The organism is Flavobacterium sp. NRK1 (genome assembly GCF_024054175.1).
In the GTDB taxonomy this organism is placed as follows: Bacteria; Bacteroidota; Bacteroidia; order Flavobacteriales; family Flavobacteriaceae; genus Flavobacterium.
Genome location: NZ_JAMXLA010000001.1, coordinates 173015 through 226291 on the forward strand (window position 1 = coordinate 173015; position 53277 = coordinate 226291).

The following is a 53277-nucleotide window of genomic DNA, read 5'->3' on the forward strand; positions in this document are numbered from 1 at the left end:
CCATAGGCACCACAAAAACATTAGCCTTTTTTGGAGAGGCTATTGCCCAACCGGAAAGCAATAAAACCGTGATCATAGAATTTCGTGTTGAAAATGTAGATGAGAATTTCAACACCGTTAAAAATATCACTAAAGATATAGTGCAGCAACCTACAACAATGCCGTGGGGTAATCGCTCTCTAGTATTTCGAGACCCTGATGGCAACCTGATTAACTTCTTTACCCCTGTCACTCCGGAAGCAATAGAAAGACTAAGCTAAACCGCAACCATAACAACACGAATAAAGGCACAGTAATCACTGCTGCCTTTTTTTCATTTATGATATGGTTTCTTTTTTTACCTTTATGGGATAATTATTTCACAATGAAAAAATACATACTGCTATTTGCATTGCTATTTTCTATAACAGCATTTTCACAAACAGAAGATTTTTCTAAACCTGATTACAGACAGATAGAAAAAAATGTAGCCAATAAAAAATCACCTTATTATTTTGAATCTCTTTTTGATCGCTATAACCGTGCGGACAGCACCATGACAATAGAAGAAAAAAGACATTTATATTACGGATACTCTTTTCAGCCTTCTTATTCTCCATACAGCATATCCGATTCCCAGGATGAACTTTATGAAATATTGCGAAGTGAAAAAACAGATACCAAAACGATGGAAAAACTTATAAAAGTATCTGAAAAGGTTTTAAAAGATTTTCCCTTTAACATACGTATAAAAGAGTATCGTATGTATGCTTTTAAACAGCTTGAAAAGTTTAAAGAAGCCAAGGTGGAAGAAACCCAGGCAGGTATAATTATAGATGCAATACTTAGTACAGGAGATGGCATTACTAAAGAAAATAGTTTTTATGTAATAAGTACCGGAAATGAATATGAAATACTGGATATTCTCGGTTTTCGTTTTGGTGGCGAGCAACAGCTTATAGAACAAAAATATGATTACCTTACCCTAGCCGAAAACTCTTATAATATTAATGGGTTTTATTTTGACGTTACCCGCCTTTTTGAAAGTTTTAAACCCTGAAAACTAAACATTGGCAATAAGGGAAAAAAATGTAAATTCGCAAAATGATGAATCCGGACGATATTAGTGGTGTTAGGCAGTTACTTGCCTTAACTAAAAAAATTGTAATTATACCCCACCGTAACCCTGATGGCGATGCTATGGGCTCTACACTGGGGCTATATCACTTCTTAAAATATAAAGGCCATGAGCCTGTAGTAATAACCCCAAACGAATTTCCTGATTTTTTAGCATGGCTTCCATCATCAGAAAAAGTAAGGGTATTTGAAAAAGAAACCGAAGCAGTTACAAAAATACTTAAAGAGGCTGATCTTATATTTACTCTCGATTTTAATGTACTCAGCCGTACAGGCGACCAAATGGAAGCTGTGCTTAAAGAATTAAAGTCGCCATTTATAATGATAGACCACCATCAGAAACCCGGTAATTATGCCGCTTATACATTTTCTGATACTTCATATGGTTCAACCTGCGAAATGGTTTATCATTTTATAAACGCTTTAGGTGAAGACAGCCTTATAGATAAAACTATTGCTACCTGCCTTTATACAGGTATAGTTACCGATTCAGGTTCTTTCCGATACCCTTCTACAACCGGCACTACACATAGGGTGGTTGCTGAATTTATAGATAAAGGAATTGACAACACTGCCATACACAGTTTATTGTTTGACAATCATTCGCACAACAGAATTTTAATTTTGGCAAGGGCTTTGCAGAACATGAAAGTGTTACCGGCCTATAAAACATCTTATACGTCACTTAGCCAGGAAGAGCTTAACAGCTTTGGCCACGCTAAAGGTGATACCGAAGGCATTGTAAATTATGGCCTGGGTATGAAAGACATTATGTTTACGGCATTTTTTACCGAAAACAAAGACGAAGGTATAATAAAAATATCATTCCGCTCTAAAGGTGATTTTGATGTTAACCAGTATGCCCGCGAGCATTTTAGCGGTGGTGGCCACATAAATGCGGCAGGTGGAAAATCTACCGAAAGTTTAGAGGCTACCATACAGAAATTTATTGCTACTTTAGCACACACAAAAATTGACTGATACAATGAAGAAGGTATTTTTATTGCCGTTGTTTCTTTTGGGAATCATGGTTACTTCCTGTTCACAACAACAGGCAAGAAGACCCATTTCCCATTCATCGGGTACTTTTATGAAAGAATCCATAGAAAGAAATATAAAACTGGTAGCCAGCGAAGAATCGCAAATAGACTCTATAATAAAGAGTAATCCGCATATAAAGTATATTGCTTCAGATAAAGGCTATTGGTACCATTATGAAATAGAGAATACACAGGACACTATAAAGCCAAAACGTGGTGATGTAGCGTTTTTTAACTATGAAATTAAAGATATAAAAGGAAACCTTATATACAGCGAGGTTGAGTTGCGCCCCCAGGTTTATTATGTAGATAAGCAAAATATAATGATGGGACTGCGCGACGGCATTAAGCTAATGAATGAAGGTGAGAAAATAACATTCCTGTTTCCTTCACATATGGGCTACGGCTATCATGGAGACAATAACAGGATAGGCACCAATCAGCCGCTTATATGTACCGTAACCCTGACCGATATTAAACCGGAAAATGAGGTAAAAGAGAATTAATCTAATATAAATGAAACCAATGACAAGTTTTTTTCTAAGCCTTGTGGCTTTGTTTTCTTCATGTAACACTACTCCATCTGCATCGCCTGTAAAATTAGGGGATGGCCTTTATGCAGAAATTGAAACTAATAAAGGTAAAATCGTGCTGCAACTGGAGTATCAAAAAACTCCGCTAACGGTAGCTAACTTTGTGTCGCTTGCCGAAGGCAAAAACGAAATGGTAAATGCTGAATATAAAGGCAAGCCTTTTTATGACGGGCTTAAATGGCACCGTGTTATTAAAGACTTCATGATTCAGGGCGGAGACCCTAAAGGTGATGGTTCCGGCGGGCCCGGTTATAAATTCCCTGACGAATTTGATCCTGAACTTAAGCATGACAAACCCGGAATACTTTCTATGGCAAACGCAGGGAAGGGCACTAACGGGAGTCAGTTTTTTATAACCCACGTTCCTACCCCACACCTTGACGGAATGCATACCGTATTTGGCCATGTTATAGAAGGACAGGATGTTGTTAACGCGATAGAGCAAAACGACGAAATAAAAACAATAAAAATTATTCGCGTAGGTAAAGACGCTAAAAAGTTTGATGCTCCTAAAGTATTTAAAGAGTTTTATGAAAAGGCAGCCGCCGAACAGAAAAAACAAGCCGAGGCAATAGCCAAAACAAAAGCCGATAAAGCTGCTTATTTTGAAGACATTAAAAAAAGTGCAACTAAAACTGCTTCAGGTCTTCAATACATGATCGTTGAAAAAGGTACAGGTAAAAAACCTGCTGACGGAACTAAGGTATATGTATCCTATTCAGGATTTTTAGATAACGGAACAGGAATTCTGTTTGATTCTTCTAATGCAGATGTTGCTAAAGCTTGTGGCAATTATATTCCGCAAAAAGATGCTGCCCATGCTTATGTGCCGTTTCCTTTTACAATTGGTACAAAAACAGGACTTATACCGGGCTTTATTGAAAGTTTAGAATTGCTTTCGCTTGGCGACAAGGCTGTTGTATTTATTCCTGCTCACCTTGCTTATGGTGAAAGAGGTATGCCACGTGGCGGAATTGGGCCTAATGCAAACCTTATTTTTGAATTACAGATAACAGAAACACCTCCTGCAACAAATTAATCTGTTTAAAACACTAAAAAACTAAAAGGGATTCCGTCGGAATCCCTTTTTCTTTATAATTGATAAACTTATGGTTTAAACTTCCAGTCAAACTCATCGTCTCTGTTTATAATAGCCCCTAACTCTATCTTAATTACTTCATCATACTCGACATTGAATATAATCCAATTATCTTCATTAAAGTAATTATCCACAGTATCAAATGATTCTTTTTCAAAATCTTTTATACCATTCTGATTACATAGATCTTCTATTTTCTCCCAGGCCTCACCAATTATTTTTGAACCAAATAGTTCAGATGAAGGGTTGGAAATAATAATATATCCTAATCTGAAATCTTCATCCTGATAAAAAGTAAGCCTTAGCTTTTTGTCGTTATATAAATAGATAATATTCTTATCATCATCTTTAAATTGCCTGTCTGGTTCACCATAAACAGCCTTTACATCTTTCTCTTTCATTCCAAAAAGCAATTCTCCTGCACCCGATTTTAAGTTTATTTTCATATAAATAATTATAAAGTTTTGTTAACGTAAAGATATTCTTTTTTACGCTATCCTAAACATAGCAACACTTCGCATAAATTTTACAGTTTCATTAAGTTTTATTTAACCTTTATATTAAAAACCTTTAAGACAATATCGTCGTAGCTTAGATATGTACAATTAACACTAATTATATACTATGAAAAAAACAATTACTTATTTAAAAATGGTTACAGGATTGTGTTTGTTTTTTGCTTTATCGGCAAATGCACAATCAATTACTGTAACAAATGCTAATGATTCAGGAGCAGGTTCTTTCAGGCAGGCAGTACTTGATGTAGCTGCTGACGGAACTATTCTTTTTGATACTTCATTAAACGGAACTACAATCACACTTTCAAGCGAAGTAATGATTGACAAAAACGTTGTTATCAATGGAAACGATGCCGAAAACACTATTATCAGCGGTGGCGGCACAACGCGTATTTTACTTATAACAGGCGGCAACGTTACAATAAATAACTTAACGCTTACTGATGGCTCTGCAACTGATAATGGCGGGGCCATTTCTGCATCCGGAAGTACCCTTTTAATTAACAACACTACAATTTCTGACAATACTGCAAATGGTGCTGCCGCTACAAATGGCGGTGGTGGTATTTATGTAGCCGACGGAAGCGTTACTCTTAATGCCTCTTTAGTTACCAACAATACTGCATCAGGAGCGTCCGGAAGCGGTGGTGGTATATTTGTAGGTACCGATGGTATGCTTACAGTAAATGGCAGTACAATATCTAACAACATGGCCAACAGAGCCGGTGGTGGTATAGAAGTTAATGCTGCTACTGCAATAACAATCATGCTTAATGATGCAACTCTTGATGGAAACACTACAGGTTCTGCACCGGGTAACGGTGGAGGACTGCATATTACAGGAAGCAGCAATGCGACTATCAGTGGTGGTACAGTAAGCAACAATGAAGCAATGTCTGAAGGCGGTGGTTTATGGAATGGCTCTGGTACAATGACAATTACAGGAACGCTAATTACTGAAAATACCGCAAGTGGTGATGCTGCAGACCAAGGTGGCGGAGGTATTTATAACCTTAGCGGAAACCTTATGATAAATGCTGAAACCGTAATAAGCAATAATACTGCTGACGGTGCTTCCGGTAGTGGTGGTGGTATCCTTAACGATGTAAATGGTACGGTAACTATAACAGAAGCAGAAATCAGCGGAAACATATCTAACCGTGCAGGCGGTGGTATTGAAGATAACTCAGGTACTGTAGGTTTTGTATCATTGACAGATGTAATGTTAAATGGAAATACAACAAATAACTCTCCTGGTAATGGTGGCGGATTGCACGTAACAGGAGCTGGTAATATAACTATATCAGGTGGTACAGTTAGCGACAATGAAGCAGGTTCTGAAGGTGGTGGATTATGGAACGGATCGGGATCTATGACGATTACCGGAACTGTAATTGCTAACAACACTGCAAGCGGAGCAGGCTCTGACCAAGGTGGTGGTGGTATTTATAATCTTAGCGGAATGCTGGATATTAATGCAGATACTGTTATATCAGGCAATACTGCCGATGGTGCTGCCGGTAGCGGTGGTGGTATATTAAATGATGTTGGAGGTACTGTAACTATAGATGATGCCGAAATTACTCTTAATACATCAACACGTGCAGGTGGAGGAATTGAAGACAACGGAGGTGCCGATGGCTCTGTAATCCTTACAAACGTAATGCTTACTCTTAATAATGCAGGTAATTCACCTGGTAATGGAGGTGGTATACACATGACAGGTATGGGTAATGTAACTGTTACAGGAGGTGTAATAGGCGAAAATATTGCTGTACAAGGTGGTGGTTTATGGAACGGATCGGGTACAATGACGGTATCACATGCACATATTACAGGTAATATCGCAGCGGGATTAAGTGATAATGATGGTGGCGCTGGTATTTATAATAATGGAGGTACGCTTAATTTAAGCAACTCTACGGTATCACTAAATGCTGCCACAGGACTTTTAGCACATGGCGGAGGACTTTATCTTAAAGGTGGTTCTGCTACAATTATGGTAAGTACACTTTCAGGCAATACATCATTAACAAATGGTGGCGGAATTTACAACACAGGAGCATTAACCCTTAATGCAAATACTATAACATTAAATACTGCTACTATAAGCGGAGGTGGTATTTCTACCGAAGGAATGAACGCTGTAAGTTTAAAAAACAGCATCGTAGCAGGAAATACAGCAGTATTATCAGGTGCCGACCTGTTTGGTGAAGGAGAAAGTACTATAACATCTAACGGATTTAATCTTGTTGGAATTGTAGACGGATCTGTTTTTGCAGGTATAGATAGTGATATAATGGGAAGTATTACATTACCTCTTGAAATTGGACTTTCTGCACTTACTGAAACTGAAGGCGGAACTCCGGTACATACTTTAAGCTGCCCTAGCCCTGCGGCTGATATGGGTGATCCTGAAGATGACAGTGCTGACCAAAACGGAATGGCAGTATTTAACGGAAGACGCGATATTGGTGCTTATGAAGCTCAGGAAAATTGTACTACAGCAGGAACAGATGATTTTGTTACTGCAAACAAAAGTATGGTATATCCTAACCCTTCAAATGGAATTTTCACCATAGATCTGGCTTCTAACTATAATTCATCTGCCAATATTTCTATTTATGAAATAGCAACAGGTAAACTGGTTAAAGAAATAAAAGCAGACAATATGAATGTTGAAATAGACATGAATGGTGTTGCTTCAGGAACATATGTTATGCAGATTGTTTCAGACAATACTACAGAAACACACAAACTTGTTGTGAACAAGTAGTTTTATTAGTTGATTTGGATAAAGCTCCCACAATGTGGGAGCTTTTTTTATATAATTATGTGATTAAGTTATCAAAACAAAACAACTATTTCATTTTCAGCAATCAAATCTAAAAATCTAAAATTAAATATTTGGAATTAAAAGATTCCTCTTATCGTGGGAATGACAAAGCAAACTCAAAAACGTTATGTCAGAGTATGATTTAAACCACCTGACCTTCGACCACCGTCCAAAGAAAGGGAAGAATCATCGGGTAATACCCTTCATACTCTAAACTTTAAGCTATAAAAAAATCCGCCATAGGCGGATTCATATTTTATACAACAAAAAATTAGTAGTTAAAAGTACCGTATTCGCTGGTAATGGTAAGCTCTTTTTTATCAGATGCTTCTACCCTTCCTACTATCTGTGCATCAACATTAAATGATTTAGAGATAGCTATGATATCCTGCGCAATGCTTTCAGGAACATAAAGTTCCATACGGTGGCCACAGTTAAACACCTGGTACATTTCTTTCCAATCTGTACCTGAGTTTTCCTGGATTAGCTTAAACAACGGTGGCACAGGGAAAAGATTATCTTTAATTACATGAACGTTATCTACAAAGTGAAGCACCTTAGTCTGTGCGCCACCACTGCAATGAACCATTCCGTGTATATCTTTAGGAGTATATTTCTCCAGTATTTTTTTTATGATAGGTGCATATGTACGCGTTGGCGAAAGTACCAGTTTACCGGCATCAATCGGGCTGCCTTCAACGGCATCTGTAAGTTTGGTTTTACCGGAATACACAAGATCGGCAGGAACCGAAGCATCAAAGCTTTCTGGGTACGCATTAGCCAAATAGTTATCAAACACATCGTGACGTGCAGATGTAAGTCCGTTACTGCCCATACCCCCATTGTAACCCTTTTCGTAAGACGCCTCGCCAAAAGAAGCAAGGCCTACAATTACGTCGCCCGGCTGAATGTTAGCATTGTCTATCACATCACTGCGTTTCATACGTGCTGTTACGGTAGAATCAACAATAATAGTACGTACAAGATCACCTACATCGGCAGTTTCCCCACCTGTTGAGTGAATAGTAACATCAAACGATTTCAGTTCTTCAATAAGTTCTTCGGTACCATTAATGATTGCCGAAATAACCTCGCCCGGAACCAGGTTCTTATTACGCCCAATAGTTGACGATAACATAATATTATCAGCAGCACCAACACAAAGCAGGTCGTCAATATTCATGATAAGTGCATCCTGAGCAATACCTTTCCATACCGATATATCACCTGTTTCTTTCCAGTACATATAGGCAAGCGACGATTTCGTGCCTGCACCATCGGCATGCATTATAAGGCAATAGTCGTTATCACCTGTAAGGTAATCAGGCACAATTTTACAAAATGCCTTAGGAAATAAGCCTTTATCTATGTTTTTTATGGCATTGTGTACGTCTTCCTTAGAGGCAGAAACACCTCTTTGGCTGTAACGTTTGCTGGTATCAGAACTCATGGATATGGGTTTGTAATTGAACCGCAAAGATAGGTTTAATGGAGCAATTATACAATGTAACAATTATTTAATACAGCAATTTATCTATTGATTCGATTAGGGCTGATCAAGATTTTATTTTAGATGTTTATTGAGAATGGAAAACCGTTTAATCTGAAAAGAGATGCTTCCTTTGTTAACATGACACCAAATTCACAATAGGCTCGCGGAGTCATCGGTATTTAACTACACTTCTGTCATTTTGAGCGTAATGCAATGGATTCGGAAAATCCTGTTATACATTTCGGTTCTATATTCAACTACCCCGCCTACGGCACCCATCCAAAGGAGGGGAATCATAATAATATGAACAACTGATGTTTAGAGCGTGAGTTAAGCTAGTGTGACTCTTGAGATGGTTAAGAGTGCAAATTGTTACATTGTTACATTGTTACATTGTTACATTGTTACATTGTTACATTGTTACACTAAAAAATTGATACATTAATTATTCTCAACAATAAGTACCTCTACCCTACGGTTGGCTTCACGTTCTTCGGCATTTTTTTCAGGTATTGGGTAGAGTGGCTGGCTAACACCGAAACCTTCAAACGAAAGGCGGCTTTTCTCTATGCCGTTCAGGTTAAGAAACTGCATTACAGCCTTTGCCCTTTGTGTTGAAAGATTGGAACGGTCTGCTTTCATACAGCACACATGCCCTTGTAGTTTTATTTTAAGTTTGGGATGTAATCTCATCGTTTCAAGAAGCTCATATAATTTGGGCCTTGAATCGGGCATCACACCAAAGCTGTTCTCATAAAAATTAAGATTATCAATACGAAGCTTATCCCCCGCTTTGGATTGCCCTATTTTTTGCATAAAAGCCACATCTAGTGTAAGGTCTTCCATTTTACCACCGGGTCCCGGTACACGTACTGATGAAGGATAAGTAATTGGTGCTTTTGCAACTTCGGGGTTTTCAATAGTTTCGGGAATTCCTAATATTTCATTTTCACGATGCAGGTCTTTTTCCTGTAGGTAGTAAATAGTAACCTTACGGTTTTCTGCTTTTACAGGCGACTGTTTATGCAGTTTACCAAAACTTCTTGTTTTAAAATCGTCACGGATTTTTACTTTGTTTTGTATTAGTCCGAAAACATGGCTTACCCTGCGTTGGGCGAGTGTATCATTCATTCCTATACTTCCGTCTTCATCAGTATATCCGTTTATGGCTAATATTTTGGAGTTCTTATTTTCTGCAAGCCACTTATTAAGCCTCTGCGCTTCTTCATTTTTAAGATCATACTTATTAGAATCAAAATAAAGTGAAAATTGTTCCTGAGCCTGCATGGCAATGGTAAAAAACAATAAAAATATAAGGAGTGAAAACAGCTTTTTCATGAGCAGGAATTTGTTATAAAACGAAAATAAGCATTTAATTTATATGTAACAATGTACAAATTTTAAATGTAGCAATTAATATACCCAATTTAAATACATTAGTAAAATCGATAATTAATTCTCTACAATCTCAATTTCCACCCTACGGTTTGCCGTTTTTTCTTCTTCAGTCTTTTCCGGTATAGGATATATTGGCCTTGTACTTCCAAAACTGATATAAGACAATCTTCTTTTGCTTATGCCGTTTCTAACCAAATAATTATATACCGCTATAGCACGCTTACGTGATAGTTTAATTTTATTTTCAGGTTCACAGCACACATGTCCCTGAATTTGTATTTTAAGTTTAGGATGTTCCTTCAACATCGCCAGCAGCTCTCTCAGCACAGGTGCTGAAGATGGAAGCATAACATCTTCATTATTATAAAAATTCAGATTTTTAAGCAGTATCTTATCTCCTTTTTTAGCATTAGTTACATCTTTGCTTAATTCGGATTTTACAAGTTCAGGTTTATTTGTAGTAGGTTTAACTTCTAAAGATTCGGCTGGTGTTGGCGCGGGTTGTATTGCAGGCTTTGCATACTGAATAACAACTTTACGGTCTGCCTCATTATATTCTGCTACGGCTTCACTTTCTCCAAAACCTTTTTTCGCTGCATCACTAGTATTGATGTTTGATGCTTTTAATTCCATGTACACATACTGTATGCGCCTTTTAGATAAATCTAAATTATAAACGTTATTCCCGGTCAGATCTGTATATCCGTATATCTTTTGAATTTTTGCATCAGGATTCCGCTTTATCCACTCCGATAACTTTTGCTGTGACGCTTCATTAGCTAAAGCAGCATCAAAATCAAAATGTACCGTAAATTGCTCCTGCCCAACGGCAGAAAATGTAAGCAATAATAAGACAGGTAAAAAGCTTTTCATATTTGTAGGTTTTTTAGCATATCTATTCAAATATACATTTTAATTGCTTATTTGCAAACCAACAGATATAATACTAAGAAAAAGCCCCTATGCAAATGCATAAGAGCTAACTCAAAAAATTGCTATGAAATATATTATCGTGTAAACAATAATTCTCTGTATTTAGTCAATGTCCATATTTCATCATCTACTAAAAGCTCAAGTTTATCACAATGATCTCTGATAGTATCAAAATATGGTTTAACAGTATCACAATATGCATGTGCCATTTTTTCAGCAGTATCTAATGCATTGGCTTTTTTACGGGCTTCAGTCATTTCTTCAACCTGAGAATTAATAGCAGCAATGTGTCCTGAAATTTCTTTAATAAGTATAATTTGCTCTTTAGCTACATTTTCAAAATCGCTTCCGAAAATTTCTTTAAGACCTTTTACATTCTCAATAAGTACGTTTTGGTAACGGATAGCCGTAGGTATAACGTGGTTGCGTGCAATATCTCCAAGAACCCTTCCTTCTATCTGTATTTTTTTAGTGTACTCTTCAAGCTCAATTTCGTAACGTGCTTCTGCCTCAACATGGTTCATTACGCCAAGTTCTTCAAATAACGAAAGTGACTTTTCAGAAACTTTTGCTTTAAGTGCAGTAGGTGTAGTTTTGTAGTTGCTAAGTCCACGTTTTTCAGCTTCTTTTTCCCACTCTTCACTATAACCGTCACCTTCAAAAAGAATAGCTTTAGTTTCTTTAATATACTCTCTAAGTACGTTAAAGATAGCATCATCTTTCTTCATTCCTCCTTCAATAAGAGTATCAACTGCGGCTTTAAAGTCTCTAAGCTGTTTCGCAACGATAGAGTTAACAATTGTCATAGCATTAGCACAGTTAGCGCTTGAACCTACAGCACGGAATTCAAATTTGTTTCCTGTAAAGGCAAACGGAGAAGTTCTGTTTCTGTCAGTGTTATCAAGTAACACATCCGGAATTTTGCCTACTACGTTAAGTTTAAGATCTGTTTTTTCTTCCGGAGATAATTTTCCGTTAGATACCCCTTCAAGCTCAGCAAGAACTTTTGTAAGCTGCTGACCGATGAATACAGATATAATTGCAGGAGGAGCTTCGTTAGCACCAAGCCTGTGATCGTTAGTTGCTGTAGCAATACTTGCTCTCATTAATTCTTCATTAGTATAAACAGCTTTAATAGTGTTTATGAAGAATGTAAGGAACTGCAAGTTGCTCATTGGCGTTTTACCAGGCCCAAGAAGGTTAACTCCTGTATCTGTAGCCATAGACCAGTTATTGTGCTTACCCGAACCGTTTACTCCTTTAAATGGCTTTTCATGGAAAAGCACTTTAAAGTCATGACGCTCTGCAACTTTCTGCATAACATCCATTAGTAAAGAGTTATGATCTACTGCAAGGTTAGTTTCTTCAAATATAGGAGCAAGCTCAAACTGGTTAGGTGCAACCTCGTTGTGACGGGTTTTTACCGGAATACCAAGAAGCATACACTCGTTTTCAAGATCTCTCATGTAGTTAAGTACACGAGTTGGTATAGAACCAAAATAATGATCTTCTAACTGCTGTCCTTTAGCTGAAGTGTGCCCTAATAATGTACGTCCTGTAAGTGTAATATCAGGTCTTGAGTTTGCAAGAGCTGCATCAACAAGAAAATACTCCTGTTCCCATCCCAGGGTAGCAGTTACTTTCTTAACATTTTTATCAAAATAACGGCAAACATCTGTTGCAGCCTGATCTACTGCATGAAGTGCCCTTAATAGTGGTGTTTTATAATCAAGTGCCTCACCTGTATAAGATACAAATACAGTTGGGATGCAAAGTGTAGTACCAAAAATAAATGCAGGAGAGGTTGGGTCCCATGCAGTATATCCACGGGCCTCAAATGTATTTCTTATACCTCCGTTAGGGAAACTTGATGCATCCGGCTCCTGTTGCACTAACTGGCTTCCGCCAAATTTTTCAACCGGGTCGCTGCCGTCATATGATGTTTCAAAGAAAGCATCATGCTTCTCTGCTGTAGTACCTGTTAATGGCTGAAACCAGTGAGTATAGTGAGTAACACCTTTAGAAAGTGCCCACTCTTTCATACCCATAGCAATATAATCTGCCAGTTTACGATCTATTTTAGTTCCGTGCTGTACTGCATTTTTTACAGCCTGGTAAGCTTCAGGCGTTAAAAACTGACGCATTGCTTTGTCATTAAACACATTACTACCGAAAATGATAGACTTTCTGTCTAGTTCTTCTACTTTAACCGGCCTTCTGTTTGCGGTTTGCTGTAGTGCCTGAAAACGAAATGTTGACATGAAACTTTATTTTTAATGTTAATGATGAATTAAATTCTGTGCAAATGTACAAAAAAATGTTTCAAAATTTAAATACCCCCATTTTTTTAGGGGTTAAAAAAATATTATTTTATCAAAACCGCAATAATACCCCCATTTATAATAATAAAATTATTTTTAGTTAATTTTACAGTACCAACAAATCAATCTTTGCATTATTTTCAAAAAAAATCTTACATCAGTAAACATTATTTTAATATTCATAAAGCATTGTTAATTGAGTTAAATATTTATTAAGCAAATTGCTGTTTGCATGAGGATTACATAATTTAGACGAAGATTAATTTTATAACCTAATGTAATTCCATAAAACATGAAAAACAAGAAACTTATTATAGGTATTGCTGCAGGAGCAGCGGTACTGGCAGGAGCAGCAGTAATTATTGCACGCAGAAGAACAAGAAAAAACCACGAAATGGAAGTGCAGGAAGCCAAAGACCATTTTAAAGGCAAACTAAACGAACTACAGCGCAAAGCTAAAAAAGAACTTAAAAGCGGATCTACAGACCTTAAAGATGCTGTTAACACCGCTAAAGAAAGAGCAACCGACTGGGTTAATAAAGCGAATGCATAAACCTTAAGCAGACCAGCCAACTTACAATTAAGGCAAACGCATCGTACAATTTAAAACCGGTTAGTATTTATAGCCGGTTTTTTCAATGCCATTTATGAAATGATTTTAATGAAGACTAAAAAAACTACTAAACACCTTAATGCGTTATGAAAACCAGAAAAAATGCAGGGAGAAAATTTCAGCCCTATAATTTATTAATAGAACAGCTGGCCGAACAGGCTAAAGAAGCTGATAATACAATATTGCCTGAAATTTTGGTAATTACCACATTCCCACCGAGACAATGCGGTATTGCCACCTATTCCCAGGATCTTATAAAAGCGCTTAATGATCATTATGTAGATTCTTTTTCCATTAAAATATGCGCACTTGAAAATGAGCATGAAAGACATACTTATACAGACCCTTCTGTAAAACATGTGCTTAACGTATCTGTTCCTGAATCATACACACAATTAGCACAGGCTATAAATGAAGATGAAAATATTAAAATTGTTCTTATGCAGCATGAGTTTGGCCTTGTGCATGAAAGTGTAAATAATTTTAATAGTTTTATTGACGCTGTACAAAAACCATTATCATTTGTATTTCACACTGTGCTGCCCGGACCAAATGATGAGCTGAGAGCGAATGTACAACATATACTTAATCGCGCTGACTCCATAATAGTAATGACACATAATGCGTCTGATATTCTTGTTCGTGATTATATAATTGACCGTGAAAAAATTACTGTAATTCCTCATGGCACCCACTTGGTAGCCCATACAAACGTTGATGACCTTAAACGCAAATATGGTTTTGAAGGGAGGACAGTACTGTCAACATTCGGATTACTAAGTTCAGGGAAAAGTATAGAAACTACACTTGATGCACTGCCACAGGTAGTTGATAAAACACCTGATGTGCTATTCCTTATAATAGGTAAAACCCATCCTACTGTTGCCTTAAATGAAGGTGAAGCATACAGAGAATCGCTTATTGCTAAAATTGCCGAACTGGGTATTGAAGACAATGTAAAATTCATTAATAAATACGTAGATCTTAACGAATTACTGGAATACCTTCAGCTTACAGACATTTATCTTTTCACATCAAAAGACCCTAATCAGGCAGTAAGTGGTACTTTTTCATATGCGCTTAGCTGCGGATGCCCTATTATCTCTACTCCCATTCCACACGCAAAAGAGGTATTGGCAGGAGAAACAGGCATTACATTCGACTTTGGAAATTCTGAACAGTTAGCTGAGGCCATCAATACGCTATTGTTTGATGAAAATTTAAGAAGGAACATGGTGCTTAACGGGCTCCATAAAATAATACACACTGCATGGGAAAATTCAGCAGTAAATCACGCCAAACTTTTAGCCAGAACTGCCAACGGAATAAAACTTCAATACCGCAATCCTGAAGTTAATCTTAGTCACATTAAAGCAATGACTACCGATTTTGGCATGCTTCAGTTCAGCAAACTTAACAGGCCGGATTTAGAATCCGGATATACTATAGATGATAATGCAAGGGCCATGATAGCTATGGGCCAGCACTATAAACGATATAAAGACCCGTCAGTATTAAAGTATATTAAAATCTATCTTAACTATATAGAATTCTGCCAGTTTGAAGATGGTAGGTTTATTAACTATGTTGATGTTAATAAAAAGATCACTGCACAAAATAACAATGAAAACCTTGAGGACAGTTCAGGCCGTGCAATGTGGGCATTAGGATATATTGTGTCTTTAGGCAACATTTTACCGGAAGAAATTTCTAAAAAAGCACAAGACATTTTCCAAAAATCGCTTTCATTAACAAAGAATATTTATTCTACAAGAGCAATGGCTTTTGTAATAAAAGGCCTGTACTATTACAACCGTAGAGTTAAAGATACTGATACCTTGATTTATATTAAGCTGTTTGCTGATCGTATGGTACAGATGTACCGCCATGAAGCAGATGAAGAATGGAAATGGTTTGAAGGTTACTTAACCTATGCAAATAGCGTTTTGCCAGAAGCACTACTGCTTTGCTATGCGATTACTAACGACGAGGTGTACAAAAGCATAGCAAAAGAATCGTTTGATTTTTTACTTGCAAATACGTTTGATGAGAATGAAATTAAAGTAATTTCAAACCGCAGCTGGATGTTTAAAGGATCTAAAAAAGAACGTTATGGTGAGCAGCCAATAGACGTTGCATATACAATACTGGCGTTACGTAAGTTTCATGATATTTTTAAAGAGGAAGAATACCTTAACAAAATGGAAATAGCATTTAACTGGTTTCTGGGTAACAATCATTTACATCAAATCATTTATAACCCGTGTACAGGTGGCTGCTTTGACGGACTTGAAGAGCACAATGTCAACCTTAACCAGGGCGCGGAAAGCACTGTGAGTTACCTAATGGCAAGATTAACTATAACTAAATACTTTGGTAATGCTGATATGGTTTATTTTAGAAAAAAACAAAGAGCTGCTAAAATTTCAGCCCTGCGTACACTTGATTTTTAAGACCAATATAAATCAGAATATAAAAAAGCAAAGCTCTCCAATTGGAGAGCTTTGCTTTTTTATATAGTAAGATGATTGAAAACTTATTTAATAGTTTTTATTTCTGTTGAGCCATTTGCTTCTTTAATAGCACTCATAACGGTATCAAAATCATTGTTGTCAAGGTTTTCAGCAACATATCCCGGTACAAGTACAATTCTGAAAATCTGATTAAGTGAAAAATCCTGTCTTAAAATGGGGTCAAAGTCAGCATCTAAATATATCACTACATCATCCTGAGAAAAATCAAAGAAATATTTTAAACTTCCTTCAGGTAAATCGTAGCTCGTAGGAATAGGTTCCCATATATCATTACCTAAATCATTAGCACCTGAAAGCCTGTACACTAAAACCACATCTGTCGATAAAATTTTAGGATTTAACGGTACTAAAATCTGATAATCTCCTGACTGGGTAAAATTTACATTATCAACTTCAAAAATTTCCGGATATGTATCATAATCTACATCATCGTCATTACTGCATCCCGTGAGTCCAAATACGCCCACAATACTTAAAAGTAAAAATATCTTTTTCATAATTTTAATGTGTTAGTTGTTGATTTTATATTGTTTAAAGGTAATTAACCAAAAACTGAACCAAAAATTTAATTTAATAAAAAATTGCTAAAAAAAATTTTAAATATATTTGCGTATGGCAGATAAGAATTTAAAATTACACATGGTTTTACTGGGCTGTACACCACCAGGCAGACTTACAGAACAACATGATATTTTTTTTGGCATAGGTGCATCTGTACCAGATCTGGTAAAGGATATGTATGCCTTTTGGCCGGATGGAGGCCGCCTGCATGTTGATTCATGGAGAGAAGTTACACAGGTAGGGGATTATACTATTAGCATAGTTCCAAAAACGAAAATTTCTGCTGTAGAAGAGAAACTATTCTTTTTAAACCTTGGCGGTTATAGGCCGGGCGAATTTGAAGAATATCATTACAAAATACTTGTAGTAGCAAAAACCATGTCCGAGGCTGTAAAAGAAGCGAAAAAAACTACTTTTTACAAACATTTTAGTTTTAAAGGTGCTTCATCTCATATCGATGATAAGTATGCTCTGGATGTTGATGATATTTATAATGTGGAAGACATTCTTGCTCCTTATTTAAAAGAACAGTATAGCATAAGCATCTCCAAAACAGGTAAAGGTTCTGAAGATGCTATACATATAGGTTACATGAAATTAAAAGAAATTTAGTGATCCTGCAGTTTTACGTTTTGCCACTTTATCTACCGGAATAATTATCTTAACAGTAGTTCCCCATCCCGGATCGCAGTCCATTCTCATAATACCACCTGTAGGACTTAAATGGCTGTCAAGTTTTTTCTTTTCAGCATCACTTATATCATTACCACGCCCATTGTCTTTTATAGAAACCATTAAACGTGTCCCTGTATAGGTAATCCCAAAAAATACCTTAGATGCCTGTGGATCCTGTTTAACAAAAACAAGTGTTTCCTTTATTACAGATAATAATCCTAACTGGCTTTCTTTGGTTATAATAGTATTAGATATCCCTTCAGGTTCAGACACCATTACTTCAATTGGGCTGTCGCCAAAATAGTCAAGCACATATTCTTTAATACTGCCTACATAATTGGTAAGTGTAGTAGTTTTAGGCGTTAGAAGCCATACAAGGTCTCGAATATTCTCTTCAATTTTTTTAGTAGTTTCCTGCATTGCCTCACCCTGGCTTTTTAGCGTAGGCATTCCTGTTGCCCTTTCCATGATAGACTCACTAAGAGAGTTTATTTCCAGAAGTTTATTATCAAGATCACTATGTATATTTTGAACCATCCTGAGACGCTCCTGACCTTCAGCCTCATTAAACATAGTGTCTTCAGTACTTCTTTTTAATATTCTTCTTCTCCATAAAAGGCCTAGAATCACGATTATTACAAGACATGCAATAGAAATAACAGCAAACATAAAGTATTGCTGTGAAGAAAACCCTTTCGAAGGGCTGTTATCACTAACTATTTCTTTTACGACAGGAGCTGAAGCTTTCTCTTTTGCAAGTCTTTCCTTTAAAACAGCCATCTCTTCAGCACGCTGTTTGTTGCTGTAAATCTCATTCTTTTGCTCGTAAATTTTATGATAGCGCACAGATTCCGGATATTGCCTAAGATTTTCATAAGCATTTGCCATGCCAAGACTGGCTTCTACAATTACCTTATCATACTGGATAGCCACAGCATCCAGATATGCTTGCTCATATAGCCTTAAGGATTCATTATGGTCTTCCATAAGTACCTGAACGCCCCCAAGACTGCTCAATACATCGGCAACTTTTTTATGATCGTTCGCGCTGTTAAAATATCCAAGTGCTTCCTTGTAGTTAAGAATAGCCTGTGGATAATCACCGTGTTTTTTATAAGCATTTGCCATGCTGCTCAGGGTTTCGCCTGCTAAAATTTCGAGTCCGCGTGCCCTGTAAATAGCCAGCGCCTGGCTATATACTTCCAGTGCCTTTTCAATTTTATGCAGTTCCTCATACATCGCCCCTGCTCCGCTCAAACAGTCAGCTGAAAGAATTTCATTATTTAACTGCTTTGCCAGCGCAGCAGCTTCAGTATAATATTTAAGTGAAAGTTCATGCTTATTCTGCAAAGCATATAACCTGCCAACTTCCTTAGAAACATTGGCAATAGCAACATTGTCGCGACTTTTGGCTAACACAGGGAGTGCCAGCAGATAATTTTTTAATGCTTCGGTAGTATTACCTGTATTTACATAAGCATCGCCTAAAGCGTTAAGCGATTTTCCTAAAGTTCTATTGTCTTTACCTTCACGCGCTAGTGCTGTGCTTTCTTTTAGTAAGCCAATAGCATAAGTATATTTACCAGCAGTAATTTCTTCTGCTGCCTCTTTTAAGAGGGTGTTTGCACTCTTTTCCTGTGCAAAAGAGAAAAAGGCACAAAACAGGGCGAAAAAAAGTAAGTTTTTTTTCATTAATATAGATTTAGGGGCCTAACAAAAATATAAAAAAATAATCACAAAGTAAATAATATGTTAATTAATAAATAAATTTGCTTAAATACTACTAATTAACGCAATATATAGATTTTTTCGCAATATTTATGTAAGAATTATTGCGTAATTATCAAAAAACCAGCGATTTCTGTTTTTTAGATAACCCCGTATTTCTACCTGCTTTTTTCAGGAAATTTTAGCATTTACCTCTTTATCTTTAAAAAGTAACACATAAATACATCCTTTTTTACGGAATTCCTCATTTCAATAAATTAATCAAACCTGTATAGGAAATAAAATTTAAATTTCCCGATAAAAATTTCTGCTTAAAAAAGTCGATGTTTTATTAAATTAAATCGTTAAAGTAAAATGTAAATAATTATTTTTTAATTTTTACAGCATCAATATAATTTTCCAAAAATTCTTTAAGATTAAATTTATGTAAGCTTTGTGTTGTGTTTATGAAAGGTTTCCTATCAAGATGCTCATTAGTAACAAAATAATCAAGTCCGTTTAATGTAGCGATACCCTCCACCTGAGAGAACGACATATTATCCATAATTATTTTTCGCTTATTACCCGAAAAAAAATCATGATCCTTAAAATCATATAAAAGGTAGAAAAAGGGCTGAACCATGCCGCTATAACCACACAGTACTAGCAGTTTTTTATCTTCAAGATATGCGGCTCCTGTTATAAGCCCTTTTACGTCAAAAGTAGCTTTTAGTTTAGCTGTATAATTTCCCGCCGATTTTGGCAGCGCATATAAACTGGTATTCTTGGCCGACCATTGTTTAGTAAACAAATAAATACTATCGCGGGAAACCACCATAGCTTCACAATCAAAGTTTGTTGTATTGCTTTTTAGTTTGGTTAAATCTTCCTGATTGGAATAACTGAAATAAATTTTTTCAATTTGTGGCAAGCTGTCTCTAAGCGAGGCTTTACTAACTTTTAAAATATTCAGGTCTGTCCTGTTTCCGCCAACATTATTACCAAAATCGCCTATATACAAGTAATCCTCATCCTGAGCTATATCTTCCCAGTCCTTATTTACGCTTCCTTTTAACGAAATAGTACGTGATACTCCACCTGTTACAGTGTCAAGGGCATACAGGTTAATATCAGTATTATCATTATGAGTATATAGGGAATCAATCCATAGTATTAACCCTGAGGTTTCTTCGGTTTCATCTGTAAGATCAACAGAGAGTATTGGTGCAACTGAAGCCTGTTTATATTCGCAACTGCCATCATTTATCGTAGCTTCAGGATTATAATTTTTACTTAACGGGTCGGTACAACCTTTTATTTGGGCATTCAGCATATAGCCTACACATAAAAAAACCAAAATAAAAACCTGTTTTTCCATAAAGAACTAAAAAGTATTTAAATATGGCTATATTATTTGTAGAATATTTCTTCAACACGCAAAGGATCTGGAATCCCTGCATAATAACGTTTAACTTTTACAGGATAACCATCATCATCAAATTCATATTTCACCTCATAAGAAAAATTGTTGTCGTTATTATACCATTTTGTTACATAGTTGCTCCCCAATAATGAAACATATAAAGTACTCGTCATAAGTATTGCGTTATTTATACTACCATAAGGATTTTTATACATATGCACATATGGTCCAACTGGCTCATTAATCATATCATATTCATATATATCTGAAGGCAAATGCCTGGTTCCTCCAAACCATATAATATTATCGCCTTCATAGAGAAATTCATCTGTGTAATTTCCTTCAATTTTGCTAATAAATCCTTCATTATTTAACAAATACGTTCCATGTCCTGTGTTATTAGAAGTGTTTGATGTAACTTCATAACTAATCACAGTATTGCTGTAACTATAAATAACCCTGGTTATTAAATCATATGTACTCTGTTTCTCATTGATAATGCGCTTAATTAATTTACCTTCATCATCATAGGAATAGCTTTGAGTTTCTACAGGTTGATCCAAACCATAAAATGCATAGAAATCTTTTACTGTTTTTAAATGGCCCGAAAAATCATATATATATTCCTTTTTATAATCGATTACACCCGAAAGATCATACCTAGTTTCATTAATAATCTGATTATTATCGTTGAATTGGATTATAGTACTGTCTGCTTCAGTAGTTTTTACAACATAATCCAGTTTTTTTTCTACTACCTGATGTGGATCAGCTTCTACAGTAATAGTATCATCTTCTCCTGAGCAGGAAATAAGAAAAGTTGCCATAAAGGCAAGTAGTAATTTGGTTTTCATAATCATTGGTTTGGTTTTGCTAATTAAGTATAAAATTGACGTTCTACCAATTATAAAAACAATTTCTTTAGTAAAAGTTAAATGATTATAAAACCAGGCTAAATGCTTCTACCTTTAATTAAATATTAAAAACAAACATTTATGAACGGATTTTTTAAAACATTATTAGCCGGCTGGGGTGCAAAAAAACTAGGCTTTGGCTGCTTTGGTACCATCATAGCCTTTATAATACTATACTATATATTGGGGCAGCTATTTTAGTTATAATCTGCAAAAGCATTTATTATACACCGGCTGATGCTGCAGCGGCATTTTGCACTGTTCTGTAAAAATGTACAGAAAGCATTATCAACAGTTTCTCAATATCTTCATTACCAAAATTATCCTGACAGTAAATTGTAAAGCCCGGATACATTTTCTTCCAGCTAAAATTTGATGTTATTTCAAAAAGCATTTCATTTTTGTAATTCATCAAAGCATATCCCTTTTTAAAAATACCTTTGCTTTTAAAATAATAAGGCCTGTCCGGATCTATAGTTTTAGTAATAGTGAAACCTGAAAATTTAGATTTTACAGTAAGTAAACTAGTTTCTTCTTTAAACACCTCAAGAGTTGTCTGCCAAAACCCTCGTGGCACTAACCTGTAAGTTGTATTTTCATTTATATATATGTCTGCCCTGTTGTTTGAATACCATTTAGTATAAACAATGCGCCCTAATTGCTCATCATTTTGTAAAGCTGTAAGAACCCTGTAATTCTGCTGAGTGACATTTATTCTTTTCATCTGCTATATATTTATTGTAAAGTAAGCAATACCATTAATAACATCCAAAGATTACAATACAGATGACAACAGGCTTATTACAAAAAAGCCTTCCGTTTCCGGAAGGCTCATCTTTAAATTTTTAAATCATTAAATGATCTACATATTCCTCCTGTACTGCCCGCCTACTTCAAAAAGGGCAGCAGTTATCTGACCAAGTGAGCATACCTTAGATGCTTCCATAAGCTCTTCAAATATATTTTTATTGGCTATTGCAGCTTCCTGAATAACAGCTAAACGTTGTTTTACCTGTTCCGCATTACCCTTATGCAACATTTCTAATGTTTTGATCTGGAACATTTTTTCTTCTTCCGTAGCGCGTATAACCTCAGCAGGAACAACCGTTGGCGAGCCTTTAGAGCTTAAAAAAGTATTTACACCAATAATAGGAAACTCTCCGGTATGTTTAAGGGTTTCGTAGTAAAGACTTTCTTCCTGAATTTTAGAACGCTGGTACATTGTTTCCATAGCACCAAGTACACCGCCACGTTCTGTAATACGGTCAAATTCTGCCAATACAGCTTCTTCAACAAGATCGGTAAGCTCTTCAATAATAAATGATCCCTGTATAGGATTTTCGTTTTTAGCCAGGCCAAGCTCTTTATTGATAATTAACTGAATAGCCATTGCACGACGTACGCTTTCTTCTGTAGGTGTGGTAATAGCCTCATCGTAAGCATTTGTGTGTAGTGAGTTACAGTTATCATAAATAGCATATAGCGCCTGTAATGTAGTACGGATATCGTTAAAGTCGATTTCCTGTGCGTGAAGCGAACGCCCGGATGTTTGAATATGGTATTTCAGCATCTGTGCACGCTCGTTAGCACCGTATTTATTTTTAAGTGCCTTAGCCCATATTTTACGTGCAACACGACCAATAACAGCATATTCAGGATCTATACCGTTAGAGAAGAAGAACGACAGATTAGGACCAAAATCGTTAATATTCATACCACGGCTAAGGTAATATTCTACGTACGTAAATCCGTTTGCAAGGGTAAATGCCAATTGCGTAATAGGATTAGCTCCTGCTTCGGCAATGTGGTAGCCGGAAATAGAAACTGAATAAAAGTTTCTTACATTTTTGGCAATAAAATACTCCTGAACATCACCCATTAATCGTAAAGCAAACTCTGTAGAGAAAATACAGGTATTTTGTGCCTGGTCTTCTTTTAAGATATCTGCCTGAACAGTACCACGCACCTGAGTAAGTGTACGTACTTTTATTTCATTATATACATCGGCAGGCAGCACCTGGTCTCCTGTTACTCCAAGAAGCATAAGCCCAAGCCCGTCATTACCTTTAGGCAGGCCGCCATTGTAGCGCGGACGCTCAACACCTTTTGCCTTAAATATATCGTTAATCTTTTTCTCAACTTCTTTTTCAAGTCCGTTTTCTTTAATGTAGATCTCACACTGCTGATCGATAGCCGCATTCATAAAAAAGCCTAACAGCATTGGCGCAGGCCCGTTTATGGTCATACTTACCGATGTTAACGGATGGGCAAGGTTAAAACCTGAATATAATTTCTTTGCATCGTCAAGACAACAAATAGAAACTCCGGCATTACCAATTTTTCCGTAAATATCCGGACGTAAATCAGGGTCATTACCATAAAGTGTAACACTGTCAAACGCAGTAGAAAGACGTTTTGCAGGCAACCCGTCACTTACATAGTGAAAACGTTTGTTAGTACGCTCAGGTCCGCCCTCTCCGGCAAACATCCTTGAAGGGTCTTCGCCTTCACGTTTGAACGGATATAATCCTGACGTGAATGGAAACTCTCCCGGTACGTTTTCCTGAAGGCACCATCTTAAAATATCGCCCCATGCCTGGTATTTAGGCAACGCCACTTTTGGTATCTGTGAGTGCGAAAGTGATTCGGTATGCGTTTGTATTTTTATTTCTTTATCCCTTACTTTAAAAGAATAAACAGGATTTTTATATTTATTTACCTTATCATCCCACGTAAGGATAATTTCCCAGTTGTATGGGTCAAGGTTCATTTTTACACGGTCAAACTCTTTAATAAGCAACGACATGAACATTTGTTTGTCCTCTTCGATAACTTCTACAGACGTTTCTACTATACCCGATTTATCTATAGCCGGAACTTTACCTGAAACCGTTTCAATGGTTTTAAAGATTCCGTATAACTTTTGGGCTACATCCTGCTGACTAAGGGCAACCTCATCATATTTACGGTTATTCTCGGCAATTTCACTAAGATAGCGTGTACGATGCGGAGGGATAACAAATATCTTCTCGCTCATTTCACGCGTAATCTCAAAAGTGGAATTAAGTCCTGCCCCGGTTTTCTCTTCAATCCTGTCCATTATTTTTTTGTACAGGGTATTCATTCCCGGATCATTAAATTGCGAAGCAATAGTACCAAATACAGGAAGATCGTCAGGGTTAGCATCCCACAGGTTATGGTTACGCTGATATTGTTTCTTAACATCACGAAGTGCATCCAGCGATCCGCGTTTGTCAAATTTATTAATAGCAACCAGGTCGGCAAAATCAAGCATATCAATTTTTTCCAGCTGGGTAGCAGCGCCAAACTCCGGTGTCATTACATACAGAGAAACATCTGAATGCTCAAGAATTTCAGTATCAGATTGACCTATACCCGATGTTTCAAGAATAATAAGATCATACTTAGCAGCCTTAAGCACCTGTATAGCTTCGGCTACATATTTAGAAAGTGCAAGATTAGACTGCCTTGTAGCCAATGAACGCATATATACCCTTGGGTTATTTATAGCATTCATACGAATACGGTCACCTAATAATGCACCGCCTGTTTTACGTTTTGATGGATCTACTGATATAAGTCCTATTGTTTTCTCTGGAAAATCGATAAGGAAGCGGCGTACCAGCTCATCTACCAAAGATGATTTACCTGCACCACCCGTACCGGTTATACCCAATACAGGTATAGTAGATGTTTCATTTTGTTTATGAATAGCATCCAGCGTTTCTTTTGCTACCTCCGGAAAATTTTCAGCAGAAGATATTACCCTTGCAATAGCAGTAGGGCTCTTTTCTTCTAAATGATTAATTTCACCATTAAGCTTGTCGCCAATAGGGTAATCTGCTTTTTCTACAAGATCATTAATCATGCCCTGCAAGCCAAGCTCACGTCCGTCATCAGGAGCGTAAATACGCGTAATACCATATTCATGAAGTTCTTTAATCTCTTCAGGAAGAATTACTCCGCCTCCGCCACCAAATATTTTAATATGCCCTGCCCCTTTTTGGTTAAGCAGGTCGTACATGTATTTAAAATACTCATTGTGCCCTCCCTGATATGAAGTCATTGCTATAGCATTGGCATCTTCCTGAATTGCTGTGTTTACAACTTCTTCAACGCTTCTGTCGTGTCCGAGATGTATAACCTCAACGCCAGTAGACTGAATTATACGACGCATTATATTTATAGCTGCATCATGCCCGTCAAAGAGGGATGCCGCTGTTACAATTCTTACTTTATTTTTAGGAATATAAGGTTGTGCTTGTTCCATTATGAATTATCTTCAATTTTAAGCCCGCAATTTACGTAATTATTAAAAATTTCAAAGCATAAGAGCCCTATAAAAATCGTTATAGTAGCGTTTTAAAGAACTACCTTACAATATGGCCAATTATATCCTGATGCATAAAAATTATGCGGGTACGAAATGATTGTGATTTAATATGTGTAGGATACCAGTCCCTTCCTTTTGAAGCTATAATAAAAAGCCCTTCATCATCTCCGGATACGGTAAAGTTATCCGATCGGGGCTGCCGTGTATAAATAGGAATTCCTTCTGTTTTATAAAGCAGGTCGGCAAGTGCGGGAACATTATTGCTTACAAGTCCTATTTCACTAACTGAAATAAATGATTTACTGCTAAAAGGTTCTGTGCTATAGGTTTTGTTTGGATATCGGGTTATGCATTCCAGTATATTACCATTATTATCAAAGAAGTAAAACGACTCGGCATTCCAGTTGGTAAAATCTGCCGTTTCCTGAGCACCAACAGGTATAATAGCTGTTTTATCTTTAACAAAACGCAATGCCTCCGTAAACCGGTTATTAGGTACATCAATCGCAAAATGATATACCGGATGCATGTTTTCAGATTTTCGGAATATAAGTTTAGTATATCCTATTTGAAAATATAATACCTCTTTGCCCGAAGAGAGGGCGCTTAGGCCCAAAACCTTCTTATAAAACTTTTCTGTGGCAGAAAGGTCATCACTTAGTAATTCGACTTCAATAATATTCATTGTAGTAGGGTGCAAATTGCTAATTTAACCATTAATAAAACGTAAACCTGTGAAAAACAATGTAATTAATTCATAAATATTTAATTCTTTACATATTTGCATAATTACAGTTAATAGTATGCACAAACTGAAGGTTTATGATTAATAACACTAATTTTATTCTACTTTTTCACTACTACTTTAATACTACAATAAATTTATATAAATGAGAGCCACATATAGCTGTATTTCATAATTTTGCGCTTTAAATCACATCAATGAAATTCCCTAAATATTACCTGTCTGCAGCAACCGCTTTCATTATTTGGGGGTTCTTCAGCTTTGGCTTAAAACCACTACACAAATACCCTTCTATAGATATTCTTTTTTACAGGGTTTTTACCTGCACCCTGCTCATGGTTATTATAAATTTTGCATTTCGAAAAAATAAAATAACAGAGACTAAAGCCATGCTAAAGGCTTTACCAAAAAAGGAACGTCAAAACCAATGGGTTCTTATTGCAGGAAGCGCTTTGCTGCTTACAGCCAACTGGGGACTTTTTATTTATGTAATGAACCACATCAGCGTCAAGGCGGCATCATTCGCATATATGGTTTGCCCTATACTTACTACTTTTTTTGCCTTCTTCCTGTTAAAAGAAAAACTATCAAAAATTCAGGTTACAGCAGTTGCCATCAGTTTAACAAGCTGTACTATTTTAGCCTATAACGATTTACGATCTGCTCTTTTTAGCGTTATAGTAGCAGCCACTTATGCGTTATACCTGGTCATACAAAAACGCATCATCATGCCGGACAGATTTTTGCTGCTTACCCTGCAAATAGGCATAACAGCATTATTTTTATTACCCTTTTTCCCCATTTACAGCGGTTCTGTTCCTACCGAAGCTAAATTTTATATTTATATACTTTTAATTGCAGGCATATTTACTATTATTCCTATGTTTCTCAACCTGTACGCAATGAAAGGCATCAATTCATCTACAATAGGTATATTAATTTATCTTAACCCGCTTATCGGGTTTATGCTGGCATTATTCTACTTCCGCGAAAACATTTCATTCCTTCAGGTACTTGCTTATTCACTGGTAGCTATTTCTATAGTAATATTTAATATAGGAAGCTACAGGAAAACGAAAACATTACAGCTAAAAGATCCTGCCGTGCTAAACAAAAGCATCCATAAAGCTTAAATTGTAAAAGGGAATGGTTTTTGTTTACATTTGAAAAAATTATTATGTAAATGAAAAAACTACTCTTATCCCTTTTTATAGCAGCTATTATTCCCTGTGCTGCTCAGGCACAATTAAAAGGCCTTTTAGACAAAGCAAAAAATAAAGTAGAGGGTGTAACCGGTAAAGGAAGCCTTAGCAATGCAGATATAGGAAACGGCCTTAAAGAAGCACTTAAAGAAGGTGTTTCCAAACAGGTTACAAAACTTACTGCCGAAGACGGTTTCTACAAAAATGAAGCTGTAAAAATATTGCTGCCTGAAGAATTGCAAAAAGTAGACAAAAAACTTCGCCAGATGGGAATGTCTAAAATGGCAGATGAAGGTATTAAAGTACTTAATCGTGCTGCAGAAGATGCCGTGAAAGAAGCTACACCTATTTTTGTGGATGCTATTACAGGCATGACAATTGCCGATGCTAAAAATATACTTATGGGTGCTGACAATTCTGCTACTCTCTATCTGGAAAAATCTACCACTAAACCATTATATGCCAAATTCAGTCCTGTAGTAAGTACCTCATTGAGCAATGTAGGCGCAGATGTAATTTGGGAAAATATAATTAATAAATACAATAGCCTCCCATTAGTAAGCAAAGTTAATCCAGATCTTACTGATTATGTTACCAATAAAGCATTAAATGGCGTGTTTAAAATGATATCTGTAGAAGAGAAAAATATTAGGACAAATTTATCGTCACGTACTTCCGATTTACTTAAAAAAGTATTTGCTTTACAAGACAACAAATAATACCTAAAGCAAAACATATCCATGAAAAAACTTTTTATTCCGCTTATTGCATTATGCCTAACCGTTTCGGGCTGTGCCGAATTACAGCAGGTCGCTTCTCAATTGCCGCAATCGGGCGTTATGCTATCTAACGCCGATATAGCTGCCGGACTTCGTGAAGCATTAGACAATGGCATAAATAAACAAGTTACCAAATTAACACAGACAGATGGTTTTTATAAAAACCAGATGGTTAAGATACTCCTGCCCGAAGAATTACAAAAGGTAGATAAAACCCTTCGCGATATCGGACTCTCAAGCCTTGCTGATGAAGGCCTTAAAATGATGAACCGTGCTGCAGAAGATGCTGTTAAAGAAGCTAAGCCTATTTTTGTAAGCGCAGTAAAGAACATTACTTTTAATGACGCTAAAAATATCCTTATGGGTAATGATGAGGCAGCAACATCTTATTTAAGGGTTTCAACCTCAACACAGCTTTACAGTAAATTTAACCCGGTTATAAAATCATCTTTTGATAAAGTGGGTGCCGATAAAGTATGGAAACAGATTATTACAAAATACAATCAGATTCCTTTGGTAAATAAAGTAAATCCTGATTTAACCGATTACGTAACTAATGAAGCTTTAAACGGCGTGTTTAAAATGATTGCGGTTGAAGAAAAAGATATACGTAACAATATTAATGCACGCACATCTGTATTACTTAAAAAAGTATTCGCTATACAAGATAATAAATAGCTAATTTTTTAGTTATCAAATACATACAAATAACATATCCTTAACATTGTTCCGAAAATTATTTAAGTAATTTGCAATGCAAATAAATGGTTTTCTCACATTTGGTTAGGGTTAGTTAAAAAAATGCCGGTATACAACTACCGGCATTTTTAGTTTTACAAGAAAATATTTACACTTAAATATTGAAAAATTATAAAAATATTCTATTTTTAACATAATTTTTAGAGTTTTCCACATTACCAAAACCAAACTAAGAGATTATGAAACCACTACTACCAATACTCATGGCGCTGTTAGGCGCAGCATTGGGTGTTTTTTTTATCTACAAAGGAGTAGACAAACACTTTCTTACTTCCTGCCAATCCTACGGGCCCGACAGTACCCTTCCGCAGGATTATATAAACCTTATGAATGTGCTTTGCAGTTCGGGGTTTACAAAAGTGGTTGGCTTTTTTGAGATACTTGCCGGCACTTTACTTGTAGTACCGAGAACAAGACTGCTTGGCGATATATTATTATTACCGGTAATATTTACCATTTTCGTTTTTCACCTGCTTGTAGATAACAGGCCTGATGAGCTTATAGAAACAGGAGTACCACTTGCAGCAGCTATAGTTACTTTAACCTACCATTATAAAGAATGGAGATTTATGATTCACGGCAGACGATAATAAAGAAATTTACGCCTATTTTAACCAAGCCGCTACATCCCCAATAGCGGCTTTTTTTTAACTTTTAATTTAGACATCCTCCTGTATATTCAACACATTAGTTTTATACTTTTGCGAAAAACAGGAGAAGTGAAAAAGAGCGTAGTTGTTTTATGCCTTATGATGATAAGCACAGTTTGTATAGCCCAGGAATGGACTACCGACCTTACAGTTGCCAAAAGGAAAGCAACCGAAGAAAATAAGAATATATTATTGGTTTTCTCGGGATCTGACTGGTGTATACCATGTATGCAGTTAGATAAAAATCTATGGCCCACTGATACATTTAAAGACGCTGCAGAAAAAAGCTGGGTACTGCTTCTTGCTGACTTTTTACAGAAAAAAGGTAATCCTGAACCTGTTAATGTAAATGATATGAAAATGATCCTTGCTGAAAAATACAATCGTGACGGCTTCTTCCCCTATTTTGTAATGTTAGATAAAAATGGCAGAATACTTTCAAAATCAGGATATGAAGATTTTGAAACTCCCGAAGAGTATGTTGCCCTTTTTAGAAAAATGTCACGATGATTATTCTACACGTTCAATAAGGGTGTGCTGAACGCCGTCAAAAATTTCCTGTTTCCAGATTCTTCTGTCAGCTTTATCAATAAAATAATCTACCTGAGACACCTGCCCCTTTATAGTTTCAAGAGAAGTAACAATCCATACAGTGCGTAATCCCTGTTTGCTTTCATATGTACCGGACTTCACTTCTTTGATCTGTGCCATTATCGGGCCGCTTTTAGCCACACTATAATCATAGGTAGCAATGTTCTGGGTATAGCCATCTTTTAAAGGTAAAAGACGTATCAGGTAAGGGTAAAAATTACTGTCAAAGTATTTGCCCGGTGCTGCAGCATCATTAATAGTAATTTTCAGTTTCTTTAATTTATCCAGATAAGTGCCTGTAACCGAAGTACCAAATTTAAGCCTTACTGTCCTTTCAAGATTATCTGAATAATGGCGTATCGGTAAAAATGAAGGTAATTTCGTTATTGTAGAATCTATCCATGTAGTTTTAGCATTGTTTACATCTACACTTGTAATTATGGAAAGCTGGCTTTTGCCTACCATAATACGGCTATTTATTCTTGCTACTTCATGTGTTTGACCACCATTAAGCACATACCATTTCATCTGGTAGCTTTCATTTTTCATCCATTTGGTTTCGAGAGTTGTATCTCCCGGAACCATAAAGTTTTGTGCTGTGAGCGTAAAAGAAATAAAAGTAAGCAGAAGGGCAAATATATTTTTCATAAAAAGAGTAGCTTTAATATCCAAAAATATAGAAATATTTATCAGAAGCCAAAGATAACCTAACAATCCTAATGGTGATGACCGTGATCATGGTCGTCTTCAAGTATCATTCTTTCCCTTAACTGCTTAAAGTACGGAAATGCTTTAACCAGCCTGCTGCCATACCAGGAAAACATTTCACCATCTACAAAAATTGTTTGTGCATGGTGTGTATGGCGTCCAAGCTCAAAAGCATCCTCATCTTTAAAAGGATAGGGTTCAGAGGAAAGAAAAACAATTTGCGGATCACCCTGAATCCTCATTTTCTGAACAACAACTTCAGGATAGCGTCCTTCATTTTTTTCGTAAATATTCTCTATTTTATTAAGCTTTAGCAGCTCATTTATAAAGTTATCGCCTCCGGCAACCATATATGGATTTTTCCAAATAAAGTAGGCTGCCCTTTTTACGGGCTTATCTTTTATGTATTGCTTAAAATCAGCAAGGCCATAATTTATCTTATCGATCCATTTGCGGGCCTGAGTACGTACCGAAAAGATCTTACCCAGTTCCTCTATCATTTCCAAATTATCTTCAAGCGTAATAATATTACTAACCCATACCGGAGCTATATTTTTAAGCGACTCTACAATTTCCTGTGTATTTTCTTCCTTATTGGCAATAATAATATCGGGCTGCAATAACCTTATTTTTTCAACATGCACCTTTTTTGTACCGCCAATAATTTTTTTGGTAGATTTTAAATGATACGGATGCACGCAAAATTTGGTAATACCAACAAGCCTGTCCTCTAATCCTAAATCAAATAATAATTCAGTCTGCGATGGCACAAGCGATACAATACGTTTTGGCGTATCGTTAAGGGTAATAGTATTACCTATCTGGTCGGTAAAGCTTTTTGTTTTAGGTTCCAAGTCCAAAGTTTAAGGTTAACAAACCGTTCTATTTAAGCAGCAACTCCATTTCCTGCTGCATCTTTAATGCCTCTTCCCTTGCTTTTTCAGCAAAATCTTCTCCGTTAGATGCATATATAATACCTCGTGATGAGTTAATAAGCAAACCAACCTTATCGTTCATTCCGTATTTGCATACTTCTTTAAGGCTGCCACCCTGAGCTCCTACACCGGGAACAAGCAGAAAGCTATCCGGCACTATCTGGCGAATACCTGTAAAGTATTCTGCTTTGGTAGCACCCACCACATACATAAGGTTTTCGCTGTTTTTCCAAGTTTTAGATGTTTTAAGCACCGTTTTATACAGTTCTTCATCTCCGGTATGTTTGGTTTGAAAATCAAACGCACCTTCATTAGAGGTAAGTGCTAAAAGTATAGTGAATTTATCTTTAAAGGCAAGAAACGGCTCAACACTGTCTTTACCCATATAAGGTGCTACAGTAACCGAATCAAAATTTAGATCTTCAAGAAAAGCTTTAGCATACATGCTGGAGGTATTGCCTATATCACCTCGTTTTGCATCGGCAATAGTAAATACTTCCGGATGCTTATGATTAAGATAATTAATAGTTTTTTCAAGGGACAGCCAGCCTTTAAGTCCGTAAGCTTCATAAAAAGCCGTATTAGGCTTATAAGAAACTCCCAGATCATGCGTGGCATCTATTATAGCTTTATTAAATTCAAAAATAGGGTCTTCAGTTGCTAAAAGGTGTTGCGGAATTTTATTTAAGTCCACATCTAAACCTATGCATAAAAACGATTTCTTTTTCTGAATTTGTTCGTAAAGCTGTGCTGTTGTCATGAAAAGTTTTGTTTTTGTTTCGGGTGCAAAAGTACAATTTTGTTTTGGTATTGGCGAATAGTACACGCAGAAGTGTTTTCTCTTGTTTGAGTAGAACATTTGCTTTTATAAACGTAAAGTTGAGAAATCTCAACTGTACTGTTTCCAAAAATAATATGCAAAAATATTAAAGCAAAAAAAATCCCGCCGATTGGCGGGATGCTTTTTAATATACTTCGCTTTCTTTAAGCTTTTCTGTATTGTTTACTAATTGAAGCTCATCGATCATCTTATTAATGTTTCCGTTCATAAAACCGTCAAGGTCAAATAAACTCAAACCAATTCTATGATCGGTAACACGCCCCTGAGAATAGTTATACGTACGGATTTTAGCTGAACGGTCTCCGCTACTTACCTGAGAGGTACGTTTTGCAGCATCAATTTCCTGCTTTTTGGCAAGTTCCATTTCATAAAGACGTGAACGCAAAACCTGAAGGGCTTTATCTTTGTTCTTGTGCTGTGATTTTTCATCCTGACACTGAGCTACAAGTCCTGTAGGGATGTGAGTCATACGAACAGCAGACTTAGTCGTATTTACCGACTGTCCGCCTGGCCCTGATGAACAGAAGAAGTCAATACGAACATCGTTCATATCAATCTGCACATCAAACTCTTCAGCTTCCGGAAGTACCATTACTGTTGCAGCAGAGGTGTGAACACGCCCCTGAGTTTCCGTTTGCGGTACACGCTGAACGCGGTGTACACCGGCTTCAAATTTAAGAGTACCGTAAACATCTTCTCCTGTAACTTCAAAGATAACCTCTTTAAAACCACCTGAAGTACCTTCGTTCATATCTACAACACTGGTTCTCCATCCTTTGTCTTCACAATATTTAGTGTACATCCTGAAAAGGTCGCCTGCAAATATACTGGCTTCATCGCCACCGGTACCGGCACGAATTTCTACCATAACATTTTTAGCATCTTCAGGATCTTTAGGTATAAGCAGGAATTTAATTTCTTCTTCAAGCTGTGGAAGTCTTTCTTTAGCCTCCTCAAGTTCCATCTTAGCCATTTCTACCATTTCGGCATCACTGCCATCAGCAATAATTTCATTGGCTTCTTCAATATTGCCAACCAGTTTTAAGTACTCTTCACGCTTTTCAGCAAGTGCTTTAAGGTCTTTATATTCCTTGTTTAACTGTACATAACGTTTCTGGTCAGATATAATATCCGGCTGGATAATTAAGTCTGATACCTCATCAAAACGCTGCTTTATAATTTGTAACCTGTCTAACATATTTTTAATTCCTTATTTGGAGGTGCAAAATTACGTATTTTTTTTGATTCTCAACGCAGTATCTTAATACAAAAACTATGCCTTACCAGCGCATAAATTACAATATCCCGTTACCCAGCTTGTAATGCTTTTTTGAACATAACCTACAGGTAAACTAACAGTTACCTTTTCTTCCAGGCATTCTACCTTTTGGCAGTTAATACATTTAAAATGAAAATGATCATGGTCATGGTGCTCATCATTACAGCTATGGCAAAGCGCAAAGTAATATTTACCGTCATCGGCAAGTATTTTATGGGTTATACCGTCTTCGCAAAAACTGTTTAATACCCTGTATATTGTTACACGATCCATTTCACCCTTTATTTCAGCCTCTATCATGTCCTGACTAAGTGCAGCATTAGCACCTTTAAGCAAGGTTAAAATAGCCGCTTTTGCAGGTGTGTTTCTTCTTTTCATACCGTTAACGCAATTTAGTTGCAACAATTTAATGCAATTATGTTGCAATAATACGATTTTTAATTAGATTTGTCAAATCATTCATCAACTCAATATACTAACATGAACTACGAAGTAATTATAATCGGTGGAAGCTATTCAGGTCTTTCTGCAGCAATGGCATTAGGGAGAGCATCAAGAAATGTATTAATTATTGACAGCGGAGAACCCTGCAACAAACAGACACCGCACTCACACAATTTTATAACGCAGGATGGTGAAAAACCGGCTGTTATATCGTCAAAAGCGAAGGAACAGGTAATGCGCTACCCTACAGTTTCGTTTGAGAATGATAAAGCGGTCAAAGCAGTTAAAACGGATAAAGGTTTTGAAATAACTACCGAAAGTGGCGCAGCCTATACTGCAAAAAAGCTGTTGCTAGCCACAGGAGTAAAAGACATAATGCCCGCTATACATGGCTTTGCCGAATGCTGGGGTATTTCTATAATACATTGCCCCTACTGTCATGGTTATGAAGTAAAAAATCAAAAAACGGCTTTAATGGCCTCCGGCGATATTGCCCTGCATATGATTCCTATGCTGCTGCAATGGACAAAAGACCTTACCCTTTTTACTAATGGAGAAGCTATATTTACCAATGAGCAGCTAGCAAAATTTAAACAACATAATGTTGCAGTTATAGAAACTGAAATTGAGAGTGTACAGCATACTAATGGCAAACTCAACAGCATAACGCTTAAAAATGGAGATATTCACGATTTCTCAGTTATGTATGCCAAAATAAAAACGGTACAACACACTTTTATTCCTGAAGATCTGGGCTGTATAATTAACGATCAGGGCTTAATAGAAGTGGATGAGTTTAAAAAAACTAATATACCTAGTGTATTTGCTTCGGGTGACTGCACTACGCAGGGACGTGCTGTTGCAATGGCGGTAGAGGCAGGTACAAAAGCGGGAGTTATGATAAATATGGAATTATGTATAGAGGCATATTAAATTTTCAGGAATATGATAAAATAGCATCTAATAATTCGCTAATTATCATAATATTTTTTCATATTTGCGTAGTACACCAATACAACAAATATGAAAAACATTACTCTTAAATTATACAGGCTGTGCGCTTTAGCTTTTTTAGCATTGCTAATAGGCTGTGGCGACGATGATGACAATAGCGTTGATACAGTTGTAGGCAACTGGATATATACAGGAAACTACTACGGAGTTACAAAACAGTTTGACCCTCTGGATGAAGAATGCTATATTCAGACATTGTCGTTTAAAAACACAAAAGATGGAGTTTTTACTATAATTGACGATTGTGACGAAATAGATTACACGAGTGATTTTATCTGGAAAAAAGAAAAAGATGTCGAAATTTATTCTATTAAAATGTATGAAGACAGTCAATTATTAAGAATAATTTTCGAAGCAAAAAACAAAATGTATATTTATGTACCCGGCGATTCTGATGCCGAGGTATATGAAAGAGTTTTAGAGGAATAAACTCATTTTTACCTGCTGAGTTTTTACAATATAATTTAAAATAATAATGAAACACACTGTTACCGCACTTTGTACTGCTGCTATATGCTGCCTTATAGTATCCTGCAAAAAAGAGACTAAAGTACAAGAGCAATCTACTGAAAAAGAAGCCAAAAATTACAGCCTGCTTGAAAAGGCCGACTGGTTTATTGGCAACTGGCAAAATACTACTGCTGAACCAAATTTTGGAGAAGTATGGAAAAAAGCCAACGATTCGGTATTTAAGGGTAAGTCGTTTATCATTAAAGACAAGCAAGTCAATTTTAATGAATTTATGACCTTAATTGAATCTAAAGGTAAATTAACCTTCATCGCTGCTGTACCTGGTCAAAATGAAGAACAAGAAGTATCTTTTGAAGGTACATCTCTTACTTCAGACAGTATAGTGTTTGAAAATCCGGATCATGATTTCCCAAATAAAATAGTATATAATAAAATTGGAGAAGATTCTTTGGTTGCAGTAATTTACGGTATGCAAAAAGGTAAGCCCGCCAGTGTTAAGTTTGCCATGAAAAGAAGCGATAAAATAAACGAACATCATAGAAAAAATAAGAATTCTATTTTAAATAAATAAACCTGTTACATAATAGCAAAATCTATCCCGAATAAATATTAAAACCCTGCACAACAGCAGGGTTTTTTATATTTTAGCCAAAATTAAAATACCCATGAACTTTATACATGATGCCGTTTTTGACAGACAGGATTATACAGTAAACCCTTTACCAAAAAACGAATATGAAAACTGTACGTTTAACGGCTGTAATTTTACATCTGCCGATATTGCAGGCATTGTTTTTACCGAATGTACTTTTAATGATTGTAACTTTAGCATGACAAATGCCAAAGGCACCGCATTTAAAGATGCAGCATTTACAAATTGTAAAATGACAGGGTTTAACTTTAGTATATGCCAGCCTTTTTTACTGGCAATGAGTTTTACCGAATGCCAGCTTAACCTCGCATCATTTTATAATCTTAAACTAAAAAATACCCGCTTTATAAATTGCATACTTCATGAGGCCGATATGGTACAAACAGATTTCAGTAATGCATCATTTAGTAATTGTGACCTTCGTGGAGCCGTTTTTGAAAACACCATTTTAGAGAAAGCAGATTTCAGATCGGCAATAAACTATAACATAGACCCGGAAACCAACAGAATTAAAAAGGCTAAATTTTCTTTGCAGGGATTGCCCGGATTATTAGAAAAATATAGCCTTGATATAAATTAACAAAGCCCTCGCAGTGCGAGGGCTTGTCATTATAAAAGTTAGTTTTAACTTATGCTTTAGCCGGAATATTTTCTAATATTTCAAGAACAAATTTCCAGTATTTCTGAGCGGATTTTATACTTGCTCTTTCATCCGGAGAGTGAGCACCTTTAATAGTAGGCCCGAAAGAAATCATATCCATATCAGGGTAGTTAGTGCCTAATATACCACACTCAAGTCCTGCATGACATGCAACCACATTTGGTGTAACACCATTTTGCTTTTCGTATATCTCTTTTAACACTTCCAATATGGGTGAATTTACATTTGGTGTCCATCCCGGATAAGAACCTCCAAAAGTAACCTCACAGCCAATAAGCTCAAAAGTAGAGCGAAGTGCATTAGCAAGATCAAACTTTGAACTTTCTACAGATGAACGCGTTAAGCAGCCAACATGAATATTACCGTCTTTTACGATAACTCTTGCAATATTGTTAGACGTTTCAACAAGGTCTTCCATATCAGCACTCATACGGTACACACCATTGTGCGCAGCATATAAAGCACGGATTAAACCTTCCTGAACGCCAAGCTCCATAACTTTAGCAGGCAGTTCGCCTTTTTCAATAGTTATTTTAAGGTTAGGCTCGGTCGTTTTATATTCAGCTTTTATATCGTTGATTACCTCCTGCATATCAAATACAAAAGCTTCATCAAAAATTTCAGAAATAATAACATGTGCTACACTCTCCCTCGGGATAGCGTTACGAAGGCTGCCACCGTTAATTTCCGCAATCTGAAGACCAAAGTTCTCAAAGCTGTCAAATAACAAACGGTTCATTATTTTATTGGCATTACCCAAACCTTTATCTATATCCATACCCGAGTGTCCTCCGTTTAGTCCGTTTACGGTAATAGTATAACCTACAGAATTTTCAGGCACCTCTTCTTCATGATATTCACGTGTAGCGGTAACATCTACGCCTCCTGCACAGCCAATATCAATTTCATCATCTTCTTCAGTATCCAGGTTAAGCAGTATTTCTCCGTTAAGCAATCCGCCCTTTAGCCCCATGGCACCTGTCATACCTGTTTCTTCATCTATAGTAAACAAAGCTTCAATAGCAGGATGTGCAATATCTGTACTTTCCAGTATTGCCATAATAGTAGCTACACCCAAACCATTATCTGCACCCAGTGTTGTACCTTTTGCACGCACCCAGTCGCCATCTACATACATTTCTATACCCTGCGTATCAAAATCAAATACCGTAGCGGCATTTTTTTGATGCACCATATCAAGATGCGACTGCATTACTATGGTTTTGCGGTTTTCCATACCTTGTGTGGCAGGCTTTTTAATTATAACGTTTCCTACCTCATCTTCTATGGTTTCCAAGCCCAATTGCTTACCAAAATCTTTCATAAAAGCAATTACTCTTTCTTCTTTTTTGGATGGGCGCGGTACCGCATTCAGGTCGGCAAATTTATTCCAGAGCGCTTTTGGCTCAAGGTTTCTTATTTCCTGGCTCATGTATTTGTGTTTGTTGTTTGCACAAAGGTAAGTGTATGCATTAAAGTGACAAAACCTGTAATGCCAAACTTTATTGAACTGCTTTAGGCAGTCTGCAAATATTGGTATAGAATCTCATTATATCTTCGATAGCTACATCATAAAAACCGAACATCAAATATAATCTTTTATAATGCGGGAAATTTCTTTCTCCTGTACCTCTCCTATCCAGAGATTTTTAGGCTGAATACTAATTACGGGGGCATGCTTGCAGTTATCACTGCAAGTCATACGTACCACATCTACTTCTTTTTTAAGTCCGCAATCTTTCAGTTCTACCTTAAAACCTTTACGGATTTCTTTACTGTAGTTTCCGCATTTTTTTCCATCACAAATAAAAATAACCTTGCCTGCCGCATCTAACTTTTTCATTGGGTCAATTTTAATTTATCTATACAAAAATACTACTTATATTTACAATCAGTATTGCTTTTAACTCCGCTAATGAAGAAAAAATTTATATTGCCGCTGCTTCTGTTCGTGCAAATCATCATCATAAACATTCTCTCTTTTTTCCCTGAATTTGTTGAGCGTTATTACAGTAATGGACTTTTCCCTTATCTGAGTAAAGGCGAAAGAATTTTATTCGGCCTGTTTGGTTTTTCAATTGGAGATATTATTTATGGAGTCGTTATTATTTTAGCAGTACGATGGTTATGGAAAACCCGAAAAACATGGAGAACCGCATACAAAAACAATATCCTTAAAATACTTAGTGCTTTCTCGATATTTTACTTTTTATTCCATCTGTTATGGGCAATGAATTACCACCGTGTTCCGCTTCATGAAAAAATGGGCATAGAAAAAAAATATACTCCCGAAGAACTGGTAGCCTTTACAGAAAGGATAATTGCAAAAACAAACAAGCTACATCGTGAGATAGAAAAAAACGACAGTCTTAAAGTTGTTGTTCATTATACTGTAAACCAGATTTATGACCTTTCTGTAAATGGTTATAAAGAAATGGAAGCCCGGTTCCCTTATTTTGCTTTTCAGCATGAAAGTATAAAATCATCACTTATTAGTGTACCATTATCATATATGGGCTTTGGCGGTTACCTAAACCCGTTTACCAACGAAGCACAGGTAAACAGCAAACTTCCCCTATATGGATTTCCCGCAACAGCATGCCATGAAATGTCGCACCAGATAGGCTATGCCAGCGAAAGTGAGGCTAATTTTATTGGCTACATGGCATCTATACACAACAAAGACCTGTATTTTAAATATGCCGGCTATACAATGGCACTTAAATACTGCCTTAGAAATATTAATAAAATAGACGAAAAGAAAGCCAAAAGCCTTGCCGGTTTAATTTTGCCCGGAATTAAAGCTAACTTTAAAGAAAGTGAAGCCTTCAATAAAAAATACGAATCTTTCGTTGAAACTATTTTCGAATATTTTTACGATAATTACCTTAAGCTCAACAAGCAGGAAGATGGTTTAGAAACCTACAGTAAGTTTGTAGGACTGCTTGTGAATTATTATAAAGATAAAGATTTGTAAATGCGCTGTAACATTTTACATGTTTTATATACTTATGCATTATGAGTTCAAAACTTGAAACGTCTTTTGTGCAGCAACTTCAGGAAAATCAAAACCTGATACACAAGATATGCAGGCTCTACACCAATAGTGAAGATGCCCACAAAGACCTGTTTCAGGAAATTACCATACAGCTATGGAAAGCCTATCCGCAGTTTAGGGGCGATTCTAAATTTACTACATGGGCTTATAGGGTTGGACTTAATACTGCTATTACCCTGTACCGAAAGAAGACAAAATCTATCAACACTATTGAGTTTGATAGTAAACTGCATAAAATAGATCAGGACGAATATAATTATGAAGAAGAAGAGCATATAAAATTGCTTTACCAGGCAGTACAGCAGCTTAACGACATTGAAAAAGCACTGGTATTTATGTACCTGGAAGACAAAGATTACACTGAGATAGCCGAAACCCTGGGTATAAGCGAGGTTAACGCCCGCGTAAAAATGAACAGGATAAAAGGCAAACTAAAAACGATATTAAATCCGTAAAAGGACACATGGAAGAGTTAGATCTATTAAAAAAGGACTGGAAGAAGAACGAAAACAAATTCCCCAGAGTATCTGAGCAGGAAATTTATGCTATGCTCCATAAAAACTCCACATCGGTAGTTAAATGGATATTCCTGATAAGCATTATAGAATTTGCCTTTTTTCTGGCACTCACACTGCTGCTTAACGACAACAGCAATACCACCAAGATGGAGGGATATCTGAGTGATTACGTGATAACCGGCATAACAGTTATTGACTATGGCATTATGGTATATTTCTTTTGCCTATTTTATATTAATTACAAAAAAATCACAACTACAGACAGGGTTAAAAACCTTATGTCCAGCATTATTAAAACCCGAAAAACAGTATCTAATTATATATTTGTAAAAATATCGTTTATAGTTATACTGCTTACTACCATGTTTATTATTTATTTTAATAATGAACCGGAAATGCTTAATACCCGCCACATTGCCGAAGAAAAAGGAAAAGAAGCAATGCTTTACCTCGTGTATTTTGCTGCGGTTGCTATAAGTATTGCCGTATTTGCGTTAGTAGTATGGTTATTTTACAGGCTTATTTACGGTCTGTTGCTTAAACGCCTCAGGAAAAACTACAACGAGCTTAAAAAGATCGATTTTTAGTTATGAAAAAGACACTTATTATACTATTGGGGTTATGCTGTTTTTTTGCCAACGCACAAAAACTGGACAATGCCCTGCTTTGGAAAATTTCGGGCAACGGACTTAAAAAACCTTCTTACTTGTTTGGCACAATACACATTACCTGTGATGCTACGCTTGATAAAAATGTTCTAAATGCACTTGATGCTACAGATCAGTTATATCTTGAACTGGACATGGACGACCCTAATATGCAGGCCGAGATGATGAGTGGAATTATGATGAAAGACGGGGTAACAATGTCATCATTACTCAGCGCTGAAGATTTTAAAATGGTAGATGAATTTGTAACAGCAAATACAGGTATGCCGCTTAGCCTTATGAACAAGTTTAAACCATTTTTGGTAACGGCAATGCTGTATCCTAAAATGCTTAACTGTCCTCCACAGTCGTTAGAAGAATCGCTTATGGCAGAAACCAAAAAACAAAATGAAGAGGTTTACGGCCTGGAAACTTTTCAGGAACAATTTGATGTTTTTGATGCCATACCCTATAAAGACCAGATGCAGGATCTTGTAAATTCTGCCAAAGACAACATGGCATCAGATAAAGAGGAATTTTTAAAGATGCTTGACATGTATAATGCTAAAGATCTGAATAAGCTTTATGAGCTTATAAATGAATCTGAAAGCAAAACAACATCGCATAATGATGTATTACTAGTGAACAGAAACAAAAACTGGATACCAAAAATTGAAAAAACAGCAAAAGAGAAACCTACTTTTTTTGGTGTTGGCGCTGGCCATCTTGCCGGAGAAAATGGTGTAATACTACTGTTACGTAAAAAAGGATATATAGTAGAAGCGGTTAAATAAAAAAGAGGGCAGTTTAAAAACTGCCCTCTTTTTAATAATTCCATTGCCTTTGTTTGTTCAGCTCTTCCTGGTCTTCTATAATTTCCGGTGGTATTACTTTTAAGAATGACGGATGCTGTTCTATAGCATACTCAATTTTTTCAACTATCTGTTCTACCGTTTCATTTTCGTAGTCTATTTCCAACGGTTCTTTTATAATAAAAGACTGCAGTATACCTTTTTTCTTTAGGCGTAGTCCTTTTTTATCAAATGAACGCCTAAAGCCATCAATAACAATAGGCACTACTATAGGCTTATGTTGTTTTATAATATGCGCCGTTCCTTTACGAATAGGCTTAAACGGTTTTGTTGTTCCCTGCGGAAAAGTAATAACCCAGCCATCTTCAAGCGCAATTCTTATATTCTCGGTATCATTCGGATTAACCTCACGCTGCACCTCTTTGCCTTTAGCCCTCCAGGTACGTTCTACAGTAATAGCTCCGGCATAAGCAAGAATTCTTGGCAGCAGGCCTTCCTTCATTGTTTCCTTAGCGGCAACGTAATAAATATTAAGTTTTGGGTGCCATATATAACCTACATTCTTAATACTGTCTTCTCTTCCTTTTAGGCTTGCGTTAAACACATGAAACATGGCAACAACATCGGCAAAATAAGTCTGGTGATTTGATATAAAAAGTACATTCTTATCCGGCAATGCCCTGATAATTTCAGAACCATCTATCTGCAATTCATTAAATCCACGATAGCGCCTGTGCGTAAGTATCCCAAAAACCCTGATAAGCCATTTTTTAAGGAATAGTATATGTCCGAAAGGATTTCTTTTAAATAAACCCATAATTAATTACAAAAGTAAACCGCAAACTTACAAAAACCACGCCATTATAGAATGCTTTTTATAGTTTCTTTAAGCTCGCTCAGTATCATAGCGGTAGCCCCCCATACTATATGATCATCTACTTTAAAGGCCGGAACTATAATTTTTTGAGAATAAGAGGTCTGCATTTCGGTTTCAATTACTATAGAATCATCCAGAAAAACATCAAGAGGTAATTCTATAAGCGCTTCCACTTCATCAGGACTTGGTTTAAACGCAGGCTCCTTTAAAGCAACTCCCAAAAAAGGTGCTACTAAAAAATTACTGGGCGGAATGTAAATTTGGGTAAAAGGCATTACAACGTCAATGTCCTGAGGCTCTACCCCTACTTCTTCATAGGTTTCCCTAAGTGCGGTAGCAGTAAGGTTCACATCATCCAATTCAGCTTTACCTCCGGGAAAAGATATTTGTGAAGAATGCACACCCGGATAACTGTTCCTTTTAATAAGAATGATATTGGTCTGCTCATTTTTAGGATAAAAAAGCATCATTACTGCTGATTGCCTTGGGTTATTGTCTTTATAATAGTCCGGTTCAAGAGAAGGAAGCCTTGAGGCAGGAGCCATTTTTACATGGGCGGAAAGTGCAGGAAGCTGTTGATTTACTATCTTTGGTATGTATTTTAAAAAATCAGAAAAAAGCATTTTTAACAGAGGTCTTATTTAATACCCCTAAAGATACTTTAAAGCACTACAAAAAACAATACTATGTTTAGCAAAGCTGAAGCTCAAATTATAAAAAAAGAATTCTGGACTGCATTTGCAGAAGCTTATCCCCGAAAATGGCTTTTGTATGACACTAAAATTAAAGATGTTTCATTTAAATTTTATGTTGACAACAAAAAAGCACAGGTTATGCTTGACATAGAGCCTAAAGATGAAGAGAAACGCACCATCTATTTTGAAAAAATAGAATCGCTTAAAAATATTCTGCATGAAGATTTTTTAACTGATGCCGTACTCGAAAAAAATTTCTACCTTGAAACAGGAAAAGCCATTAGCCGCATTTGGGTAGAGAAAACCGGAATAAGCCTTTATAATAAAGCATCCTGGAATGAAATCTTTGATTTCTTTAACGAAAAAATGGATGCCTTTGAGCGCTTTTTTTATGAATATGAAGATTATATTCGTGACCTTGAAATTAATACCTAATATATGTATGAAGAACTAAAATACTGGTATTTAAGAGATCATAAGCTTTTCAGGACGTTAAGCTTCAGCCAGATTAAACAGTTATGCATTGTTACCGGTTTTAAACACGCCAGAAAAGGTGAAATACTTTATTTCTCTAATTCAGAGCTTCCACGTATTTTTCTTCTCAAAAAGGGAAATATAAAAATTGTTGAACTTGACGACGATGGTAATGAAACTATTAAGGAAATAATACAAAAGGGAGATCTGTTTGGGGAGCTTACACTTGAAACAGAATCGCCTGTAAACGAATATGCAAAAGCACTGACAGACGAAGTAGCGATTTGCAGTTTTCTTATGTCAGATTTTGAAGATCTTATGTTCAGGCATCCCGGTCTGGCATTATCATACACGAAATTTGTAGGCATGAAAATGAAGCGCATAAGGAATAATTATACAAACCTTATATCTAAAGATGCCAAAACCCGCCTGCACGAGTTTCTTAAAGACTGGGCAGCACGCGAAGGTAACCAACAGCAGGAAGGTATAGTGCTTGAAAATTACCTTACTCAAAATGATATTGCCCAGATAATATGCACTTCCAGGCAAACTACTACACAACTACTTAATGACCTTGAACATAGAGGCCTGTTACAATACAATCGAAAGGAAATTATTATACCTGATATTTCAAAATTGTAATATTTACAACTATTTTATAGTAAATGTAAAGTAGCCGACAAAACCATTTTTGCTGTCATGGTAATTTTACACTATTAAATTAACTGTAAAAACTTATTACCATGAAAACACGTATAATTTTACTGATATTCTCGATGATGATATCAGTAGCCGGCATTGCCCAAAATGAAAGTACAAGAAAAGAGCAGTATAATCTTGAAAAAGGAATTGCGCTTCAGGGATACGATCCCGTAGCCTACTTTAAAAATTCAAAGGCAATAAAAGGCAATAAAAACTTTGCTGCAACTTATGAGGGTGTTACCTACTATTTTTCAAGCAAAGCCAATAAGGATGCTTTTGTAAAAATGCCCGCAGCTTATGAACCTCAGTATGGAGGATGGTGTGCCTATGCTATGGGCAGTGCCGGGGAAAAAGTATCTATTGATCCTGAAACTTTTAAAATTGTAGATGGAAAACTTTATGTTTTTTACAATAAGTTTTTCAATAATACATTAACAAGCTGGAATAAGGATGAGCAGAAGCTGAAAAAACAGGCCGATGCTAACTGGAAAAAAATAATTAAATAATGAAACGCCTATTATTTTGGCTGCTAAGGATAATTCCGGCAGCCATACTTTTCCAGACACTTTTTTTTAAGTTTACGGCAGCACCGGAGTCAGTTTATATTTTCTCAACTCTGGGTTTAGGAGATGCAGGGAGGATTAGTTCAGGAATTGCAGAGCTTATAGCGGTAATACTCTTACTAATACCACGTACAAGCCACTGGGGAGCTTTTATAGCAATGAGCACAATGGCAGGGGCAATACTGTCACATATCTTTGTTTTAGGCATTTCAGTACAGGGAGATGGAGGATTATTATTCGTTCTGGCAGTAGTAACATTTATATGCTGTAATATTATTATATCTCAAAACATAAACAAATTTTATAATTTATTAAAAACCAGATAGCCATGCTTCAGTTTACCATAAATAAAAATCTTGATGAACTTATAAATTTACTGGAACAGCTTGATGCAAAAAGCTATCAGCAACCTATAACTTCTTTAAGCAATGCAACTATAGGCGGCCATACCAGACATATTATAGAAATGTATTTATGCCTCATAGAAGGCTATAAAAATGGTATCGTAAATTATGATAAACGTAAACGCGATAAAACTATAGAACTTAATAAAGAATCAGCTATTAAAAAGCTTAGGGATATAAAAACTAAAATAGCCGAAAATGACAAGAATATACTTCTTCAAAATACTTTTAATGGTCTGCCTGTAATTACAAAAAGCAGTTACCAGAGAGAGCTTCTATATAATCTTGAACATAGTATACATCATCAGGCATTAATTAAAGTTGCGTTGCTGGAAATACAATACGATCTGGTAGATGAAGATTTCGGAGTAGCCCAATCAACAATAGAATACAGAAAAAAATGTGTACAGTAACTTACGTAAAAAACGAAAACATTACCATACTAACGTCTAACAGAGATGAAGCAATAAGTCGTCCTGCTGCATTATATCCGCAGACCTATGTAGTTAATGGTAAAAAAATAATTTTCCCGAAAGATACAAAGGCCAACGGAACGTGGTTTGCAGTTTCGGAAGAAGGAAGTGTTGCAATAGTACTGAATGGTGCCGATAAAAAACATGTTTCTAAAGGTCCCTACAGGCGAAGCAGAGGTTTAATATTATTAGATATTCTGAGTGCCGCTAATCCTGTTGAAGCTAAAGAAACAATAGATTTAGATAATATAGAGCCTTTTACACTGATACTTTATACCGGTTCAGTACTTTATCAGTTTAGATGGGATGGCAATAAAAAAGAAACTGTAGAATTAGATCCTGAAGCCAACCACATATGGGCATCGGCTACACTTTATTCTGAAGAAGTAAGGGCAAAACGTAATGAGCTTTTTAAAGACTACCTTACAATCCACGAGACACCAACTCCGGAAGAAATGCTGTTTTTTCATGAGTTTACTGAAGGTAATGACAAGGAGAATGGCCTGGTTATAAACCGTAATGATTTTTTAAAAACAGTAAGTATAACTCAATGCGTAATTGAAAATAACCGGGTATATATTAACTATAACGACCTGATTTCACATAACATCAATAAAGAAAGCATTCTTATTTTATGAGATCTCTTTTACATAAAATAGTAAACTGGGAATATTGGCCTTTTCAGGTTCTTTATATCCCCATATATTTTCAATGGTTATATTATTCATTCAGATCGAAAAGCCTCTTCTTTTTCAATGCAGTAAACCCAAGCATGAAAAATGGCGGTTTCTTTATGGAGTCCAAAATGGATATTTATGACTTAATACCTCAAAAATATTATCCTAAAACAGTATTAATAGATCATACTGCCGAACTTGAAAAAGTTAAGCTGTTAATGACGGAAAAAGAAATTGGTTTCCCTGCTTTTGTAAAACCCGATATTGGCCTTCGAGGCAATGCAGTAAAAAAAATATACAATTATAATGAGCTTGCCAATTATTTACATAAAGCCGACTTTGATTTTCTAATACAGGAAAGTATAAACCTTCCTAATGAAATAGGTGTTTTTTACATTAGATTTCCTGAGGAACAAAAAGGAACAGTTACAGGTATTGTAGAAAAAGAACTGCTTTCGGTAACCGGAGACGGAACATCTACAATTCTGCAATTGCTGGATAAGAATCCGAGATTCAGAATGCAGATAAAAGCATTAAAAAAAGAATATGGGCAAAAACTCAATAATACATTGCAAAAAGATGAAGTAATGAATCTTGTACCTTATGGCAATCATGCACGTGGGGCAAAATTTATAGATTCGAGCCATCTTATTTCGCCTGAACTTGAAAAAGTGATTGATACTATGTGTATGCAGATTCAGGGCTTTCATTTTGGACGTATAGACCTTATGTATAACTCTATAGCCGAACTGGAAAAAGGAGAAAATTTTATGATCGTTGAAGTTAATGGTGCATCAAGCGAGCCAACCCATATATACGATCCTTCTCACTCCTTACTTTTTGCCTGGAAAGAACTGGCAAGGCATATTAGTTACCTGCATAAAATAAGCAGGGCCAATCATGAAAAAGGCAATCCATACCTGGATTTCGCAACTGGCATGTCGCAATGGAAGCTACAACGTGAACATAATAAGAGAATAACAAGCTTTTAATGAAAAGTATAGCAATAGCATTTTTAACGGGATTAGGTATAAGTTTTATAGGATCTGTACCTGTTGGCTATCTAAATATTATTGCTTTTGATGTTTATAGCATGAGAGGTATAGTTAAACTATGTTATTTTCTTTTGGGTATTATAACTGTAGAGTGCCTTATTATTTATTTTATATTTAAGTTCGCTGAAAAAATAAATTCAAGTATAAGGCTTACAAAAAGTTTAGAAATTGCCTCTTTGCTTTTTCTGATAATTCTGACCGTTTTTAGTTTTTTTACCAAAAATGAAACTACTACTACTGCGGCTATACCTTATCTCACAGAAAATATTTTTTTTAGTGGTATTTTGCTTAACTCTGTTAATTTTCTTCAGTTCCCTTTCTGGAGCGGATGGAGTATATATGCAGTTAACAATAAGATTATAGAAAAGCATAACTATACCAAAGGAATGTTTATCTGGGGTGCAGGCATTGGTACAATGGCAGGTATGCTTGCCTTCGTACTGCTCTTATCCCGTTTTTCGGTTTACTTTACCGGAATAATAAATTACATAATTGCCTGTGTATTTTTATTGCTTACTTTATTTCAGGCTTTTAAATTTTATAGAAAATATGCTATTGTTACAAAATAAAAATCCCTTTTTGTCAAAAGGGATTTTTGGTTAACTAATTCAAATTAACGAAGCATAGAGAAATGTCCTCTTAACTGCCTGCCATCTTCTCTTGTAACTACAAACCAATAATCTGTAGAAGGTAAATTAGTACCATTAAATGTACCATCCCATCCTGCACTATTAGAACCAAAAGAAGTAAGATGTTTGCCGTAACGGTCAAAAATATCAACCTTCATGTGCGGTTCTTTTACAGCATATTCTATACGCCAGTAATCATGCTGGCCATCACCGTTAGGTGTAAAGAAATTAGGATAGGTTAAAAGCACTACTTCTTTAATGTCTTCACCACAACCATAGGCATCTTTAACATAAACCTGATAAACTCCTGTTTCAAGTCCTGTAAAAATATTTTCGGTTTGATAGTTCATTCCGTCAATAGAATATTCATAATCACCGGAACCTTCCACATGTACAGTAATAGAGTTATTATCTCTTGTCCAGTCATTAGTATCAATCTTAACAATTTCAGGAGTAACCGATAATTTAATTTCAACACTATTCTCTCCCTCACAAACTCTGTCTGCACCATATGCCTTTTCAACAGTTACAGTATAAATTCCTGGAGTATCTACATAAATAGTTCTGCCCGTCTGTCCATCAGACCATACATAGTTCTGATAGCCTCCTTCTGCTGTAATTGCAACTTTTCCCTCATTACAAATTGTACCTATAGTGGTAATAGTCGGCACTGGTTTTTCACCAACAAATAATTTAAACGAAGTAGTACCATAACAAAGCCCTATTTCATTGTGCACTAACCGTGCATAAATAGTTTTGCCGTTTGTATCAGCCTGATAATATTCCGGCAAAGGATTAACATTATTATCTGCATCTTCCTGTGAAGCATGATAAGTAATAGTATATGATCCACTGTTTAATGGACCTAATATAGAAGGATTCTGATCTGTTAAATGAAACTCAAAGTTTCCAGCTTCACCCGGTTCGGCACAAAAAATCATATCTCCTGGCTGTGTTGCATCAGCAATAGATGGCAGCTCCTGAACATTAAAGCCTTTTACATCGATATTTCCACAGTTATCTTCTATTTCAAAAAGATATTCTGCCGCTTCCAGATTGGTAAAAATATTACTGGTACCATTATCAACTATAAATGGCTCACCATTTTTTTGCTTAATTCTATACACAACAGGATAGCCAATAATTTCTAATATTACATCAGTAGGTTTACCCGCGCAGGCAAGAGTATAGGCTGCAGATATGGCAAGGCTGTCAGTATAAGTAAATTCTCCAAGTACATTTACACATATCGTTTTTTCCGATGTACCATCACCAAAGCTTTCAAATACCTTAACAACCCTCATTTTACCTTTATACTCAAAATTATTTCGTAATTGATGGTTATTCAATTCTATACCTGTATAGGTATCCGGAGCATTTCCTTCAACATAAGGCTGGCTATAAATAGGATTTATCCAGCAATGCATCTCTTCGCTATAATATTGCAGCCAATAGCGGGCACCATCCATGCCATTACTGTTATCATCAACATTTACCGAAAAAGATCCACAATTAGGTATAAAAGAAAAAGCGTCACCCGGACCGTTATAACCTTCAACTATAACCTCCTGATCTTTTACAACGCCACAAATGTCTGTTGCCCTAAAAGTATATGTGCCCGGTGGCAGTTCATCAATATAACACATTCCATTTGCTGCAATTTTTGAGCTTACATCATAAGGCAGGGACTGATTAAATGCCATTGGTGCTGCTATAATAGAAACGGCAGTTAAAGGGCCGTTTCCGCTATTAACTCTTACTGTACCGTATTGAGCTGTACAGGATGGTAATGCAAGTATCTCAAAAAGTTTTTCTACATAAGGCGGAACAACTATTCTCACTTCATAAGAAAATCCACAGTCATCGGTAAACTCTATTAAATATTCACCCAATGGCATATTATTAAGAGCTATTTTTCCATCAAGTGTAATATTAAGTGCAATATTACTGGGTAATGAAACTGTATATGTCGATGGCGCTTCAATTATACTGGCTGATACAACTTTAGAATCCGGCAAAGCTATCCTTATATACCCGAATTCAGAAAAACAACCATTATTTAAAGCGTACTTAGATGGCTCGGGTTTTATAAATTCAACTTTTAAGGTATCTATTGCCTTTCTGCCACAAAGATCTGTTATTTCTACTACATAATCTCCAAAAGGAACTGTATGCTCTTCATCGCCATAATCAACAGAAGACTGGGTAAAAGGACCGTAAGGAGTGCTATTATAGTCTGATGCAATAAAACCATCGGGACTACTTATAAAATTTACTTTATAAGGAGCTACATATTTAGAAGCATTTAGCCTTATGAATTTTTCTGCACAAGGTGCTTTAACAGGGGTTAAAGACAAATCAATATTAGGATCAACAATATTATTTCTTTTCTCAAAAATCTGCGTGCATTTATCTACAACCTTAATATCATAGGTATAGGATTGCGAGAAGTAACGAGGAACTGTCATAGCCACTTCTAACATTCCGGGATCACCGGTAGAAAACGTCTGATTTATAACAATTGGATCTCCGCTTATACTAAGGGGAGAAAGAGTACTTTGCACACTTAAAGGATAGGCAATAGTACCAGAAGTAGCAGTAATAGTATTCATTACAGTAATTGAATCACATATAATAGATACTGTTTCAGGATATGTAGTATCAGAAATTGCTAATACACTTGCATAAACAGTTAATGTATAGGTTTTAACTTTCCCAACGCCACAGGTATCAAAAGCCCTAATATTATAGGTGCCGGATGGAAGATCTTCAAATACATTTGATGATTGTAATGGCCTTGTTACCGGACCATAAATAATTTCATAAGAAGCAGCTATACCTGAAGTTGCTGTTACTATTATATCACCTCCGCTGGTACAATGCTGAATAGATGTTGAAATATCAATGTTAAAAGGGACTACCTTATTTAATATCGTAACTGTTTTTTCCTTCTTATTAACCTGATCATCTAAAGATTGTATAGCCTCTACTTTATATGTAGCTGCTGATAAACTTCCTAAAGAATTATCGGTAAGAATTGTTATAGGGTTTGTAACATCCGGCAAGACGTAAACCTTATAAAGAATTGTAGAATTTGGCGTTTGATTTGTAACAGTAAATGTAAGTGAACCGTTGCCAAGGCAGGTTTCATCTGTTTTTGTTAATATCAAATTAAAATCGGCCAATTGACTATATACTGTAGAAGAAAACAATATATATATTAGAAGCATGTAAAATTGTTTCATAGTATCCCCTCTTTAAACATTTAACCTCACTCCTTACTTAATTATTACAGAAGTCAGATATCCTTATCATTCCGCAATAATAAAAAATAAAAAAACATAAAACACTGATAAACAATAGAGTAAAAATGCAGTTCACCGATTATATATGTATTATTTATATTTTAAATAAATAAATAATACATAAAAACCTAATTATCAATTAATTAACCCCCCATTAATCTAATTGTTAAATAGTAAATAAATATGTTAAAGTTTAATTATACATAAAAATTTAATTTAAATATAGTACTATTTATATTAATAATTAGATTTTTTTATTAAAATTTAAGGAATAATTAAAAAAATATTATTCAGGACAATGGGAAAAATACAGCATTTTCTTTCATTTTATTTTTAAAAAATCTATATTTTAAAAAATTATGAATATAACTTATTGATTTTTAATCTCATGTGGTTAAGGAATAACATATTATCAGATAACAGAAAATTTTTAATGAAGATTAAACAAAACAAAAAACCCTTCATCGTAATGATGAAGGGTTTTCAAAAGAAAGGCGATGACATACTCTCCCACAAATTGCAGTACCATC

52 protein-coding genes (1 of these 52 running past the window's edge) are annotated in these 53277 nt (G+C 35.9%); 30 read left to right on the top strand and 22 right to left on the bottom strand.

Features of this window, described 5'->3' with window-relative positions; all coding sequences use genetic code 11:
• The 5 genes from NHE85_RS00805 to NHE85_RS00825 form a co-directional block, all read left to right on the top strand.
• Positions 1-260, top strand: the 3' portion of a protein-coding gene (locus tag NHE85_RS00805) for a VOC family protein (RefSeq protein WP_252808785.1). 136 nt of this gene lie to the left of the window's left edge; 260 of the gene's 396 nt are visible here — the last part of the coding sequence; its start codon lies beyond the left edge, outside the window; its stop codon occupies positions 258-260.
• A 104-nt stretch (positions 261-364) separates the two neighbouring features.
• On the top strand, positions 365-1039 hold the full coding sequence (locus NHE85_RS00810; protein WP_252808787.1) for a DUF4919 domain-containing protein: 675 nt from the start codon (positions 365-367) through the stop codon (positions 1037-1039).
• A gap of 44 nt (positions 1040-1083) precedes the next feature.
• Positions 1084-2097, top strand: a complete 1014-nt coding sequence (locus NHE85_RS00815) for a bifunctional oligoribonuclease/PAP phosphatase NrnA (protein WP_252808789.1) — start codon at positions 1084-1086, stop codon at positions 2095-2097.
• Between the two features lie 4 nt (positions 2098-2101).
• The gene (gene gldI / locus NHE85_RS00820; RefSeq protein WP_252808791.1) at positions 2102-2662 is read left to right on the top strand and encodes a gliding motility-associated peptidyl-prolyl isomerase GldI; all 561 of its coding nucleotides are present in this window, start codon (positions 2102-2104) and stop codon (positions 2660-2662) included.
• A gap of 19 nt (positions 2663-2681) precedes the next feature.
• Complete coding sequence (locus NHE85_RS00825) at positions 2682-3788, top strand: peptidylprolyl isomerase (RefSeq protein WP_252808793.1); 1107 nt, start codon at positions 2682-2684, stop codon at positions 3786-3788.
• 68 nt (positions 3789-3856) lie between these two features.
• Here NHE85_RS00825 and NHE85_RS00830 read toward each other — a convergent pair whose 3' ends face one another.
• Positions 3857-4294, bottom strand: a complete 438-nt coding sequence (locus NHE85_RS00830; RefSeq protein ID WP_252808794.1) for a hypothetical protein — start codon at positions 4292-4294, stop codon at positions 3857-3859.
• 178 nt (positions 4295-4472) lie between these two features.
• Here NHE85_RS00830 and NHE85_RS00835 point away from each other — a divergent pair, with 178 nt between their 5' ends.
• Positions 4473-7142: a right-handed parallel beta-helix repeat-containing protein gene (locus NHE85_RS00835; RefSeq protein WP_252808795.1), complete on the top strand. Its 2670-nt coding sequence runs from the start codon at positions 4473-4475 to the stop codon at positions 7140-7142.
• A 331-nt stretch (positions 7143-7473) separates the two neighbouring features.
• On the opposite strand, the gene NHE85_RS00840 is transcribed toward NHE85_RS00835, so the two are convergent.
• From NHE85_RS00840 to NHE85_RS00855, 4 genes are all read right to left on the bottom strand, one after another.
• Positions 7474-8652, bottom strand: coding sequence for an AIR synthase related protein (locus tag NHE85_RS00840; protein ID WP_252808796.1), 1179 nt, complete (start codon positions 8650-8652; stop codon positions 7474-7476).
• 483 nt (positions 8653-9135) lie between these two features.
• On the bottom strand, positions 9136-10032 hold the full coding sequence (locus tag NHE85_RS00845) for an OmpA family protein (RefSeq protein ID WP_252808797.1): 897 nt from the start codon (positions 10030-10032) through the stop codon (positions 9136-9138).
• 114 nt (positions 10033-10146) lie between these two features.
• Positions 10147-10965, bottom strand: coding sequence for an OmpA family protein (locus tag NHE85_RS00850; protein WP_252808798.1), 819 nt, complete (start codon positions 10963-10965; stop codon positions 10147-10149).
• A 134-nt stretch (positions 10966-11099) separates the two neighbouring features.
• The gene (locus NHE85_RS00855) at positions 11100-13286 is read right to left on the bottom strand and encodes a glutamine synthetase III (protein ID WP_252808799.1); all 2187 of its coding nucleotides are present in this window, start codon (positions 13284-13286) and stop codon (positions 11100-11102) included.
• Positions 13287-13638: 352 nt separating this feature from the next.
• Here NHE85_RS00855 and NHE85_RS00860 point away from each other — a divergent pair, with 352 nt between their 5' ends.
• Both NHE85_RS00860 and NHE85_RS00865 read left to right on the top strand, forming a co-directional pair.
• Positions 13639-13899, top strand: a complete 261-nt coding sequence (locus NHE85_RS00860) for a hypothetical protein (RefSeq protein WP_252808801.1) — start codon at positions 13639-13641, stop codon at positions 13897-13899.
• A 146-nt stretch (positions 13900-14045) separates the two neighbouring features.
• A complete protein-coding gene (locus NHE85_RS00865; protein ID WP_252808803.1) occupies positions 14046-16412 on the top strand; it encodes a glycosyltransferase in 2367 nt (788 codons plus the stop codon).
• 83 nt (positions 16413-16495) lie between these two features.
• Here the strand turns inward: NHE85_RS00865 and NHE85_RS00870 are convergent, their stop codons facing one another.
• Entirely contained in the window at positions 16496-16990 is a 495-nt protein-coding gene (locus tag NHE85_RS00870; RefSeq protein ID WP_252808804.1) for a hypothetical protein, read from the bottom strand.
• Between the two features lie 115 nt (positions 16991-17105).
• Between NHE85_RS00870 and NHE85_RS00875 the strand changes: the two genes are divergently transcribed.
• A complete protein-coding gene (locus tag NHE85_RS00875) occupies positions 17106-17666 on the top strand; it encodes a DUF1543 domain-containing protein (protein ID WP_252808806.1) in 561 nt (186 codons plus the stop codon).
• On the opposite strand, the gene NHE85_RS00880 is transcribed toward NHE85_RS00875, so the two are convergent.
• The 6 genes from NHE85_RS00880 to NHE85_RS00905 all read right to left on the bottom strand — a co-directional run bounded on the left by NHE85_RS00880 (position 17652) and on the right by NHE85_RS00905 (position 26812).
• Positions 17652-19421, bottom strand: coding sequence for a tetratricopeptide repeat protein (locus NHE85_RS00880; RefSeq protein ID WP_252808808.1), 1770 nt, complete (start codon positions 19419-19421; stop codon positions 17652-17654). The two genes, NHE85_RS00875 and NHE85_RS00880, sit on opposite strands and share 15 nt — an antisense overlap.
• A 400-nt stretch (positions 19422-19821) precedes the next feature.
• Positions 19822-20814 carry a T9SS C-terminal target domain-containing protein gene (locus NHE85_RS00885; RefSeq protein WP_252808810.1) on the bottom strand — a complete coding sequence of 331 codons (993 nt, stop codon included), beginning with the start codon at positions 20812-20814 and terminating at the stop codon, positions 19822-19824.
• Positions 20815-20846: 32 nt separating this feature from the next.
• A complete protein-coding gene (locus NHE85_RS00890) occupies positions 20847-21713 on the bottom strand; it encodes a hypothetical protein (protein WP_252808812.1) in 867 nt (288 codons plus the stop codon).
• 283 nt (positions 21714-21996) lie between these two features.
• Positions 21997-22497: a hypothetical protein gene (locus NHE85_RS00895; protein WP_252808814.1), complete on the bottom strand. Its 501-nt coding sequence runs from the start codon at positions 22495-22497 to the stop codon at positions 21997-21999.
• 138 nt (positions 22498-22635) lie between these two features.
• On the bottom strand, positions 22636-26064 hold the full coding sequence (locus NHE85_RS00900) for a methylmalonyl-CoA mutase family protein (protein ID WP_252808816.1): 3429 nt from the start codon (positions 26062-26064) through the stop codon (positions 22636-22638).
• A 100-nt stretch (positions 26065-26164) separates the two neighbouring features.
• Complete coding sequence (locus NHE85_RS00905; RefSeq protein ID WP_252808818.1) at positions 26165-26812, bottom strand: VOC family protein; 648 nt, start codon at positions 26810-26812, stop codon at positions 26165-26167.
• A 257-nt stretch (positions 26813-27069) separates the two neighbouring features.
• Here NHE85_RS00905 and NHE85_RS00910 point away from each other — a divergent pair, with 257 nt between their 5' ends.
• From NHE85_RS00910 to NHE85_RS00930, 5 genes are all read left to right on the top strand, one after another.
• Positions 27070-28005, top strand: a complete 936-nt coding sequence (locus tag NHE85_RS00910; protein WP_252808821.1) for an EamA family transporter — start codon at positions 27070-27072, stop codon at positions 28003-28005.
• A 50-nt stretch (positions 28006-28055) separates the two neighbouring features.
• Positions 28056-28793, top strand: coding sequence for a DUF4197 domain-containing protein (locus tag NHE85_RS00915; protein WP_252808823.1), 738 nt, complete (start codon positions 28056-28058; stop codon positions 28791-28793).
• Between the two features lie 21 nt (positions 28794-28814).
• On the top strand, positions 28815-29531 hold the full coding sequence (locus NHE85_RS00920) for a DUF4197 domain-containing protein (protein ID WP_252808825.1): 717 nt from the start codon (positions 28815-28817) through the stop codon (positions 29529-29531).
• 260 nt (positions 29532-29791) lie between these two features.
• Entirely contained in the window at positions 29792-30202 is a 411-nt protein-coding gene (locus tag NHE85_RS00925; protein WP_252808827.1) for a hypothetical protein, read from the top strand.
• Positions 30203-30331: 129 nt separating this feature from the next.
• The gene (locus NHE85_RS00930) at positions 30332-30772 is read left to right on the top strand and encodes a thioredoxin family protein (RefSeq protein ID WP_252808829.1); all 441 of its coding nucleotides are present in this window, start codon (positions 30332-30334) and stop codon (positions 30770-30772) included.
• Here the strand turns inward: NHE85_RS00930 and NHE85_RS00935 are convergent, their stop codons facing one another.
• From NHE85_RS00935 to NHE85_RS00955, 5 genes are all read right to left on the bottom strand, one after another.
• Entirely contained in the window at positions 30773-31501 is a 729-nt protein-coding gene (locus NHE85_RS00935) for a hypothetical protein (RefSeq protein ID WP_252808830.1), read from the bottom strand.
• Positions 31502-31569: 68 nt separating this feature from the next.
• Positions 31570-32415 carry an ABC transporter substrate-binding protein gene (locus tag NHE85_RS00940; RefSeq protein WP_252808832.1) on the bottom strand — a complete coding sequence of 282 codons (846 nt, stop codon included), beginning with the start codon at positions 32413-32415 and terminating at the stop codon, positions 31570-31572.
• 28 nt (positions 32416-32443) lie between these two features.
• A complete protein-coding gene (gene pyrF, locus NHE85_RS00945; RefSeq protein ID WP_252808833.1) occupies positions 32444-33256 on the bottom strand; it encodes an orotidine-5'-phosphate decarboxylase in 813 nt (270 codons plus the stop codon).
• A 205-nt stretch (positions 33257-33461) separates the two neighbouring features.
• The gene (gene prfA / locus NHE85_RS00950) at positions 33462-34535 is read right to left on the bottom strand and encodes a peptide chain release factor 1 (protein WP_252808835.1); all 1074 of its coding nucleotides are present in this window, start codon (positions 34533-34535) and stop codon (positions 33462-33464) included.
• A gap of 75 nt (positions 34536-34610) precedes the next feature.
• The gene (locus tag NHE85_RS00955; RefSeq protein ID WP_252808837.1) at positions 34611-34994 is read right to left on the bottom strand and encodes a Fur family transcriptional regulator; all 384 of its coding nucleotides are present in this window, start codon (positions 34992-34994) and stop codon (positions 34611-34613) included.
• A 102-nt stretch (positions 34995-35096) separates the two neighbouring features.
• Here NHE85_RS00955 and NHE85_RS00960 point away from each other — a divergent pair, with 102 nt between their 5' ends.
• The 4 genes from NHE85_RS00960 (at position 35097) to NHE85_RS00975 (ending at position 37777) form a co-directional block, all read left to right on the top strand.
• A complete protein-coding gene (locus tag NHE85_RS00960; RefSeq protein WP_252808839.1) occupies positions 35097-35993 on the top strand; it encodes an NAD(P)/FAD-dependent oxidoreductase in 897 nt (298 codons plus the stop codon).
• Between the two features lie 90 nt (positions 35994-36083).
• Positions 36084-36503 carry a hypothetical protein gene (locus NHE85_RS00965; protein WP_252808841.1) on the top strand — a complete coding sequence of 140 codons (420 nt, stop codon included), beginning with the start codon at positions 36084-36086 and terminating at the stop codon, positions 36501-36503.
• Positions 36504-36549: 46 nt separating this feature from the next.
• Positions 36550-37116: a DUF6265 family protein gene (locus tag NHE85_RS00970; RefSeq protein WP_252808842.1), complete on the top strand. Its 567-nt coding sequence runs from the start codon at positions 36550-36552 to the stop codon at positions 37114-37116.
• 94 nt (positions 37117-37210) lie between these two features.
• Entirely contained in the window at positions 37211-37777 is a 567-nt protein-coding gene (locus NHE85_RS00975) for a pentapeptide repeat-containing protein (RefSeq protein WP_252808844.1), read from the top strand.
• A gap of 49 nt (positions 37778-37826) precedes the next feature.
• On the opposite strand, the gene NHE85_RS00980 is transcribed toward NHE85_RS00975, so the two are convergent.
• Entirely contained in the window at positions 37827-39290 is a 1464-nt protein-coding gene (locus NHE85_RS00980) for an aminoacyl-histidine dipeptidase (RefSeq protein ID WP_252808846.1), read from the bottom strand.
• Positions 39291-39443: 153 nt separating this feature from the next.
• Positions 39444-39701, bottom strand: a complete 258-nt coding sequence (locus tag NHE85_RS00985) for a (2Fe-2S) ferredoxin domain-containing protein (RefSeq protein WP_252808848.1) — start codon at positions 39699-39701, stop codon at positions 39444-39446.
• 72 nt (positions 39702-39773) lie between these two features.
• On the opposite strand from NHE85_RS00985, the gene NHE85_RS00990 reads away from it, so the two are divergent.
• Genes NHE85_RS00990 through NHE85_RS01005 form a run of 4 tightly spaced genes read left to right on the top strand, consistent with a single transcriptional unit; the run spans position 39774 to position 42875 of the window.
• The gene (locus NHE85_RS00990; protein WP_252808849.1) at positions 39774-40835 is read left to right on the top strand and encodes a DUF3810 domain-containing protein; all 1062 of its coding nucleotides are present in this window, start codon (positions 39774-39776) and stop codon (positions 40833-40835) included.
• Positions 40836-40876: 41 nt separating this feature from the next.
• Positions 40877-41371, top strand: coding sequence for an RNA polymerase sigma factor (locus NHE85_RS00995; RefSeq protein WP_252808850.1), 495 nt, complete (start codon positions 40877-40879; stop codon positions 41369-41371).
• An 8-nt stretch (positions 41372-41379) separates the two neighbouring features.
• The gene (locus tag NHE85_RS01000) at positions 41380-42021 is read left to right on the top strand and encodes a hypothetical protein (protein ID WP_252808851.1); all 642 of its coding nucleotides are present in this window, start codon (positions 41380-41382) and stop codon (positions 42019-42021) included.
• A gap of 2 nt (positions 42022-42023) precedes the next feature.
• Positions 42024-42875, top strand: a complete 852-nt coding sequence (locus NHE85_RS01005) for a TraB/GumN family protein (protein ID WP_252808852.1) — start codon at positions 42024-42026, stop codon at positions 42873-42875.
• 31 nt (positions 42876-42906) lie between these two features.
• Here the strand turns inward: NHE85_RS01005 and NHE85_RS01010 are convergent, their stop codons facing one another.
• Together NHE85_RS01010 and NHE85_RS01015 are read right to left on the bottom strand one after the other, a co-directional pair.
• A complete protein-coding gene (locus tag NHE85_RS01010; RefSeq protein WP_252808853.1) occupies positions 42907-43710 on the bottom strand; it encodes a 1-acyl-sn-glycerol-3-phosphate acyltransferase in 804 nt (267 codons plus the stop codon).
• A 44-nt stretch (positions 43711-43754) separates the two neighbouring features.
• The gene (locus NHE85_RS01015) at positions 43755-44393 is read right to left on the bottom strand and encodes a CoA pyrophosphatase (protein ID WP_252808854.1); all 639 of its coding nucleotides are present in this window, start codon (positions 44391-44393) and stop codon (positions 43755-43757) included.
• A gap of 63 nt (positions 44394-44456) precedes the next feature.
• Here NHE85_RS01015 and NHE85_RS01020 point away from each other — a divergent pair, with 63 nt between their 5' ends.
• The 8 genes from NHE85_RS01020 to NHE85_RS01055 all read left to right on the top strand — a co-directional run bounded on the left by NHE85_RS01020 (position 44457) and on the right by NHE85_RS01055 (position 49382).
• The gene (locus NHE85_RS01020; RefSeq protein ID WP_252808855.1) at positions 44457-44900 is read left to right on the top strand and encodes a DUF4268 domain-containing protein; all 444 of its coding nucleotides are present in this window, start codon (positions 44457-44459) and stop codon (positions 44898-44900) included.
• Between the two features lie 3 nt (positions 44901-44903).
• Positions 44904-45581, top strand: coding sequence for a Crp/Fnr family transcriptional regulator (locus NHE85_RS01025; RefSeq protein ID WP_252808857.1), 678 nt, complete (start codon positions 44904-44906; stop codon positions 45579-45581).
• A gap of 101 nt (positions 45582-45682) precedes the next feature.
• Complete coding sequence (locus tag NHE85_RS01030) at positions 45683-46147, top strand: YHS domain-containing (seleno)protein (RefSeq protein ID WP_252808858.1); 465 nt, start codon at positions 45683-45685, stop codon at positions 46145-46147.
• Positions 46147-46530, top strand: a complete 384-nt coding sequence (locus tag NHE85_RS01035) for a DoxX family protein (RefSeq protein WP_252808860.1) — start codon at positions 46147-46149, stop codon at positions 46528-46530. Before NHE85_RS01030 ends, NHE85_RS01035 begins: the two co-directional genes overlap by 1 nt.
• Before the next feature lie 2 nt (positions 46531-46532).
• Positions 46533-47021 (top strand): DinB family protein, encoded by a 489-nt coding sequence (locus NHE85_RS01040; protein ID WP_252808862.1) that lies wholly within the window; start codon positions 46533-46535, stop codon positions 47019-47021.
• On the top strand, positions 47009-47719 hold the full coding sequence (locus NHE85_RS01045; protein WP_252808864.1) for an NRDE family protein: 711 nt from the start codon (positions 47009-47011) through the stop codon (positions 47717-47719). Before NHE85_RS01040 ends, NHE85_RS01045 begins: the two co-directional genes overlap by 13 nt.
• A complete protein-coding gene (locus NHE85_RS01050; RefSeq protein WP_252808866.1) occupies positions 47716-48750 on the top strand; it encodes a D-alanine--D-alanine ligase in 1035 nt (344 codons plus the stop codon). Before NHE85_RS01045 ends, NHE85_RS01050 begins: the two co-directional genes overlap by 4 nt.
• Positions 48750-49382 carry a hypothetical protein gene (locus tag NHE85_RS01055; RefSeq protein WP_252808867.1) on the top strand — a complete coding sequence of 211 codons (633 nt, stop codon included), beginning with the start codon at positions 48750-48752 and terminating at the stop codon, positions 49380-49382. Before NHE85_RS01050 ends, NHE85_RS01055 begins: the two co-directional genes overlap by 1 nt.
• 44 nt (positions 49383-49426) lie before the next feature.
• On the opposite strand, the gene NHE85_RS01060 is transcribed toward NHE85_RS01055, so the two are convergent.
• On the bottom strand, positions 49427-52687 hold the full coding sequence (locus NHE85_RS01060) for a T9SS type B sorting domain-containing protein (protein WP_252808869.1): 3261 nt from the start codon (positions 52685-52687) through the stop codon (positions 49427-49429).
• Positions 52688-53277 lie beyond the last annotated feature (590 nt).

What these genes read in the sequence shown, in the direction of transcription:
- NHE85_RS00810 (WP_252808787.1), top strand. Translation starts at nt 365, where the DNA reads ATGAAAAAATACATACTGCTATTTGCATTGCTATTTTCTATAACAGCA.
- NHE85_RS00815 (WP_252808789.1), top strand. Translation starts at nt 1,084, where the DNA reads ATGATGAATCCGGACGATATTAGTGGTGTTAGGCAGTTACTTGCCTTA.
- gldI (WP_252808791.1), top strand. Translation starts at nt 2,102, where the DNA reads ATGAAGAAGGTATTTTTATTGCCGTTGTTTCTTTTGGGAATCATGGTT.
- NHE85_RS00825 (WP_252808793.1), top strand. Translation starts at nt 2,682, where the DNA reads ATGACAAGTTTTTTTCTAAGCCTTGTGGCTTTGTTTTCTTCATGTAAC.
- NHE85_RS00830 (WP_252808794.1), bottom strand. Translation starts at nt 4,294, where the DNA reads ATGAAAATAAACTTAAAATCGGGTGCAGGAGAATTGCTTTTTGGAATG.
- NHE85_RS00835 (WP_252808795.1), top strand. Translation starts at nt 4,473, where the DNA reads ATGAAAAAAACAATTACTTATTTAAAAATGGTTACAGGATTGTGTTTG.
- NHE85_RS00840 (WP_252808796.1), bottom strand. Translation starts at nt 8,652, where the DNA reads ATGAGTTCTGATACCAGCAAACGTTACAGCCAAAGAGGTGTTTCTGCC.
- NHE85_RS00845 (WP_252808797.1), bottom strand. Translation starts at nt 10,032, where the DNA reads ATGAAAAAGCTGTTTTCACTCCTTATATTTTTATTGTTTTTTACCATT.
- NHE85_RS00850 (WP_252808798.1), bottom strand. Translation starts at nt 10,965, where the DNA reads ATGAAAAGCTTTTTACCTGTCTTATTATTGCTTACATTTTCTGCCGTT.
- NHE85_RS00855 (WP_252808799.1), bottom strand. Translation starts at nt 13,286, where the DNA reads ATGTCAACATTTCGTTTTCAGGCACTACAGCAAACCGCAAACAGAAGG.
- NHE85_RS00860 (WP_252808801.1), top strand. Translation starts at nt 13,639, where the DNA reads ATGAAAAACAAGAAACTTATTATAGGTATTGCTGCAGGAGCAGCGGTA.
- NHE85_RS00865 (WP_252808803.1), top strand. Translation starts at nt 14,046, where the DNA reads ATGAAAACCAGAAAAAATGCAGGGAGAAAATTTCAGCCCTATAATTTA.
- NHE85_RS00870 (WP_252808804.1), bottom strand. Translation starts at nt 16,990, where the DNA reads ATGAAAAAGATATTTTTACTTTTAAGTATTGTGGGCGTATTTGGACTC.
- NHE85_RS00875 (WP_252808806.1), top strand. Translation starts at nt 17,106, where the DNA reads ATGGCAGATAAGAATTTAAAATTACACATGGTTTTACTGGGCTGTACA.
- NHE85_RS00880 (WP_252808808.1), bottom strand. Translation starts at nt 19,421, where the DNA reads ATGAAAAAAAACTTACTTTTTTTCGCCCTGTTTTGTGCCTTTTTCTCT.
- NHE85_RS00885 (WP_252808810.1), bottom strand. Translation starts at nt 20,814, where the DNA reads ATGGAAAAACAGGTTTTTATTTTGGTTTTTTTATGTGTAGGCTATATG.
- NHE85_RS00890 (WP_252808812.1), bottom strand. Translation starts at nt 21,713, where the DNA reads ATGAAAACCAAATTACTACTTGCCTTTATGGCAACTTTTCTTATTTCC.
- NHE85_RS00895 (WP_252808814.1), bottom strand. Translation starts at nt 22,497, where the DNA reads ATGAAAAGAATAAATGTCACTCAGCAGAATTACAGGGTTCTTACAGCT.
- NHE85_RS00900 (WP_252808816.1), bottom strand. Translation starts at nt 26,064, where the DNA reads ATGGAACAAGCACAACCTTATATTCCTAAAAATAAAGTAAGAATTGTA.
- NHE85_RS00905 (WP_252808818.1), bottom strand. Translation starts at nt 26,812, where the DNA reads ATGAATATTATTGAAGTCGAATTACTAAGTGATGACCTTTCTGCCACA.
- NHE85_RS00910 (WP_252808821.1), top strand. Translation starts at nt 27,070, where the DNA reads ATGAAATTCCCTAAATATTACCTGTCTGCAGCAACCGCTTTCATTATT.
- NHE85_RS00915 (WP_252808823.1), top strand. Translation starts at nt 28,056, where the DNA reads ATGAAAAAACTACTCTTATCCCTTTTTATAGCAGCTATTATTCCCTGT.
- NHE85_RS00920 (WP_252808825.1), top strand. Translation starts at nt 28,815, where the DNA reads ATGAAAAAACTTTTTATTCCGCTTATTGCATTATGCCTAACCGTTTCG.
- NHE85_RS00925 (WP_252808827.1), top strand. Translation starts at nt 29,792, where the DNA reads ATGAAACCACTACTACCAATACTCATGGCGCTGTTAGGCGCAGCATTG.
- NHE85_RS00935 (WP_252808830.1), bottom strand. Translation starts at nt 31,501, where the DNA reads ATGAAAAATATATTTGCCCTTCTGCTTACTTTTATTTCTTTTACGCTC.
- pyrF (WP_252808833.1), bottom strand. Translation starts at nt 33,256, where the DNA reads ATGACAACAGCACAGCTTTACGAACAAATTCAGAAAAAGAAATCGTTT.
- prfA (WP_252808835.1), bottom strand. Translation starts at nt 34,535, where the DNA reads ATGTTAGACAGGTTACAAATTATAAAGCAGCGTTTTGATGAGGTATCA.
- NHE85_RS00955 (WP_252808837.1), bottom strand. Translation starts at nt 34,994, where the DNA reads ATGAAAAGAAGAAACACACCTGCAAAAGCGGCTATTTTAACCTTGCTT.
- NHE85_RS00960 (WP_252808839.1), top strand. Translation starts at nt 35,097, where the DNA reads ATGAACTACGAAGTAATTATAATCGGTGGAAGCTATTCAGGTCTTTCT.
- NHE85_RS00965 (WP_252808841.1), top strand. Translation starts at nt 36,084, where the DNA reads ATGAAAAACATTACTCTTAAATTATACAGGCTGTGCGCTTTAGCTTTT.
- NHE85_RS00970 (WP_252808842.1), top strand. Translation starts at nt 36,550, where the DNA reads ATGAAACACACTGTTACCGCACTTTGTACTGCTGCTATATGCTGCCTT.
- NHE85_RS00975 (WP_252808844.1), top strand. Translation starts at nt 37,211, where the DNA reads ATGAACTTTATACATGATGCCGTTTTTGACAGACAGGATTATACAGTA.
- NHE85_RS00980 (WP_252808846.1), bottom strand. Translation starts at nt 39,290, where the DNA reads ATGAGCCAGGAAATAAGAAACCTTGAGCCAAAAGCGCTCTGGAATAAA.
- NHE85_RS00985 (WP_252808848.1), bottom strand. Translation starts at nt 39,701, where the DNA reads ATGAAAAAGTTAGATGCGGCAGGCAAGGTTATTTTTATTTGTGATGGA.
- NHE85_RS00990 (WP_252808849.1), top strand. Translation starts at nt 39,774, where the DNA reads ATGAAGAAAAAATTTATATTGCCGCTGCTTCTGTTCGTGCAAATCATC.
- NHE85_RS00995 (WP_252808850.1), top strand. Translation starts at nt 40,877, where the DNA reads ATGAGTTCAAAACTTGAAACGTCTTTTGTGCAGCAACTTCAGGAAAAT.
- NHE85_RS01000 (WP_252808851.1), top strand. Translation starts at nt 41,380, where the DNA reads ATGGAAGAGTTAGATCTATTAAAAAAGGACTGGAAGAAGAACGAAAAC.
- NHE85_RS01005 (WP_252808852.1), top strand. Translation starts at nt 42,024, where the DNA reads ATGAAAAAGACACTTATTATACTATTGGGGTTATGCTGTTTTTTTGCC.
- NHE85_RS01010 (WP_252808853.1), bottom strand. Translation starts at nt 43,710, where the DNA reads ATGGGTTTATTTAAAAGAAATCCTTTCGGACATATACTATTCCTTAAA.
- NHE85_RS01015 (WP_252808854.1), bottom strand. Translation starts at nt 44,393, where the DNA reads ATGCTTTTTTCTGATTTTTTAAAATACATACCAAAGATAGTAAATCAA.
- NHE85_RS01020 (WP_252808855.1), top strand. Translation starts at nt 44,457, where the DNA reads ATGTTTAGCAAAGCTGAAGCTCAAATTATAAAAAAAGAATTCTGGACT.
- NHE85_RS01025 (WP_252808857.1), top strand. Translation starts at nt 44,904, where the DNA reads ATGTATGAAGAACTAAAATACTGGTATTTAAGAGATCATAAGCTTTTC.
- NHE85_RS01030 (WP_252808858.1), top strand. Translation starts at nt 45,683, where the DNA reads ATGAAAACACGTATAATTTTACTGATATTCTCGATGATGATATCAGTA.
- NHE85_RS01035 (WP_252808860.1), top strand. Translation starts at nt 46,147, where the DNA reads ATGAAACGCCTATTATTTTGGCTGCTAAGGATAATTCCGGCAGCCATA.
- NHE85_RS01040 (WP_252808862.1), top strand. Translation starts at nt 46,533, where the DNA reads ATGCTTCAGTTTACCATAAATAAAAATCTTGATGAACTTATAAATTTA.
- NHE85_RS01045 (WP_252808864.1), top strand. Translation starts at nt 47,009, where the DNA reads ATGTGTACAGTAACTTACGTAAAAAACGAAAACATTACCATACTAACG.
- NHE85_RS01050 (WP_252808866.1), top strand. Translation starts at nt 47,716, where the DNA reads ATGAGATCTCTTTTACATAAAATAGTAAACTGGGAATATTGGCCTTTT.
- NHE85_RS01055 (WP_252808867.1), top strand. Translation starts at nt 48,750, where the DNA reads ATGAAAAGTATAGCAATAGCATTTTTAACGGGATTAGGTATAAGTTTT.
- NHE85_RS01060 (WP_252808869.1), bottom strand. Translation starts at nt 52,687, where the DNA reads ATGAAACAATTTTACATGCTTCTAATATATATATTGTTTTCTTCTACA.